43 protein-coding genes (2 of these 43 running past the window's edge) are annotated in these 57,671 nt (G+C 45.5%); 34 read left to right on the top strand and 9 right to left on the bottom strand.

Features of this window, described 5'->3' with window-relative positions; genetic code table 11:
• The 9 genes from AAFJ72_RS21295 to AAFJ72_RS21255 all read left to right on the top strand — a co-directional run.
• Positions 1 to 181 carry the 3' end of a hypothetical protein gene (locus AAFJ72_RS21295; protein ID WP_432775640.1) on the top strand. Its footprint begins 1,142 nt before the window's first position, so the window shows 181 of its 1,323 coding nt (coding positions 1,143-1,323); its start codon lies beyond the left edge, outside the window; its stop codon occupies positions 179 to 181.
• Complete coding sequence (locus tag AAFJ72_RS21290; RefSeq protein ID WP_432775639.1) at positions 178 to 1,029, top strand: hypothetical protein; 852 nt, start codon at positions 178 to 180, stop codon at positions 1,027 to 1,029. The genes AAFJ72_RS21295 and AAFJ72_RS21290 overlap by 4 nt, the downstream gene beginning before the upstream one ends.
• Positions 1,030 to 1,673: 644 nt before the next feature.
• On the top strand, positions 1,674 to 4,916 hold the full coding sequence (locus tag AAFJ72_RS21285) for a helicase-related protein (protein ID WP_432775638.1): 3,243 nt from the start codon (positions 1,674 to 1,676) through the stop codon (positions 4,914 to 4,916).
• 11 nt (positions 4,917 to 4,927) lie between these two features.
• Complete coding sequence (locus AAFJ72_RS21280) at positions 4,928 to 5,584, top strand: DUF4391 domain-containing protein (RefSeq protein WP_432775637.1); 657 nt, start codon at positions 4,928 to 4,930, stop codon at positions 5,582 to 5,584.
• A 16-nt stretch (positions 5,585 to 5,600) separates the two neighbouring features.
• Positions 5,601 to 7,472, top strand: coding sequence for a site-specific DNA-methyltransferase (locus tag AAFJ72_RS21275; protein WP_432775636.1), 1,872 nt, complete (start codon positions 5,601 to 5,603; stop codon positions 7,470 to 7,472).
• A 14-nt stretch (positions 7,473 to 7,486) separates the two neighbouring features.
• Positions 7,487 to 10,537, top strand: a complete 3,051-nt coding sequence (locus tag AAFJ72_RS21270) for a type III restriction-modification system endonuclease (protein ID WP_432775635.1) — start codon at positions 7,487 to 7,489, stop codon at positions 10,535 to 10,537.
• Positions 10,538 to 10,607: 70 nt separating this feature from the next.
• Positions 10,608 to 11,078 carry a hypothetical protein gene (locus tag AAFJ72_RS21265; protein ID WP_432775634.1) on the top strand — a complete coding sequence of 157 codons (471 nt, stop codon included), beginning with the start codon at positions 10,608 to 10,610 and terminating at the stop codon, positions 11,076 to 11,078.
• On the top strand, positions 11,075 to 12,307 hold the full coding sequence (locus tag AAFJ72_RS21260) for a hypothetical protein (protein ID WP_432775633.1): 1,233 nt from the start codon (positions 11,075 to 11,077) through the stop codon (positions 12,305 to 12,307). The genes AAFJ72_RS21265 and AAFJ72_RS21260 overlap by 4 nt, the downstream gene beginning before the upstream one ends.
• Positions 12,308 to 12,517: 210 nt before the next feature.
• Complete coding sequence (locus AAFJ72_RS21255; RefSeq protein WP_376879054.1) at positions 12,518 to 13,609, top strand: TIR domain-containing protein; 1,092 nt, start codon at positions 12,518 to 12,520, stop codon at positions 13,607 to 13,609.
• Between the two features lie 236 nt (positions 13,610 to 13,845).
• Here the strand turns inward: AAFJ72_RS21255 and AAFJ72_RS21250 are convergent, their stop codons facing one another.
• A complete protein-coding gene (locus AAFJ72_RS21250; RefSeq protein WP_376879057.1) occupies positions 13,846 to 14,880 on the bottom strand; it encodes a zinc-binding alcohol dehydrogenase family protein in 1,035 nt (344 codons plus the stop codon).
• Between the two features lie 136 nt (positions 14,881 to 15,016).
• Here AAFJ72_RS21250 and AAFJ72_RS21245 point away from each other — a divergent pair, with 136 nt between their 5' ends.
• Positions 15,017 to 15,403: a winged helix-turn-helix transcriptional regulator gene (locus tag AAFJ72_RS21245; protein WP_376879060.1), complete on the top strand. Its 387-nt coding sequence runs from the start codon at positions 15,017 to 15,019 to the stop codon at positions 15,401 to 15,403.
• Between the two features lie 581 nt (positions 15,404 to 15,984).
• Here AAFJ72_RS21245 and AAFJ72_RS21240 read toward each other — a convergent pair.
• The 5 genes from AAFJ72_RS21240 to AAFJ72_RS21220 form a co-directional block, all read right to left on the bottom strand.
• Positions 15,985 to 17,340 carry a hypothetical protein gene (locus tag AAFJ72_RS21240; protein ID WP_432775632.1) on the bottom strand — a complete coding sequence of 452 codons (1,356 nt, stop codon included), beginning with the start codon at positions 17,338 to 17,340 and terminating at the stop codon, positions 15,985 to 15,987.
• A 52-nt stretch (positions 17,341 to 17,392) separates the two neighbouring features.
• Positions 17,393 to 18,466 (bottom strand): Atu2307/SP_0267 family LLM class monooxygenase, encoded by a 1,074-nt coding sequence (locus AAFJ72_RS21235; protein ID WP_376879066.1) that lies wholly within the window; start codon positions 18,464 to 18,466, stop codon positions 17,393 to 17,395.
• Positions 18,467 to 18,491: 25 nt separating this feature from the next.
• A complete protein-coding gene (locus AAFJ72_RS21230) occupies positions 18,492 to 19,442 on the bottom strand; it encodes an aldo/keto reductase (protein ID WP_376879069.1) in 951 nt (316 codons plus the stop codon).
• 235 nt (positions 19,443 to 19,677) lie between these two features.
• Positions 19,678 to 20,250: a TetR/AcrR family transcriptional regulator gene (locus AAFJ72_RS21225; RefSeq protein WP_432775631.1), complete on the bottom strand. Its 573-nt coding sequence runs from the start codon at positions 20,248 to 20,250 to the stop codon at positions 19,678 to 19,680.
• 124 nt (positions 20,251 to 20,374) lie between these two features.
• The gene (locus AAFJ72_RS21220; protein WP_376879071.1) at positions 20,375 to 21,088 is read right to left on the bottom strand and encodes a ketopantoate reductase family protein; all 714 of its coding nucleotides are present in this window, start codon (positions 21,086 to 21,088) and stop codon (positions 20,375 to 20,377) included.
• Positions 21,089 to 21,230: 142 nt separating this feature from the next.
• Here AAFJ72_RS21220 and AAFJ72_RS21215 point away from each other — a divergent pair, with 142 nt between their 5' ends.
• From AAFJ72_RS21215 to AAFJ72_RS21195, 5 genes are all read left to right on the top strand, one after another.
• Positions 21,231 to 21,809 carry a TetR/AcrR family transcriptional regulator gene (locus tag AAFJ72_RS21215; RefSeq protein ID WP_376879073.1) on the top strand — a complete coding sequence of 193 codons (579 nt, stop codon included), beginning with the start codon at positions 21,231 to 21,233 and terminating at the stop codon, positions 21,807 to 21,809.
• Positions 21,810 to 22,501: 692 nt separating this feature from the next.
• A complete protein-coding gene (locus AAFJ72_RS21210; RefSeq protein ID WP_376879110.1) occupies positions 22,502 to 23,443 on the top strand; it encodes a tyrosine-type recombinase/integrase in 942 nt (313 codons plus the stop codon).
• Positions 23,440 to 24,039, top strand: coding sequence for a tyrosine-type recombinase/integrase (locus AAFJ72_RS21205; protein ID WP_432775630.1), 600 nt, complete (start codon positions 23,440 to 23,442; stop codon positions 24,037 to 24,039). Before AAFJ72_RS21210 ends, AAFJ72_RS21205 begins: the two co-directional genes overlap by 4 nt.
• A 62-nt stretch (positions 24,040 to 24,101) precedes the next feature.
• Positions 24,102 to 25,193, top strand: coding sequence for a TIR domain-containing protein (locus AAFJ72_RS21200; RefSeq protein ID WP_376879054.1), 1,092 nt, complete (start codon positions 24,102 to 24,104; stop codon positions 25,191 to 25,193).
• A gap of 284 nt (positions 25,194 to 25,477) precedes the next feature.
• Positions 25,478 to 26,980, top strand: coding sequence for a protein kinase domain-containing protein (locus tag AAFJ72_RS21195; protein WP_432775629.1), 1,503 nt, complete (start codon positions 25,478 to 25,480; stop codon positions 26,978 to 26,980).
• Between the two features lie 214 nt (positions 26,981 to 27,194).
• On the opposite strand, the gene AAFJ72_RS21190 is transcribed toward AAFJ72_RS21195, so the two are convergent.
• Both AAFJ72_RS21190 and AAFJ72_RS21185 read right to left on the bottom strand, forming a co-directional pair.
• Positions 27,195 to 28,124 carry an IS3 family transposase gene (locus AAFJ72_RS21190; RefSeq protein WP_432775628.1) on the bottom strand — a complete coding sequence of 310 codons (930 nt, stop codon included), beginning with the start codon at positions 28,122 to 28,124 and terminating at the stop codon, positions 27,195 to 27,197.
• Entirely contained in the window at positions 28,115 to 28,447 is a 333-nt protein-coding gene (locus tag AAFJ72_RS21185; RefSeq protein ID WP_432775627.1) for a transposase, read from the bottom strand. Before AAFJ72_RS21185 ends, AAFJ72_RS21190 begins: the two co-directional genes overlap by 10 nt.
• Before the next feature lie 218 nt (positions 28,448 to 28,665).
• On the opposite strand from AAFJ72_RS21185, the gene AAFJ72_RS21180 reads away from it, so the two are divergent.
• From AAFJ72_RS21180 to AAFJ72_RS21125, 12 genes are all read left to right on the top strand, one after another.
• A complete protein-coding gene (locus AAFJ72_RS21180) occupies positions 28,666 to 29,802 on the top strand; it encodes a DNA cytosine methyltransferase (protein ID WP_432775626.1) in 1,137 nt (378 codons plus the stop codon).
• A complete protein-coding gene (locus AAFJ72_RS21175; RefSeq protein WP_432775625.1) occupies positions 29,792 to 30,724 on the top strand; it encodes a DUF4928 family protein in 933 nt (310 codons plus the stop codon). Before AAFJ72_RS21180 ends, AAFJ72_RS21175 begins: the two co-directional genes overlap by 11 nt.
• A gap of 37 nt (positions 30,725 to 30,761) precedes the next feature.
• Positions 30,762 to 31,724 carry a sigma-70 family RNA polymerase sigma factor gene (locus tag AAFJ72_RS21170; RefSeq protein WP_432775624.1) on the top strand — a complete coding sequence of 321 codons (963 nt, stop codon included), beginning with the start codon at positions 30,762 to 30,764 and terminating at the stop codon, positions 31,722 to 31,724.
• A 73-nt stretch (positions 31,725 to 31,797) separates the two neighbouring features.
• Entirely contained in the window at positions 31,798 to 32,223 is a 426-nt protein-coding gene (locus AAFJ72_RS21165; protein WP_122906158.1) for an SRPBCC family protein, read from the top strand.
• 493 nt (positions 32,224 to 32,716) lie between these two features.
• Positions 32,717 to 34,228, top strand: a complete 1,512-nt coding sequence (locus tag AAFJ72_RS21160) for a TIGR02677 family protein (RefSeq protein ID WP_432775623.1) — start codon at positions 32,717 to 32,719, stop codon at positions 34,226 to 34,228.
• Positions 34,225 to 35,442 (top strand): TIGR02678 family protein, encoded by a 1,218-nt coding sequence (locus AAFJ72_RS21155; RefSeq protein WP_122906156.1) that lies wholly within the window; start codon positions 34,225 to 34,227, stop codon positions 35,440 to 35,442. The genes AAFJ72_RS21160 and AAFJ72_RS21155 overlap by 4 nt, the downstream gene beginning before the upstream one ends.
• Positions 35,429 to 39,691, top strand: a complete 4,263-nt coding sequence (locus AAFJ72_RS21150) for a TIGR02680 family protein (RefSeq protein ID WP_170163471.1) — start codon at positions 35,429 to 35,431, stop codon at positions 39,689 to 39,691. Before AAFJ72_RS21155 ends, AAFJ72_RS21150 begins: the two co-directional genes overlap by 14 nt.
• Entirely contained in the window at positions 39,669 to 41,093 is a 1,425-nt protein-coding gene (locus AAFJ72_RS21145) for a TIGR02679 domain-containing protein (protein WP_122906154.1), read from the top strand. Before AAFJ72_RS21150 ends, AAFJ72_RS21145 begins: the two co-directional genes overlap by 23 nt.
• Before the next feature lie 509 nt (positions 41,094 to 41,602).
• Positions 41,603 to 42,013, top strand: a complete 411-nt coding sequence (locus AAFJ72_RS21140; RefSeq protein ID WP_122906152.1) for a YjdF family protein — start codon at positions 41,603 to 41,605, stop codon at positions 42,011 to 42,013.
• 375 nt (positions 42,014 to 42,388) lie between these two features.
• Entirely contained in the window at positions 42,389 to 43,621 is a 1,233-nt protein-coding gene (locus AAFJ72_RS21135) for an IS110 family transposase (protein ID WP_005833250.1), read from the top strand.
• A gap of 377 nt (positions 43,622 to 43,998) precedes the next feature.
• A complete protein-coding gene (locus tag AAFJ72_RS21130) occupies positions 43,999 to 44,952 on the top strand; it encodes a quinone oxidoreductase family protein (RefSeq protein ID WP_432775622.1) in 954 nt (317 codons plus the stop codon).
• Positions 44,953 to 44,959: 7 nt separating this feature from the next.
• Positions 44,960 to 45,394, top strand: coding sequence for a MarR family winged helix-turn-helix transcriptional regulator (locus AAFJ72_RS21125; protein ID WP_432775621.1), 435 nt, complete (start codon positions 44,960 to 44,962; stop codon positions 45,392 to 45,394).
• Between the two features lie 187 nt (positions 45,395 to 45,581).
• On the opposite strand, the gene AAFJ72_RS21120 is transcribed toward AAFJ72_RS21125, so the two are convergent.
• On the bottom strand, positions 45,582 to 46,952 hold the full coding sequence (locus AAFJ72_RS21120; RefSeq protein ID WP_432775620.1) for an SEC-C metal-binding domain-containing protein: 1,371 nt from the start codon (positions 46,950 to 46,952) through the stop codon (positions 45,582 to 45,584).
• A gap of 540 nt (positions 46,953 to 47,492) precedes the next feature.
• On the opposite strand from AAFJ72_RS21120, the gene AAFJ72_RS21115 reads away from it, so the two are divergent.
• From AAFJ72_RS21115 to AAFJ72_RS21085, 7 genes are all read left to right on the top strand, one after another.
• A complete protein-coding gene (locus AAFJ72_RS21115; protein ID WP_432777232.1) occupies positions 47,493 to 49,037 on the top strand; it encodes a malate:quinone oxidoreductase in 1,545 nt (514 codons plus the stop codon).
• Between the two features lie 461 nt (positions 49,038 to 49,498).
• Positions 49,499 to 50,887, top strand: coding sequence for an amino acid permease (locus AAFJ72_RS21110; protein WP_122904542.1), 1,389 nt, complete (start codon positions 49,499 to 49,501; stop codon positions 50,885 to 50,887).
• Positions 50,888 to 51,045: 158 nt separating this feature from the next.
• Positions 51,046 to 52,095, top strand: a complete 1,050-nt coding sequence (locus tag AAFJ72_RS21105; RefSeq protein WP_432775619.1) for an LLM class flavin-dependent oxidoreductase — start codon at positions 51,046 to 51,048, stop codon at positions 52,093 to 52,095.
• A gap of 271 nt (positions 52,096 to 52,366) precedes the next feature.
• Positions 52,367 to 54,064, top strand: coding sequence for a DUF262 domain-containing protein (locus tag AAFJ72_RS21100; RefSeq protein WP_432775618.1), 1,698 nt, complete (start codon positions 52,367 to 52,369; stop codon positions 54,062 to 54,064).
• Between the two features lie 242 nt (positions 54,065 to 54,306).
• Positions 54,307 to 56,217: a sigma-54-dependent Fis family transcriptional regulator gene (locus AAFJ72_RS21095; protein ID WP_122904544.1), complete on the top strand. Its 1,911-nt coding sequence runs from the start codon at positions 54,307 to 54,309 to the stop codon at positions 56,215 to 56,217.
• A 37-nt stretch (positions 56,218 to 56,254) separates the two neighbouring features.
• Positions 56,255 to 57,091, top strand: a complete 837-nt coding sequence (locus tag AAFJ72_RS21090) for a lipoate--protein ligase family protein (protein WP_432775617.1) — start codon at positions 56,255 to 56,257, stop codon at positions 57,089 to 57,091.
• Between the two features lie 287 nt (positions 57,092 to 57,378).
• On the top strand, positions 57,379 to 57,671 hold the beginning of the coding sequence (locus tag AAFJ72_RS21085) for a thiamine pyrophosphate-dependent dehydrogenase E1 component subunit alpha (protein ID WP_432775616.1). 700 nt of this gene lie beyond the right edge of the window; the window shows 293 of its 993 coding nt (coding positions 1-293); the start codon lies at positions 57,379 to 57,381; its stop codon lies beyond the right edge, outside the window.

The following is a 57,671-nucleotide window of genomic DNA, read 5'->3' as shown; positions in this document are numbered from 1 at the left end:
GCGGGCCGTCTCCATCATCAACGATATGGAAGAAGATCGTTGGAAAGCGGATGAGAAATACTCAAAACTGGAGCGACAACATGGTACCATGATGCGAATCGATTACAATCAAGCCGCTGATGACATTCTGGATCGGTGCGACGAGATGCGGCTTCATTTGCTAGGAGGTAAACGTAAATGAATACTATACACCCCCACTCCGCTTCCATCCGTCAACCGCAAGTATCCGCAACCGCCGAAACGGAAGCTCCTGAGCACTCAACAGAAACGAATCCGATTCGTGTAGAATACATCAAACGTAGAGATGCATTTTATCAAGCCAAGAGCGAGTTTGACTTTGCGGTGAAATCCGGTAATAGTGCGGCTGTACGTGCGGCCAGTACCAAGTTTCAGAAAGCTGAACGAGACTTGTATGCAATGCAAGGTGATATGAGTATTCGCCATCACATCGCTGATTTCTTCCATCAAACACCCGACGTAGTATCTACACCCGGACATAATACAGTGAAGGACGTAAAACCTACTCTCCCAACACAACAGCAGGTGAATGCGGCGGTCAACCAGAACCCACGTATGATTGATCCAACGCAAGTGAGGACTATTGTACGTAATTCCCTTAATCAACTACTCTCCATTGAACATAGGATTGACAAGATGGAGAATCAAGGGTTCCTTGGACGTTTATGGGGCGGATTGACCGGCTCCAATCAGCGAGAGATGCTGGCTTTAATGCGTGACCTGACATACGCCCAACAGACAACCATAAGACTCGTACTGACGCTGGCAATGTATCACGCTCAGAACGTAGCTGTGATGGATGAAATACTCGAGGAATTGGACAAGGCTAAGAGTGTGCATACTCGTACAGCGTCACATATTGAGTTTCTATACGATCAAGTGGTACTCATCAAGGAAATGCGGAATAGGCCACCAGCGTCGAACAAGTTGATGAAGGGTATTTTAATAGGAGGCGTCTTTACCGTAACGGTTATCGGTGTGCTAGTCTACTTCGTTCTGGAATTTTTTTAGTTTTCGAGACATTTTCATGTGCCAAAATCGAAAATTTACGAATATATTGTTCACTTTACATATGAAGGGATGAAAATTTTTACTTGGAATCCTTGCGGTTAGGTGTTTTTTCAGAATATATGCGGTTTGATTCGAGGTGCAGATGGAGTAAACGATAAAAAATCGAACCTTTCGCCCAATTGCCGACATGGATAAATATTATGAGTGGAAGAATTTTATGTAATTTCTCTAATGATAAACTAACTTGGCTTGATTTTGTCACTCCTTTCCCTTAAGAGTATTGTATGGTGAGGTAAATATCCTGTATTTGGGATTTAATATAGTATCTGAGAAGATAATTGGGGGACTTCCTGGTTCGGCTCTTTTATTGTTACATTACAATTTTGGGGAAATGACGATATATGAATAATGTCACTAGTAAAACACTTCATATATCCTTTTATACAAATGGCTTATTCTATGATTTCTTGGATTTAACTTGAAATGTTGTTAGGAAGCAAGCTGAAATGATTTAGTTCTCTTAAAACAATTCCCAATTAAATAAAACAAATGGGAGGAAGGTTATACAAGTAAAAGGTATGTCCGGAATATGTGTCGAAAGTAGTAGGATCATAGGAACTGTGTTGTAAACCAGAGGTGAATCCATGGAAGTCATCAATAACATTAATGAACTGCTTGGCGATGATTTGAAGCGTTCACTCCGCAAGGGAACGAAAATATCAATTGCTGCTTCCTGTTTCTCCATTTATGCATATGAGGCATTAATGAAGGAATTAAGCCAGGTAGAGGAAGTGCAATTCATTTTCACTTCTCCTACCTTTATAGCCGATAGCTTTAAGAAAGAAAAGCGTGAATTTTTTATCCCTAAGCGGAATCGTGAAAAGAGTTTGTACGGAACTGAGTTTGAAATTCGGCTGAAAAATGAGCTGACGCTTAAGGCGATTGCAAAAGAATGCGGGGACTGGATTAGGAAGAAAGTTACCTTCAAGTCGAATCGTACAACTGGTGCTATGCAGGGAATGATTAATCTACAGACATCAGATGAATCCACGACATATATGCCCATTGATGGTTTCACGACTGTCGATCTTGGATATGAGAAAGGAAACGCTCTCTCCAAGATGGTAAACAAGTTTACCGAAGCCCCTATAACGAAGATGTATGTCGATTTATTTGATCAGCTCTGGAAAGATAAAAGCAAGCTTGAAGACGTCACCGATCAAGTTGCGGAATATATTTCATCGGTGTACAAAGAAAACGCTCCGGAGTTCATCTATTATATCATTCTTTATAACATTTTTAATGAGTTTCTGTCCGATATGACGGAAGACATAATACCGAATGAAGCAACAGGCTTCAAAGAAACCGAGATTTGGAAACGGCTATTTCATTTCCAGAAAGATGCCGTACTTGGGGCTATTAACAAACTGGAGAAATACAACGGTTGTATATTGGCAGATAGTGTTGGTTTAGGTAAAACGTTCTCCGCTCTTGCCGTCATCAAATACTATGAGTTACGGAATAAATCGGTGTTGGTGCTCTGCCCCAAGAAGCTGGGAGACAATTGGCTTACATACAAGCAAAATGTGACCAACAATATCCTGTATAAAGATCGGTTTCGATACGATGTCTTATACCATACAGACATTTCGCGGGAAGGGGGCAAATCGAATGACATTCCGCTTGACCGTCTGAATTGGGGAAACTATGATCTTCTCGTAATCGATGAGTCACACAACTTCCGCAATAACGAGGCGAAAAAGGACAAAGAAACCAGATACCAGAAGCTAATGCGGAAAGTAATTAAAAGCGGTGTGAAAACCAAAGTACTCATGCTGTCGGCAACCCCCGTCAACAACCGGTTTATGGATCTTCGCAATCAGTTGGCATTGGCGTATGAAGGCAATGCGGAGGAAATCAACAAGAAGCTGGGGACGGAGCGGGGAATTAATGACATTTTCAAAAGGGCACAGTCTGCTTTTAATCAATGGTCAAAGTTGCCCGCAACTGAACGGACGACAGAGACTCTTCTTAGCATGTTGGATTTTGATTTCTTTGAGTTGCTTGATAGTCTTACCATCGCCAGGTCGAGAAAACATATTCAAAAATACTACAGTGCTGAAGAGATTGGCGATTTCCCCAAGCGTTTGCCGCCGATATCCAAATTTTGCGATCTGACCGATAGAGCGGATGTAATTGGATACAACGAAATTTTTATGGAATTGTCCCGGATCAATCTCGGCGTCTACGCCCCATTCAAGTACATCCTTCCGAGCCGGTTACGTTTCTATGAGGAGTTGTACGATACAAGCGTAAGAGGTGGAAGCGGGAACTTTAAGCAGATGGATCGTGAAGGCAGTCTGCAACTCTTGATGCGAATCAATCTGTTGAAACGATTGGAAAGTTCGGTGGAATCATTCCGGATTACTCTCTCCAAAATCATTGATAAACTGGAACACACACTTCAGCAAATTGAACATTTTGAACAAAACGGCGGGTCGAATACAGTCGGATTTACTGAGATCGAGGATGCCAATCTGGACGATGATGACTGGCTGGATGATGAATTCAGCATTGGGGACACAATTAAAATTAACTTGTCGGACATGGACATTCTTAGGTGGAAAGAAGATTTGACGCATGACCGAGACATTCTGCTCGGATTGCTCGGCGAAATGCGAAAAGTGACCCCTGAACATGACGTGAAATTGAACACGTTGAAGCAGTTGATTGACGATAAGATCAGGAATCCAATTAATCCGGGTAATCGCAAGGTGATCATCTTCAGTGCTTTCACGGATACCGCGGCGTATTTGTATTCGCACTTATCTGAGTACATGAAGGCAAAGCATAACATCGATACAGCGAAAATTGTGGGCAGCGATGAGAATAAGAACACGGCCGGATTAAGAAACGATATCAGCACATTGTTGACATGTTTTTCACCGCGGTCCAAGGAAAAGCACTTAACAATGCCGGATGTGAAAGGTGAAATCGATCTTCTCATTGCATCGGATTGCATTTCCGAAGGACAAAACCTGCAAGATTGCGATTATCTCATTAATTACGACATTCACTGGAACCCGGTGCGTATCATTCAGCGATTCGGACGCATTGACCGGATCGGATCGAAAAATAAAGAAATTCAATTGGTTAATTTCTGGCCTAACATGACATTGGATGAATACATTCAGTTGAAAGAGCGAGTCGAAAATCGCATGGTGATCATGGATATGACAGCAACCGGCGACGATAACGTGTTGTACAATCAATCCAGTGATTTGGAATATCGCAAGCAGCAACTGCATCGATTGCAAAAAGAAGTCGTTGATCTGGACGACATGAATACTGGAGTATCCATCACCGATTTAGGGCTCAATGATTTTCGCATGGATCTTGTAAATTATGTGAAAGAGCATGGCGAACTCGATACTGTTCCAAGCGGTCTGCACACCGTTGTACCGGCTGATGTTGAAAAAGGAATTTATCCGGGAGTCATCTTTGTGCTTCGAAACATCAACGAGGAACTGAATCCGGACAAACAAAATCGGCTTCATCCCTTTTATCTGGTGTATATGGGTGAGGACGGAGAAGTGATTACGAATCACTTGAATGTCAAAAAGACGCTGGATTTTCTCAGGGCTCTATGCAAAGGAAAATCCGAACCGATTATGGAAGCTTGCCGTAGCTTCAATCAAGAGACGAAAGATGGCAGGAAGATGGGCAAGTATTCGTTGTTATTGGAAGAGACGATTCGTTCCATTGTCGAAGTGAAGGAAGAAAGCGATCTGGACAGCTTGTTCAGCAGTGGAGGGACAACGGCTTTAATCGATTCGATCAAAGGGTTGGAAGACTTCGAGCTCATCACATTTGTCGTGATTCGGTAGGTGAAGTGACAATGTTTGGACTACCAGCAAGCACGCTAGTAAACCGAAAAATTCCGAAGAACAAATTTTATGAGAAATTGCATGTCGATCATCAGTTGAAAGAATGGTTTACCGGGCAAGTGGAATCGATCGTATGGAAACACAAGCTATCAAAAGAAACCATACGCTTGGAACCCAAAGATGAGGTTGAGGAAATCCAGATATTTGAGGTTCATTTGAAGCAGAAGTCCTATAAACCTGAATTATTGCGGAGCATAGACAAGGCGATTCCTTACCCGATTCTGTTCGTGTTGATCTATAATGATCAAGGAAAGCTCGCCGTAGCTTACAAAGAGCGGAATCAAACCGATGATAATAAAGCGGTAGTACATTCTTATCATGAATCTGAATGGCAACCAATTTCGGAATTGAAGTTTGAACTGCTTCAAGGATTGGATTTGAAGTCTGTCTATGAGAATATCATACGCAAGCTGATGACAGTCAAGACGAAGCCGGAAGAGGATTTGACCGCAGCACTTGAACGGCAGCAACAAATCGATAGATTAACCCAAGAATGCGGTCGGTTGGAGTCAAAAATCCGAAGCGAGAGACAGTTTAACCGCAAAGTCGAACTGAATATGGAGCTGCAACGAAAACGAAAAGAGCTGAATAAACTTCTTGAAAGTTAACCGTGGAGGTTTAAGAATGAAACAACTAACGATGAAATCGGTTGATTTGACACAAAAGAATATCGATAAAATCGCAGAATTATTCCCGAACGTGATAACAGAGGCAAGAGATGAAAATGGCAAACTGATTCGTGCCATTGATTTTGACCTGTTAAAGCAGGAATTGTCCGATGTACTGGTGGAAGGGGAGAAAGAACGGTATCAGCTCACATGGCCTGGTAAGAAACAGGCGATCCTTAACGCGAACACGCCTATTGATAAGACATTGCGTCCGGTAAAGGAAGACAGCGTTGACTGGGATAGCACACAAAACCTATATATTGAAGGAGATAACCTTGAAGTGTTGAAACTTCTTCAAGAATCGTACTTGAATAAAATTAAGTGCATATATATTGATCCTCCTTATAATACAGGAAATGACTTTATTTATAAGGATGATTTTAGGTCGCCACAAATAGAGTACCTTGAGGACTCAGGGCAAGTAGATGAGGATAAGAATCGTCTTATCACAAACCCAGTTACAAATGGTCGATTCCACAGCGACTGGTTAACAATGATTTATTCGAGATTAAAGATTGCGAGAAATTTACTGAGCGATGATGGGATCATTTTTATTAGCATTGATGATAGTGAAATAGATAATTTAAGAAAAGTGTGTGATGAAATATTCGGACAGGATAATTTTGTTACCCAATTAATTTGGAAGAAAAAGTATGGCGGGGGAGCAAAGACCAAGTATTATGTAGAGCTACATGAATACATAATTTGTTATGCTAAGAATAAAGAAACAATATCAAACATTGAAATTCCTTATAATGAGGATTTAATAAAGAAATATTACAAGTATAAGGATGAAAAGTTTGAAACCCGAGGACCGTATAGATTACAGCCATTAGCCACAAATAGCAATGATGAACGTCCGAACTTACGGTACCCTATTATTTATAATGGGATAGAAATTTGGCCTGAGAAACAATGGCAATGGTCAAGGGAACGGACTGAAACAGCTTTATTGAATAATGAACTTGTCTTCAATGAACATAATGGCAGAATTAGTGTTAATTTTAAACAGTATTTGAAAGATGAATCTGGGGAGATGAGAACTACCAAACCTTTTACAATCATAGAAGGTGTCTATACCCAGCATGGGACGAATGAAATTTCAGAAATCTTTGGTGATGGAAAGATCTTTCCATTTCCAAAGCCATCTAGTTTAATAAAAGAACTTATCTTACCATTCGTAAAAGAAAATGACATAGTATTAGATTTTTTCTCTGGGTCTGGATCAACTGCCCATGCTGTTATGCAACATAATGTAGATAGGGAAGATAATATAAGATTCATTCTTATTCAACTACAGGAAGAAACGCCTGAAGGCTCTGAAGCATACAAAGCTGGATACAAAAACATTTGCGAAATCGGGAAAGAACGTATCCGCCGGGCTGCGAAGAAGATCAAAGAAGAAACGGGTGCTGACATCGATTACGGCTTCCGGGTATTTCGTGTGGATTCTTCTAACATGAAGGATGTCTACTACACACCGGATAACCTTAAACAGGGCGATTTGTTTGATCTCACATCTAATATCAAAGAAGACCGCACTGGCGAAGATTTGCTCATACAAGTCATGCTGGAACTCGGCCTTGAGCTCTCATTACCTATGGAAACCAAGCAAATGGAAGGGAAGACGGTTCATTACGTTGCCGGCAATTCCTTAATTGCATGTTTTGATGACAACGTGCCGGAATCCGTCATTAAACAAATTGCAGCGGAACAACCGCTTCGGGTTGTATTCCGTGACAGCTCCTTTGAAGACGATTCTGCACGAATTAATGTGGAAGAATTGTTCAAAATGCTCTCTCCGGGCACAGAAATTCAAGTGCTGTAAGGTGGTGAGCTTAATTGAAGATCAAATTCAAACATCAACAGTTTCAGTTGGACGCCGTAAAAAGTATTGTAGATTGCTTTGATGGACAACCGAATGAGTTGTCCAGATTTACGCTTGACAGGGGAAGAAGGCAAAAGCCGGAACAAATGGCCATTGATGATCTAGCTAATGCCGAACAGGCAAACATTGGATTCAAGAACAACGCCATTAAATTGATTGATCATGAAATCTTGAAAAACATTCAAACGGTACAACGGAAGAATGGTCTGAAAATATCCGAAAAGCTTGAAGGCAAATACAACCTGACCGTGGAAATGGAAACAGGTACAGGGAAAACATACACCTACATTCGCACCATGTTCGAGCTTTACCAAAAGTACGGATGGAGTAAGTATATTATTGTGGTTCCTTCCATTGCCATTCGGGAGGGGGTGCTCAAAACATTTCAGATCACGGAAGATCATTTCATGTCTGAGTATGGTACAAAGGCACGATACTTTGTTTACAACTCGAAACAACTGCATCATATCGAAAAGTTTGCCAGCGACGCAGGTATAAATGTGATGATTATTAACTCACAAGCGTTTAACGCTAGAGGGAAAGATGCAAGACGAATCTATATGGAATTGGACGACTTCAACAGTCGCAAACCGATTGACGTTCTGGCGAGCACCAACCCGATCCTGATCATTGACGAACCGCAATCCGTTGAAGGCAAGCAGACGAAAGAATCCCTTAAGGCCTTCAATCCGTTGTTTACATTGCGTTATTCGGCGACGCATCGTGAGGATTACAATAAGGTGTACCGGCTCGATGCACTGGATGCTTACAATAAAAAACTGGTGAAAAAGATCAGTGTGAAGGGTATTTCAGCCAAAGGAACAAGCGGTACGGAAAGCTATTTGTATTTGGAAGGCATTGATGTAAGCACGAAGCATGCTCCTGTGGCTCGGCTGGAATTCGAAGTGAAGACAAAAACGGGTCTTACCAGGAAAACGCAAAAAATCAGACAAAACGATGATCTGTACCAATTGTCCGGTGAGCTTGAGCAGTACAAAGGCTACAAAGTGTCCGAAATTAACGGACAAAACAACAGTATCAGCTTTATGAACGGCGTAACCTTATACGCTGGTGACGTTCAGGGGGATGTAGGAGAGCTGCATTTCCGCCGTATTCAGATTCGGGAAACGATTAAGTCGCATTTCGAGAAAGAACGTGAGTTGTTCCATCAAGGGATTAAAGTGCTTTCGCTCTTTTTTATCGATGAAGTAGCGAAATATAGGCAGTATGACAAGGATGGTTCGGAACGAAACGGTGTTTATGTGGATATGTTCGAGGAAGAATACACAGCATTGCTCAATGAGCAAATATCGCTGTTTGCCGATGATCCGTATATTCAATATTTGAACCGGATTCAGGTGAAAGAAACGCATAAAGGATACTTCTCGATTGACAAGAAAAGCAACCGGTATGTAGACCCGAAAGTGTCAGCCAGAGAAACCGATTCGGATGATGTCGATGCATATGACCTGATTATGCGGGATAAAGAGCGATTGCTTAGTTTCGCGGAACCGACTCGGTTTATCTTCTCCCACTCTGCTCTTAAGGAAGGTTGGGATAATCCGAATGTGTTCCAAATTTGCACCCTGAAACACAGCGACTCCACCATAAAGAAACGTCAAGAAGTTGGGCGAGGACTGCGGCTTTGTGTCAATCAGAACGGTGAACGTATGGATTCAAGCGTACCAGGTATCGACGTGCATAAGATTAATGTGCTGACCGTTATCGCCAGCGAGTCCTACGAACAATTTGCAAAGCAACTTCAAAATGAAATCGCCGAAACGCTGTCTGATCGTCCACGCAAGGCGGATCGCGACTTCTTCTTGGACAAAGTGTTGACGAATGCCCGCGGCGAGCAGTTGAAATTAGAAGATACACTGGCGAGCAGGTTGTTGTACTCGTTTATTAAAAATGACTATGTGGATGATCAGTACAATTTAACGGATGTATATTTTAACGCTGTGGAAAACCAAGGTCTCAAACTTCCTGAAGAATTGGCTGACTTTCAGGAACCGTTGATCGAATTGGTCAAATCAATTTATGTAGAAGAAAAATCCAATTTGGCAGATAATGAACGAAATCGCAACATAGCCTCCATTACAGTCAATAACAATTTTTATAAAAAAGAATTTCAGGAGCTTTGGAACCGAATTAATCGCAAGTCTGTGTACACCGTCAAATTCGACTCCGAGGAACTTGTGAAGAAATGTATATGGGCCTTGGACAATCACTTACAAGTGCCTGCTATTCGATATGCAATAAAGCATGGCGAAATGAATCGAATTGAGTCCCAAGAACAGTTAAAATCAGGGGAAGCTTTTCAGACGCGTGAAACAAAAACAGAGCTCGTGGAAGTTAAACCGGATTTCCGGATTAAGTACGATTTGGTTGGCAAGTTGATGGATGAGACACGGCTGACAAGAAAGACGATTGTGGGCATTTTAACGGGCATCAAAGAAGCCACATTCCTTCAATTCCGCAAAAACCCGGAAGAATTCATGATTCGTGCCGCCAAGCTGATCAATGAGCAGAAAGCGACGACGATAATTGAATCCATAACGTATGATGTCCTGAATGACACATTCGAAGCCGATGTATTTACGAAAAATACTTTGTCCGGACAATTGGGACAAAATGCGATTCCGGTTGAGAAGCACATTTACGACTATGTTGTGACGGATTCAAAGATCGAGCGTGCTTTTGCCAAGGAACTTGATGTCAGTAATGAAGTTCGTGTATACGCCAAATTGCCGCGTGGATTTTTTATTCCGACGCCGATGGGCAACTACAATCCAGACTGGGCGATTGTATTCAAAGAAGGCGAAGTCAAACACATTTACTTCATCGCGGAAACAAAAGGCTCCATGGAATCCATGGAACTTCGGGAAGTTGAAAAAGCTAAGATCGAATGTGCTCGGAAACATTTTGCTAAGCTGAATACAGGCCAGTTAAAGTACGATGTGGTTAACAGTTATGAGAAACTGCTAGAAATAGTGAAATCATGATATTTCATAGAATTAGACTCCACTGACATTGTCTTTGGGGTCTAATTTTTATATATAATGGTGGATTATCTTGGAAGGGATTAGTACAATAGAACTAATAAGTGGTACCGGGGGAGTTTTTGTGTCCAACAAGATCGATAAAATTCTCAAATATTTTGAATTCAAACACCCTAATGTTCATATTAATGTTTATAGAAGCTCCAAGGATCCCGAGGTAGGTAGAATGTTAAGATTTTTTAATGCTGAAGGATCAGCAGCACTTAATTTGGATACCGGAGAAGTTGATATTCAAATAAACGACGAAACCTTTAGAAAGTCTGTTATATATGAGGAACTTGCTCATGCATTACAGTATCATAGAGATGGGAATGTGGAAGTAAACTCATTAGATTATTATAAGAGAGAAATAGAAGTGGCACAATGCATGTTAGATAAGGTTGCTAGAGGTCGCTTACGATTAAAAGAAGATGAAATTGTCCAAACTGAGAATAATTTAAGAGTTTATCAAGAAGCTGTAGTAAATCTGGGGGGAGTCGTATGAGTGATAACCGAATAGCTGGTTATATAGAAACTCCAATGAGAATATCCCCGGGAGAGTACGTGGTTACAGGAAGCTGGATTGCATCCACATTGAGTTGTGGTAAAGACTACATTATTAGACATTACCGAAATGAGATGCTTATCGGAACCTGGAAGATAAACTCGGTTATTAATTTTTTTACTAAAAAAGGTCCGAAAATAGGACTAAGAGTGGAATCGGATAATCAATTTGCATATTTTGAGGTAGGTGATCTTTTAGTTGATCAAGGGTTTGATATTGATTTTTACACCATTTCAGTTGAACATCATTTGAACGAAGGTAGTATTGTCGGTGATATTCTTGGATATGAAAGTACAAAAGCGATCATATATTCAGGAATTAGTGGAATTACATTAGCTGTGATTTCACAAGAGAAAGTTCAATTAAAAAATATAGTTGAGATCAAAAGTATAAGAGGAGTTACTAGGGTTCAGGTATTGGGAAAACAAGGGGTTGTTGATGAAGAAAACCCACTTGAGGTGCGAATTGATTCTAAACCCAAAATACTATTAACTGATTTTTTGAACACGGTAAATCCAATTAGGGCGTTTATTGTGGGCATTTCAAAAGATTTCAATAATAATTATAGTCTCAAAGGGAAGTTTAAGTCTCCGCTTTATGAACCGGCAGTTGAGTTAAAGGCAGGAAGTATTCGTTTATTATTAGCTCCAAATAATGAAGGTCAGTTAGAAATGTTTGACTCACCGTCTGGGCTTCCATATGTATTACTGTACAAAATTCTTGCATCTGCAAATAGGGATGATGTTCAATCAGTAATTCAAATAATTAGTGGAAATTTTATAAACGTCCAAAAGCACATGCATAACTTACTCTCAATTATAAGGCCCTACTATAAAAAGGGCTTATTAGAGGTATCTCTTAGAGGCTATGAAACAATAAGGATAAATGAAAACACATATCGCACTGTAAAAAAAGCGATGAGTTTATTATCATCGAGGGAGATTGAGATTACAGGACAGATTTACGCTATCGATACTAAACGAAAATGGTTTAGAATCACAGATAATGATACCGATGTTGATTGGAAGATTATTTATAATCATCGCTCAGAAACAGAATTTGATCTAAACATTTTGACTAAAGGGTCTATTAGAGTATATGCATCAACCTTCTCGCCCATCGAAGCAAAGAGAGGGATTGCTGAATATATTAACCACGAATTCATCTAACTAATAAGGAGAGGCTAAACGCCCCTCCTTTTAGTTTACCATATCAATAGATACGGTGAACCGTATCATAAGTGACGGCAACGGTTTTTGCAAGATTATTTTTGATTATGAGGCCAAATTATGTACAAAAGGTAGAATGTTAATGTGATACAATAATTGAAAAACCTGTATTAGAAATTCATTTGACAGCTTACGCTTGGAGGATTGAGTATGACTGAAAAGAATCCAAAAGTATTCATAAGTTACTGCCAAGAAAGCTTAGAATTTTCGGATAGAGTTCTTAATTTTTCCAATAAACTAAGAAGTGAAGGCATTGATACAATTTTGGATCAATATGAAGAATCCCCTAAAGAGGGATGGCCAAGATGGATGGTGAACTCAATTAACGAATCAGATTATATTATTGTAATCTGTACTCAAGAATACCTAAAAAGGCTTATGGGAAAGACTGATAAGGGTATTGGTAAAGGTGTTAAATGGGAAAGTAATATCATTTACCAACACTTATATAATGATGATTCATTAAATGAGAGATTTATTCCTGTAATTTTTCATGAAACAGATACTAAGTTTATTCCAATGCCACTTCAAGGAGCTACATATTACGATATATCAAAGCCCGAAAGATATGAAAGGTTGTACTGGCGTTTAAGAGGAGTAAACAAAAAAGAAAAACCTCAATTAGGAAAGTTACGCCCACTGCCAGAAAAAGAAAGAAAATCTTTATTTATTACTACGCCTATTGATTTAGAAACATGGGACAAGGCTATCTGGAGAGGTGCTGCGTTTCTCATGGACACTGATAATAGTGAGCCACCATGTCTAATACTGCCTTACAAAAATGAATATTATGCAACAAAAATATTTAAAAATTGGATTTCCATGTATGGTAAGGAAGATAAGCATGATGAAATCAGAGTAGCAATAATCGAAGGTGATATTCCCGGGGAAGAGAAGGGATATACAATTCATATCAGTTCAAATATTGACCGAGTGGCTAAGAGAATGGAAGAACAAGGTTTAGAATTAGATGAGAGCTTAATAATGTCTATTTCTAGAATGCAACGAGCTAATCCTACTGATAATTTTAAAATGTTTAATATGTTCAAAGCTCGGTATCAAAAGCATAAAAAGTATATTCTTATGCCCGCAGTAATTGACGAGACAAGTTGGAAAATAAAGCCCTTATTTGAATATGGTTTATTAAAGCATGAACTAATATTTAAGCATGTTAGTGAGATTGATGAGCATGATTTAGATGCTCCAGTTATTCTAAAGAATAAGCCCTGGAAAAAATATTGATCATGCTCATTGGGTTACATGAATTGGGTACTTAGTTGTAGAAACCCTTCTGCCTGAGCAAAAGGGTTTCAAATTATGTGGGTATTTATCCCACGTATGGAAACTATCCCACTCCTTAGCATGTGTCTCCCTCCGAAGTGAACTTTGCGGTTAAATCCGAAGGGGAAATATCGCAAAGGGTGGGTCATTTTCATTCCGGCGATCCCGAGTCAATTATATCCCGGCGGTGACACACATTAACGAAAATGCTCCAGCACGACTTTGCCAATCATATTACCCGATTCGAGCATCGCATGGGCTTTGCGCAAATTAGCGGCGTTTATCGGCTCCAGCTTCTCGTTCACCGTCGTGCGGACGATCCCCTGGTCCACCAGTTTTGCCACTTCGTTGAGCAGCTTGTGCTGTTCGATCATGTCGGCTGTCCCGTACATCGAGCGAGTGAACATCAGTTCCCAGACGAAGGTAACGCTCTTGTTCATCAGCAGCGTCAAATCTAGCAATTCGCCTGTCTCGACAATCGAGCAGATTTTCCCTTGCGGGGCAATGGCCTCCGCCATTTTCCTCCAATGCTTCTCGGTGCTGTTCAGGCAGAAAATGTAGTCGACACTCTCGAAGCCAATCGCCTTGAGTTGTGGAACGAAGTCCTCGAAGTGATTGATGACATGGTCAGCCCCCAGTCCTCGCACCCAGTCCGCCGATTCCGGCCGTGAAGCCGTGCCGATAACCGTCAGTCCTGCGTACTTGGCCAGCTGGGTCGCGATCGAACCGACGCCGCCGGCCGCCCCGATGATCAGAAGGGTACGGCCTGGATTGCTGCCTGGCTCGGATGATATCCCGAGGCGGTCGAACAGGCCCTCCCACGCGGTAATCGACGTCAGCGGCAGTGCGGCTGCCTGCGCAAAGTCCAGCGTCGCCGGTTTGAACCCAACGATCCGCTCATCGACCAGATGAAACTCACTGTTGCCTCCCGCCCGAACAATGCTGCCGGCATAATACACCTCATCGCCGGGTTTGAATAACGTGCAGTCCGGCCCCGTCTGCTCCACGACACCCGCTACGTCCCAGCCGATCACTCTCGGTTTCGTTTCAGTCCGGTCCTTCGGCGCTCTCACCTTCACGTCAACCGGATTGACCGAGATAGCTTTGACCCGAACCAGCAAATCGCGGCCGGTCGGTGTCGGCTTCTCGATCTCAACGTCGATCAGGCTGTCCGGATGATCGATAGGCAAATATTTGTATAGGCCGACAGCTTTCATGGTTGTATTTGGCATTTTGAATCCCCTCCAGTAAGGATTGAATTAAACTACAGTTGTAAGTATAGTGGATATCAGCTAAAATTATTAGTACGCACATTCATGTTGTATAGGAACATTTTTTATACTTTTTAATATAGAAGGAGTGGAACGCATGCGCAACCGCAAGAGCGGCTACGGGCATTGCCCGAACGATGAAGGCTGTCCGGTGGAGTATACGCTGGACGTGATCGGCGGCAAGTGGAAAGGCGTGCTGTTGTACCATCTAGTCGAAGGGCCGAAGCGATTCAACGAATTCCGCCGAATCTGCCCGACGATTACGCAGCGGATGCTGACCCTGCAGCTGCGCGAGCTGGAGAAGGACGGCATTGTCAACCGCGAAGTGTACAACCAGATTCCGCCGAAAGTCGAATATTCCCTTACGGAACTCGGACAAACGCTTGTGCCGATCATTCTGGAGATGAAAAAATGGGGCGAAAATTTCGGCACAAAATCGAAATCAGGATCAAGTCCAAATTTGTATGTAGAATCTCTCAGCTAAATTAAGCTACTTGATACAAATCACTTTTGAGGAGATCTTTCCCAGTTTTCTGTTTTCACGCCATTCAAGATAATCTGCCATTTCCAAATATTTCTTTCCAGCAGCCCATTTCTCATCTTGTAAACGATTGTGAAAATTTGGCCGGGATTTTTAATTCCTCAAAGGTGCTTTAGAGACTTTTCGGCGTTGACATCAAACCGATCCCCATGTTGATGCTCATCAAAGAAAATTTCCCTAAGAATGTTTGTCTCCATGACTACATTATAAAAACTTAAAGAGGAGGGCGATTTCCCCTCCTCAAAATTTATACTCTCTTATCCGTTGAAATATGAGGGACACCCCCTTCAAATGGATACATTACAGTCTTTTGATGAATATCTGCCGGCAGTTTTCATGAAATCATAACCTACAATACCGTCCATCTCCAAACCGTACTGCATGCTCCGGATTTCCACCTAGAAGCGATAACTTATTTTCGGTTATTGGACTTTGATAAATGAATATCGCTATCTTTTGTTGTAGATTGAAACAAAGCGACGAGTGAATATACCCTACTGTCAATCTCTCATTGACATAGGCAATTAACTGTTCAAAGTATCATTTATTGTATAAACCCCGCCTTGTCCCTCTTCCACTATATAAACATCAAAATTATTTGATCCCCACATGACAAATCTAAATTCCTTTCCCCGAGGGGCTCTCAAATGTGATGTTTTAAAATGACTGGCTGTATTATTTGTTTTGCCAAGTAGAGAGACTGACCGGTCTTCTGCTGCTACTAGTAAACCTTTATCCAAACTTTCAGTATCGTCATAGAAATGAAGCATATGATGTATGTCAGAAGTATCGGCTGGAACCGCTCTGACAGCTACACCACCATCTGCCGTATTAGCGATGGTAAATCTGTTACCATCTTTCAGTTCCAATTCATGTTCATGCTCGGAAACATATCGTTCTACACGTCCGGTTTGGAGGTTGTAAAATAACTCGGCTGACAATGTATTCGGCCACATCCCATTCACCTCGGAACCATCCGCTAAAGTCGCCTTGATAAAATATAAAATCGTGGTTTCGCTGGGCATTCGACTTGCAGGGATCAACTTGGCAGTAGCCTCGCTAATCCAGCTTTTGATCACAGAATCACTCGCTTGGATGTCCTTTAATCCCCATCCTAAGCGGAACAAAGCGATCTGAGCTTGGGATAAAGCATAGTATACTCCCAGCCGAGGAATGATACGTTCAAATGTGGTTATCGTTTTGCCCATGGCTGTAATCGTCTCTGATGTACCTGACGCTGAAATTCCGTACGGAGAAACAACTTCTGCTTTAAAATGAGAGTCAAGAAAGATAAGTTCACCCTCACTCTTATTCAACATAATCTTAAGTGTAGGGTTTGCAGTTCCTTCACTATGAATCTCTATAGCTCTGTTCAAGCCAGTAGGTTCTCTATACTTGCCTGTGTCGGAAATCTTACCGAATCGTCTCACCAATAAATGATCCAGATTCTCTAGCAAAAGATTTCGATTCGCCTCATTGCTTATTGATTCAGCATCAAGTCCCAATAATCTAGCAATCCCTTCGGGCTGAAAAGGGTCTACTGGATGGTTCATCGTTAGCGCAAAGTGTTCCTTAAGCCGCCCAGATAATAAGTTTAATTCTGATTCCAGCAACAAATCGCAAAGATGTGACACATCCTCGTTCAAATACATATATACGAAACTCTCATTTGCAATAATCGTCCTCAATACGTTCGCAAGATACATGTCACCTATCAAATAATCAGAACCGACTTGTAGAGCAAGACGTCCATCATCTGTAAATCCACCTCTAACCGATGGCAGAGCAAGTTCAACATGATGATCTAACTTCAAAGCAACCCCAGGTTCCGTGGATGTACTCTCATTGTCGTCAATTGCTGACTTTTGTTTCATACGCATCGAACCCCCCTAATATATGACTGCCCAAAGACTCCCCCGAAGGGACGGATGCTTAAGCGTTTGTCTGCTTGTTTTCTTTTGCGATTTCTTTGCGAACAATCGGCGCCACGCGGGTGCCAAACAACTCAATGGCGCGCAGGACTTCACGATGAGGCATTGTGCCAATATTCAGATGCAGGAAGAAGCGGTTGGTTCCTAGCATTTTGCGGACGTGAAGAATCTTCTCTGCAACATATTCAGGATCACCTACATAGAGGGAACCATCCATCTTGCGATTCAACTCATAGGATGCTTCGGTGTATGGCGCCCATCCCAACACTCTGCCGAGTTCGTTCATTTGAACGACCTGGTAAGGTCGGTGTAACCGAACCGCCTCCTCGGTTGTTTCACTAACGAAACCGTGCGAGTGTGTCGCAATTTTAAGCTTACTTACATCATGGCCTGCACTCGCAGCTGCTTGTTTATACAATTCAGCTAATGGAGCAAATCTTTCCGGGTTTCCGCCAATGATCGCAAAGACAATAGGCAATCCCAACGCTCCTGCTCGAATAGCCGAATCCGGTCGTCCTCCAGATCCAATCCACACCGGAAGCGGGTCTTGGACGGATCGCGGATAGACGCCGAGATTATGAATCGCCGGGCGATGACCGCCTCGCCAGGTGACTTTTTCCGAAGCTCTAACCTTGAGAAGCAACTCAAGGTGTTCTTCAAACAATTCGTCGTAGTCCTTTAAGTCGTAGCCAAACAACGGGAACGAATCAACAAAGGCGCCTCTGCCGACCATAATTTCAGCCCGCCCATTACTGATGCTGTCCAGCGTTGAAAATGATTGATAGACGCGAACCGGATCATCCGAGGAAAGGACGGTAACAGCACTCGTGAGCCGAATTCGCTTGGTTAAAGCAGCTGCCGCAGCAAGGATGACGGCTGGAGCCTCGGAGGCAAAATCAAACCGTTGATGTTCTCCGATCCCAAACACATCAAGACCAGCCTGATCAGCAACAACGATCTCTTCGATCCCGTTTCGAATCCGCTCGGGATGGCTGATCCGCTTGCCCGTTACAGGATCTGGCGAAGTTTCCAGAAAGGTGTTAATACCTAGTTCAAAATCTATGGATTCAGTCATGATGATCCTCCTTCATTTTCTGTAATTAACGATGTCCGGCAGCCACGTTTTTGTGTGCGATTTGATTGAGACGTTGAAGGTCCGAATCTGTAAGTTCAACCTGCAAAGCCGCAATATTTTCTTCTAAATACTTTCTTCTTTTCGTTCCTGGAATAGGCACAATATCGTCGCCTTGCATCAAAATCCATTTCAACGCCAATTGGGGCGCAGTGCATCCCTTTTCCGCCGCCATCTCTTTAATCCGAGCAACAAATTGAAGGTTTTTCTGTAAGTTCTGTCCTTGAAATCTTGGGAAGTTTCGTCTTACATCGCTGTAATCCAAATCCTCGTATCGCTGAATTGTCCCGGTTAGGAACCCACGTCCAAGCGGGCTGTAGGCGACAAATCCGATGCCAAGCTCTCTGAGAGTAGGAAGAACTTCGTCTTCAATGTCTCGGGACCATAAGGAATATTCCGTTTGCACTGCCGAAATTGGATGAACTGCATGTGCTCTGCGGATTAGTTGAGCCGGGGCTTCCGAAAGACCGATATAACGGACCTTCCCTTCTCTCACCAATTCAGCCATAGCCCCTACCGTCTCCTCAATGGGGGTATATGGATCGATCCGGTGCAGATAATACAGGTCGATATGGTCAACACCTAATCTGCGCAAGCTTGCTTCGGCAGCTGCTTTAACATAGCTCGGGCTGCCGTTATAGCCCCAATAGCCTCCATCACGTACGACCCCGAACTTGGTAGCCAGTACGACCTCGTCACGCCGATCCTTAATCGCTTTTCCTACCAGCTTCTCATTTTCTCCGTCACCGTACAGATCTGAGGTGTCCAAGAAGTTTACACCAAGGTCCAATGCTCGATGAATCGTCCGTATCGATTCCTGTTCATCCCGGTCACTACCGTAAAAATCAGACATCGTCATGCAGCCTAATCCCATAGCTGAAACTTCCAGACCGCTTGACCCAAGGGCTCTTTTTTCCATAAATATCTCTCCTTTGTCATTTTGTTTAGTATGTCCAGAAAATCGCATTTCGGAATGCTTTACATTGCTTAGATCTTTAGTGGTTATAAGCCTCACCCCTTTTTAATCGAACGTTCGTTCAAGGCATTATAAAATTCAACTGCATTATCGAACGTTCGATTAAATTGATGCAGGTTAAAGCCAACTCATTAATTTGATCGAACGTTCGATCGATAAAGATTGAAAAAGCGGCTGTTCATGCTTTAATCGCATCCCAGCTCATTTGAATCATTTTGTCGATGTTGTCAGGGGTGAATTCATACTCACCGTTGATATACTCTTTTCCCATTTGGACAAATGGCAAGCAGGAGTAAGTAACGAGAAGATTCGTTTCCGAATCCTTGAACAGTCCTTCCTTAATCCCCCTTTCGAATAAAGGATACATCGGCTTGAATACACCACCGTTTTGATCTTTACAGGTTTTTTGGATAAACGGCGAATCAAGAAACTGTTCCATCAGCAGAAAATTTGCTTGATTATTCACGATATAACTGGAATAATTACGCAAGATCTTCTCAAAGGCAGCCTTGACTGACATGTCCGCCGTTACGCCAAGAAACATCTTCTCATGCATTTGTTCCTTGAGCTTAAAGTATAACTTAATCAGCAAGTCTTCTTTACTTTCAAAATAAAAGTAAATAGTCGACGAAGAGATGTTCGCCCTTTTCGCGATTTTGGACATGGATATATCGGATAGCCCAATTTCATTGAGAAGTTCAATTGTTGTCTGATAGATCAGTTCGGATTTGTTATCGGATCTATTTTTCATGATTACAGTATAATCGAACGTTCGATCAAAGTCAAACTTTTTTCAAACAACATACACATGTTATTCATATTAAGGGGACGTGGATGTCAATGAAATAGTGGTCCGCCCCAGAGCCCAAGGTTAGTCACCGCCGGATAGATACCTTTTTATGAAACATCTCATCTAATAACATAATTTCTGCCCTTTGGCTGACGGCATGGTTCCCGAGCTTTACATCAATGATAAAGTCATTGCTTAGCATCTGGCGGTAACGGGTAATAATCTCGTTGTCAGGCAATTCTCCCATTGCCTTCGTTTCGGATGGGATTACCGGAATTCCAGCTTGCTCCACCAGGTGAATATTTTGTTTAATCTCTGCGGCGATTTTGCTTAGAGTGCTCACACTTCTTGCCGTCTCTATATCCACCATTCCGTCATTCGTATAGAAATGCTTGTTCGTAATAGCCAACGCAGTATGCGAAATATGGAAAGCCAGAATGTCTTTTTGGATTTCAAAATGCAAATCCACCGATTCAAATTTTTGGGCGAGTTCTTTCACTCTTTCGGTAATCAGTCCATTTATTTCACCAAAAATGGTTCCTTGATGTTTTTCGGAACCGAATTGGGCGTATAGAACATCCTCTTTGATGTCTCCACCCGCACCGGGAAATCCCGGGAGTAAACGGTCCCCCACGATTTCAAGCCAGCTGTCATATCCAACGGTGTTAGTCAAGGTGACAATGGTTTTGCTTCGATTATTCTTGATCGCAGTTAGGGCGGATTCGGCCTGATCATATCGTACGGGAACAAAAATAAAATCATAAATGTCGTCGTGATCAAGCTTTTCTATCGTCTTCATGAATTTATCACAAATTGTTTAAGCAACATCTGTTTGATAAAATAATATTACTGTATTCTCATGAATACAACAGACAGATTCAGTGGAAAGTTGCATAGACAACAAATTGTGATAATTTGCTGTTTTAGAAGGGGGAATCCATTTGGTAAATCAGCAAGATCCAAGGGTTATGCGCACACGACAGTTAATAAGAGAAGCCTTTAGAGATTTGTTGCGGAGTAAAGAATTTGATGCCATATCCGTAAAGGATATCGCTCAGAAAGCTACCATTAACCGCGCCACCTTTTATGCCCATTATGAAGATAAATATGCTTTGCTTGAAGAAATCACAGAACAGGTGTTTCGTGAGATGGTTCCTGAGCAAGTGATGAATGCACGGGAGTTTACAGTTGAAATATGTGACCAGTTGATCTTGCTGACACATCGCTACATCTTGGATTTTTATCAGATTTGCAGAATGGATTCCAAATCGATTGCGGAGCTTGTGGATGAAAAAGTAAAGAAGATGCTGCAGCAAATCATTGAAAGCATTTTTTCAAAAGGGCACTATACGGACCGCCGCCAAATAAAAGTGATTTCGGCGATGACAGGCTCAGCGATCTATGGCGCTGCGCATTATTGGTTAACGGTTGGGGAAAATAATCGAACCGATTTACTAGTAGACATGGTTCGTCCCTATGTAATGAACGGTCTGGGGTTGTATAGCAATTCCGTTGAATAAACGAATCGCCCCGGCGCCTTCAGGTTGATTCTTACCCAGGTTCGCCAGTCTACACCTTTCTCCGAACCCCTTTGCCTTTCAGCCCAAAAAGTATCCCCTGTCATTTGCCATACGGGGGATACGCTTCTTGATTTTCTTAAACTAATAGCTGTGTTTTGGTTCATTATTGGAATGTTGCAATTCACGAACGAATGTTCTATACGAGGGATAAGAACATTAGTTCGTATAGATGTGCTATGGAACTCAAAGAGTTTACTCGTCATCTGCAAAACCTTTCGTCCGCTGAACGCAAGAGTATGGAGACCATCTTGTTTCCTTTCAGCATCTTCGGTATCTTCCGGTGGTTGGGCACATCAACAAAAAGGCTCACAAATCACGCAAATGTGATTTATGAGCCTTACGTTTTGAATATGGTGCGGTCGAGAGGACTTGAACCTCCACGGTGTTGCCACCACTAGAACCTGAAATTGGTGTACCGGTTTGGAGGTGAAAGAGAAAAGCGCACCTCCCTTAATCCCTTATGGGACAAGGGGTTTCAGGTTTTTTCCAAAACTGTTCCAGAAGCAAAAAACGGCTGCTTTTTCGGCGGTTTTTGGCGTGCTCATACGTCTCGTTCATTGGCGCGACAATCGGCTCCAGCAGCGCACAACATTTCCCTCACCAATAACTGACGAGGAAGGGATGTTGTGTCGATGTCCAATTTGTCTGTCTTATCCTTTTCAGAAGCCGTTCATTTGTTTCTTCAGGAATGCAAACTCCGCAATTTGACGAAGACGACCTATGCGTTCTACAAATTCGGTCTGCGGACTCTGGAACAATTTCTGGACGAAACCAAGCTCGATTTCGCCAATCTGACCCCTTTCGATTTGAGCAATCGATACATGAAATATCTGCTCGATCAAAAGCTCGCTCCCGCCACGATTCGAGGACGAATCGCTTCCTGCCAAGTCTTCTTCAAATTCCTCTGGCAGTACGGGTACACCTCGACCAATCTGGCTGCCGATCTGAAATTGATCAAAGCAACGAACCGAGCCATTTTCACATTTTCCGAAGAACAAGTCGCCGCGATTCTAAGCCAGCCCGATGTGAACACCTTTACGGGCTTGCGCGATCATACTATGATGCTGGTCCTCCTGGACACCGGCATGCGGTTAATGGAATTAAGCCGCATGCAAGTACCCGATATCGATCTCGCTGTTGGAACGATTCGAATTCCTTCCGGAAAAGGACGAAAGCCCCGCATCGTTCCGATCCAAAAAAAGTGCCAGTATCAACTGAACCGTTATTTGCGGGAGCGGGGAGAACTGCCGTTTGATGACTGTTGGATCACCCTCAATAACACGCCGCTCCGTTATGAAGCCATTAAGCGCCTAATCATCCTTCATTGCAAAGCGGCTCATATTCAGGGAACCCGCGGCTCCGCCCATACGTTCCGCCACACAATGGCCAAATCGTATTTGCTGAATGGCGGTGACGCCTTCTCTCTGATGTGCATTCTCGGTCATACCAACATCGAAATGACCCAACGCTATGTCGACCTGTTCAGCCAGGATTTGCATAACCAACATCAGAAGGCAAGTCCGATTGAAGCCCTTCTGTCCAAACATGCTGCCGAAAGCGGGGTGGAAGCATGAAACGGCGCAATAATCTCCTTCAAACCGCCGCAGTTCCGGAAACTGAAGCGCAACCGGCAAAAGTCATCACGTACGAACAAGCGACAAAGGCGTATTTAATGCATAAACGTGCTTTGAACTTGTCGCCGCGGAGCTTGGAATTTTATGAGGAATTCTTTCGCCATTTCCAAAGGACGTTTCAAAAGCAGAACATTCCATTGGATTTGCAGCGAGTGACCGCTCGTCAAATCAAGACGCACTACATCGGCTATATGCTGGACCATGGACTGGCAAGCCATACAATTAACAACCGCATTCGAGCCTGCAAAACCTTTTTCCGGTTCTTGTATGAAGAACGTCTGGTCACCCAGCCTGTATTCGATCAATTGCGTTTGATTGTGGCCGAGAAAAAGATGATCCAAACGCTGACGAAGGAGCAAGTTCTCGTCCTGCTTCATCAGCCGAATCGCAAAACCTTTTCAGGCTTGCGGGACTACACGATCATGATGCTGCTGCTTGAAACGGTGAACCGTATCATAAGTGACGGCAACGGTTTTTGCAAGATTATTTTTGATTATGAGGCCAAATTATGTACAAAAGGTAGAATGTTAATGTGATACAATAATTGAAAAACCTGTATTAGAAATTCATTTGACAGCTTACGCTTGGAGGATTGAGTATGACTGAAAAGAATCCAAAAGTATTCATAAGTTACTGCCAAGAAAGCTTAGAATTTTCGGATAGAGTTCTTAATTTTTCCAATAAACTAAGAAGTGAAGGCATTGATACAATTTTGGATCAATATGAAGAATCCCCTAAAGAGGGATGGCCAAGATGGATGGTGAACTCAATTAACGAATCAGATTATATTATTGTAATCTGTACTCAAGAATACCTAAAAAGGCTTATGGGAAAGACTGATAAGGGTATTGGTAAAGGTGTTAAATGGGAAAGTAATATCATTTACCAACACTTATATAATGATGATTCATTAAATGAGAGATTTATTCCTGTAATTTTTCATGAAACAGATACTAAGTTTATTCCAATGCCACTTCAAGGAGCTACATATTACGATATATCAAAGCCCGAAAGATATGAAAGGTTGTACTGGCGTTTAAGAGGAGTAAACAAAAAAGAAAAACCTCAATTAGGAAAGTTACGCCCACTGCCAGAAAAAGAAAGAAAATCTTTATTTATTACTACGCCTATTGATTTAGAAACATGGGACAAGGCTATCTGGAGAGGTGCTGCGTTTCTCATGGACACTGATAATAGTGAGCCACCATGTCTAATACTGCCTTACAAAAATGAATATTATGCAACAAAAATATTTAAAAATTGGATTTCCATGTATGGTAAGGAAGATAAGCATGATGAAATCAGAGTAGCAATAATCGAAGGTGATATTCCCGGGGAAGAGAAGGGATATACAATTCATATCAGTTCAAATATTGACCGAGTGGCTAAGAGAATGGAAGAACAAGGTTTAGAATTAGATGAGAGCTTAATAATGTCTATTTCTAGAATGCAACGAGCTAATCCTACTGATAATTTTAAAATGTTTAATATGTTCAAAGCTCGGTATCAAAAGCATAAAAAGTATATTCTTATGCCCGCAGTAATTGACGAGACAAGTTGGAAAATAAAGCCCTTATTTGAATATGGTTTATTAAAGCATGAACTAATATTTAAGCATGTTAGTGAGATTGATGAGCATGATTTAGATGCTCCAGTTATTCTAAAGAATAAGCCCTGGAAAAAATATTGATCATGCTCATTGGGTTACATGAATTGGGTACTTAGTTGTAGAAACCCTTCTGCCTGAGCAAAAGGGTTTCAAATTATGTGGGTATTTATCCCACGTATGGAAACTATCCCACTCCTTAGCATGTGTCTCCCTCCGAAGTGAACTTTGCGGTTAAATCCGAAGGGGAAATATCGCAAAGGGTGGGTCATTTTCATTCCGGCGCGCCTGGGTCAATTATATCCCGGCGGTGACAGTAATGGTGTACATGGATGATTATAGAGAACTGGTAACAGTAGGTGGCGTATATGCTTAGTGAAGCTGGATTAAAGATAATAGGTAATATTCTAATCGGTGATACTCCAGGGTACTATTCATATAAATCAGGCTCTCAGATAGTTGAGTTCTTTAACTCGAATTTCGGATTTAGTGATAGATACTATTCAGGATTTCCTTCGAGATGGTTTTACACTTTAGAGAATATAAAATTGCTATGGAATAACGGTCGTTTTCATGAGTTTCTAAACTTTATTCTATCAAAGCGATTTGTAATGCGTGATAACAACCTTAGCGAGGTTGATGCACTTGATCGAATAAACCAGATCGTACAGTATTTAAACAATGAATTAAGTATTGAGGGACATAAAATCCTCAAGAGAGGTCAAGAATATGTTCTCATTGCTGAGAATAGTGATTTAGAATTCATTGGAGAAGGTGGCTTTGCCAATGTGTATAAATCTCGTTCATCAGGACTAATTGTAAAAAAGCTAAAGGACGATTTCAAAACGCATAAGGGTATCAGCCACAGGTTTAAGCGTGAGTTTCAGATAACAAAGTCGTTATCTGACATAGAGGGTGTAATCAAGGTATTTGATTTCAATGAGTCAGATTACTCTTACACAATGGAAGAGGCTGAATTAACACTTGAAAAGTTTATTAACGATTATGACCACCATGAATCATCAAAGTTGACCATGATTCGTCAAGTGTTACACATCATAAAACTAGTCCATGATAGGAACATCATTCATCGTGATATAAGCCCTAACAACATATTATTGTTCAGGGGTAGATTGAAAATCTCTGACTTTGGTTTAGGAAAAGACCTAGACATGTTTCACTCTCATAGGACGATGAGGACGCATTCATTAGGTCAGTACTATTACTGTGCTCCCGAGCAATTTATGCAGTTGAAAGAAGGCGACAAACGAAGTGATGTATACTCACTTGGCAGTTTGATAAACTTCATAATGACTGGTGACCCTCGTGATAGCAATCACTTCCTGCGTAACCCCGTAGAGAAAGCCAAAAATGAGAATCCGAACATGAGATATTCGGATGCAGGACACTTACTTCAAGGGGTAGAGAGCGCAATTGCTTATCATCAGAATCATGAACGTATTGAGTTGGTAAAAGCAAAGATTCAGAACAGGGTTTACGATGACGATGTCGAGAACTATATTTATGATCTTGATGCAAATGCACTTTGCAAGGCGATAGTGTCACTTCCAGGTATGGTTTCTGCTGTCCTAAGTTTCATTGAGAGCGATGATAAACGTGCAGTTGAAACACTTCAAATGATTGATAATGAGTATTCTAATGTTTGTGGTCGATGGGAAGATTACGATGATATAGGAATAATTGCGTATAATGTTATTTATTCTAACCGCACATACGTAGCTCAAGAGATTGCCGCTAGAATGCTTCATGATGTAGCTTTTGTTAAAAATCGATTTAAAATGCAAAGACTTGTTGATGACTTGATACAGCGAGGAACTGACCCAACAATTGAAGAAATATTGAAAAGATGAGCTATATACTTGAAAGACCTTTTCGGAATCGGTTTAACCCCTTAAATTTAGAGTCTTTCTCCCTTATTCTCGCAATTTCATAGGATTCTCTTCTTTTTCAACCACCTGGGAGTGTAGGAAGGAAAAAATCTAGCGTCAAGGGGGACGCTAGATTTTTTCCTTCCTGCTTGGCCGTTAGGTTGAAGAAAGACGAGTTGTGCGACCGATTGCCTCGCTATACTTTTACGACAAATGGCTTTACACGCTGCAGGGCAAGCGACTTGCCAAATTCTTCAGGTGATAAGTCGTACAAACTACCATGAATCCGGCGTTGGTTGTAAAACAGGAGGTAGTTTGTCACCGTTTCATAGGCTTCTTGGTAGTTCTGAAATTCATTTCGTTGCAAACATTCTTTCTCCAAAACACTGTGAAAGGTTTCAATGTGAGCGTTTTTATTGGGTGTCTTTGGAGGAATTCGCTCATGCACCGTTTGGAAATGCTGACAGGCTTCTTCAAAGGCATGGCTCATAAACTGTGGACCGTTATCCGTACGGATAACAGGGCGATCATCACGATGGAATTGCTGCCGTTTCCACAAAGCACGTTGGAGAATCTGAGCCGCATGTTTTCCTTCGCAGGTCAGTCCGAAATGGTAGTCCACGATCGCTCGATCATAGACGTCAATGAGACTCATCAGGAAAAAGAAACGCTGTTCTCCTTCGATAAATCCGTATTTTACGTCCATCTCCCACAATTGATTCGGAGCGGTAATCTCTCGGTTGTTTGCCAACTTTCGAGGATGGTTCCTTTTCTTTTGGCGTTGGGGTTGCAGGAGTTCTTCTTCTTTCAGCAAGCGGTAAACCTTTTTCTTGTTGATGACCAGTTGGTGGTCTCGCCGTAGGCAGACGGTAAGCTTTCGATAGCCATAAGCAGATTCTTCATCGGCAATCAGCTCGGATAGCCATTCTTTGATTTGTTCGTCACTGACAGGTTGTCCGTCCTTTGCCAACGAATAACCGGGTATAGGTCTTCCTCCGTGATAAACGCGAGGTTTTTGGGAGGCTTTGTTTTTTCGGTAATAGTAGGTTGCTTCCAGGATGCCGACAATACGTAGCACCAGTTTGGCTGTGTACCCCAGCTGTATCCACTTGTCGGCTATTTCCATTTTGTCCGATAAGCTGGGTTCACCTTTTTTACAAGATCACGAAGGATCGCGATTTCCAAGTCCTTTTCTCCCAGTAGTTTCTTTAGTTTATCGTTCTCCGTTTCCAGTTCCCGAAACTCTCCTGGACTTGGTGTATAGCTTGTTACGGCTTTTGCTTCGGAAGATGTATGCTGCCAATCGGCGTGTTTGGAGTCACGTATCCATCGATACAGCATCTTCGGGTCGATCCCATGCCGTCTGGCTACTTGGCTAGCGTTTCCTACTTCGTGGGCTTCCTGGATCAGTTGTTGTTTGAACTCGATGGAATAGCGTCTCCGTTGCATAAAAATATCCCCCTCTGTTCTTCTGATATCAGCTTAACAAGATAAGGGGGGATGACTCAAATCCAATTTTGGGGCTTAAAAGCAAACTTAAAAAAGACAACCATCTTAACTAATTGTACTACCCTGATACTCTCTACAGCCTCCCTGATCTTGTGATAGAATAATTACAGAGGAACATTCGTTTCCATTATAGTTCTATCTAAGGGAGGGTTTTGTTTATGCCACGGAAGAATAAAAAGCGTAACCAAATGCAAAACTTCTCTTTCCTTGAGTTCTTTGCAGGTAGCGGTCTTGTAGCGCATGCGTTGCAGGATTACTTCTATACTAAATGGGCTAATGATATATGTCCGAAAAAGGCTTCGGTATATGTTTCGAATCACGGTTTTGGTCAACTACACCTAGCAGATATATGTTCTGTTCGGGGAGATTTGCTTCCGGTTGCTCACCTATCGTGGGCGAGTTTCCCCTGCCAAGATCTTTCTCTAGCTGGTTTAACAGGAGGCATTCATGCTCAGCGTAGTGGCCTCGTGTGGGAATGGTTACGAATTTTTGATGAAATGATCGAGAAACCCCCAATACTTGTAGCTGAAAATGTTTCAGGATTGGTATCTTCAAAGAATGGTGCGTACTATCGAGTATTGCATCAAGCACTACGTGAAAGAGGATTTAAAGTGGGAGCGGTCATCTTAGATGCTGCTCTTTGGGTGCCTCAATCTCGTCCACGAGTTTTTGTGATTGCAGTTCGGGAGGATCTCGTTATTCCCTCATCTCTTATTTCAGACGGGCCAACTTGGCTTCAACCATCAGCGGTAGTACGAGCGGCACAAGACCTTGAAAACTGGGTGTGGTGGAATTTACCAGAACCAGATCCTAGAAAGCAGGATCTTATCAATATATTGGAGTGGGACGCTCCCTGTCATGATGAAAAGACTACCCATCGGCTGCTCGAGCTTATCCCAGATAGACATATGGAAAGGCTGATGCAAGACGACGTAATTGTAGCAGCTGGGTACAAAAGAACTCGAAATGGAAGACAAGTACTGGAACTCCGATTTGATGGCATTGCTGGTTGCCTTCGTACGCCTGAAGGAGGGAGCAGCCGCCAATTTCTTGTACTAAAAAAGGACGGGGTATTGAAAACAAGGCTGCTGACAATCCGTGAAACGGCGCGACTTATGGGAGCACCTGATACGTATGAACTTCCGGGCACTTACAATGACGGGTATAGGGCGATGGGAGATGCAGTAGCGGTCCCTGTAGCACGGTTTTTAGCTAAACAACTACTTGCACCTCTAGCGACAGCTTGGACAGAGGATATGAAGACGGCAAATACGGAGGATCGTTATGTTGGTTGAATTACGAAATAGGCTTGCAGAATTTCAGTCGGAAAACAAAATCACTTCTAAAGGGAAACTGGCTGCTATCTTGTATATGACGCGTCAGGCGAGAATTATGGGGTTGCCGTTAAACCCTTCTGATCTTGTTACCGATAGCAAAGGGCAGGTGCAAGGTCTTGGGAAAGCAGCTGTCCAAGCGATTTTGGCCGAATACGGTATTCTTAGAACTCTTGCTGAAGAGGGTGGTCGGACGAGTCGTGGTAGTTTAGGGAATATGCAGAAATATATTCATTTCCTCAACAGTCTCCATGATGATAACTTGGATGATATGGTAATGATCGAGAAATGGTGGATAGAAAGAGTTCATGATTTTTTTACTGCCCAGCCATTCATCTTGAGATACGATACAGCTAAGTCTCTTCGGGCAATTGTACGTGATCTGTTAGCGCAGGCTTACAAAAGACAAAAGGAGAACCCAGGTACTAAGTATGCGGGTGCTGTATTGCAGCATCTCGTTGGAGCAAAACTATCGTTAGTTCTGCCGGAAGGAACGATTGAACATCATGGGTTCTCCGTATCAGATGCGATGAGTGGCAGGAGTGGAGATTTTATGATTGGCGAGGTAGTTTTTCATGTGACGACTGCACCTAGTGAATCGCTAATGGAGAAATGCAAGCGTAATTTGGAATCGGGAGTGCGACCTATTATCGTTACGACCCATAACAGTATGCCAGGTGCGGAGTCTCTGGCTGGCATACATGAACTTGAGGGGCGGATTGACATTTTGGAAGCGGAGCAATTTATCGCTACCAACTTATATGAAATAAGCCGTTTTGAAACTTCCAAACGACGGGTGACTGTTGAAAAACTCATTGAGTCCTATAATGAGATTGTCTCTAAGGTTGAAACAGACCCTAGTTTTAAAGTTCAAATCGGATAAATTGTACGGAGTAAGTTGTATCGAGAACAGTTACAGAATGGGCCAAAAATTGGATGGAAAAAGGTATTATCGGCAATACCCCAGGGTTACAAAGACTTCATCGTTCTGCTATAGGATGCTGGGATCGATCGTAGACGCGGATGATGCAGTTCAGGAAACCTACATTCGCGTTTGGCGGAGTTGGGATTCATTCAGGCAACAATCTTCGCGCAAAACGTGGATCTACCGCATCGCGTCAAACGTATGTATAGACAAGCTGAGGCAAGCCAAACGCCGTGCCCTTCCTGTTGACATATTTGATCCGGCTGTTTCGATCATCGAGCCTCGCGAGACGTTGCCTGAATCGTCATGGATTTGGCCTGCTCCAGATTTTGCAGGTGATCCGGAACATGTAGTGGTGCGGAAAGATACGCTGCAGCTTTGCTTTCTTGCCCTTCTGCAAACACTACCTCCCCGCCAACGTGCCGTGCTTATTTTGAAGGATGTGTTCGAGTGGTCCGCAAAGCAGATCGCGGAGGCGCTAGGGATAACGCCTGCAGCCGTTAACAGTGCCTTGCAAAGAGCGCGAGAGACGATGGGCCGGGCCGAGCTTCGCTCCGAAGAGCTCTGCATCATGGATGCTGAACCGGACCATGAGCTGCTCTCGCGGTATGTGGATGCTTTTGAACAATTTGATATTGATGCGCTGGTGGCGTTGTTTCATGAAGAGGGGTGCCTGTCCATGCCGCCTTTCGAGATGTGGGTCCGCGGCAAGGACAATCTGTTCAAGTTTTTTACAGCAACTCGTTGGCATTGCGAAGGCTCCCGATTATTGCCGATTACGGTGAATGGCGGTTATCCCGCATTTGCGCAATATATGCCAAGTGACAATAAATCCATCCTGGTGCCTTGGGGCATTCACGTCCTGGTAATAAAAGACGGTAAAATTTTGCACACCCAAAATTTCATTCACGCAAAATTATTTACTCGATTTGGGCTTCCCGAACAAATACACCGATGAATTTCACAATAGTATTTCGTCTAATGATATGAGAGACAAAAATCCGATTCTGATGAAAGAGGTGTACTTTAAAATGGGAACTGGCAAACCAAAGAGAGCAACTGTACAGGCAGTCATTCAGGCGCCGGTGGAAAAGGTATGGGAGTACTGGACCGAGCCGGAACACATCACGAAGTGGAATCAGGCATCGGATGATTGGCATGCGCCAAGAGCGGAAAATGATTTGCGGGTCGGCGGCAAGTTTGTCACCAGGATGGAAGCGAAAGATGGCAGTATGGGCTTTGATTTTGGGGGAACATACGATGTCGTGAAATTACATGAGGAAATCGCATACACAATGGGGGACGGGAGAAAAGTTGAGATCACCTTCATTGCCCGAGGAAACGAAACCGAGGTCGTTGAAACGTTCGACGCGGAAGACATTCACCCCGTTGAGTATCAGCAAGCGGGCTGGCAAGCGATTCTGGACAATTTCAAAAAATATACGGAAACTCACTAATGCTGCTGGCGTCCAATCGGGCGCCATTTTCATTTGCTTTGGGTTGGCCCGGTGGACCGTATCATAAATGGCGACTTGAACGATCATTTCAGGACTAACGATGCAGATGAAGCCATTTTCCATCGGTAAAGCGTCTCAAGCGCAATTAAGTATGAATCGGAGATCTTTGCCCGGTTTTTTATCGATCGTCAATTGCTATGGATATCATCCCCCTCACTTTCAGAGCACATGTTCCAGTTTCGTTGCAATCTTTCCAGCTACAGGGTACAAGTGGTTCTTTACAAAACTATCCAGTAGGCTTGGAAGAGATGGTATGATAATAATCAAAGCAACACCTATAGGGAGAAGGATTGCCCTGATAATCTGTAATCATTGCCAATGGAAATTTCTTGAAATATTGGTTTTCTCGTATAGAATCATTCGGGGGAGGAATTCTCTCATGTCAAAAAAAAGACCGATCAACATCTACAAAGCGGTGACAGAGGCGAAATACTTGGCGGTGGAGAACGCCCCTCGGTACAGGTCAATCTTGCGTTATTTCTACGAACAACAGCAGCGACTTCGCTACTGGTTGAGACCGGAAGAAATTTTGCAGGATGTCAAAGAGCGAATGGACCCCAATGAGGCATCCATGTACACCGAAGACTTGCTTCAACTTGATTTACAGCAGTTGTATGAATGGGGGAACTTGCAGCGAAAACAGTCCGGCAAGGTGAACAAAATAGAAGATTTCAAGAAAAAAAGGTATCGCTATCAAGCAACACCTTATACGATCAAATTTGAGCGCCTGATCGAAGAACTGGAGGAGATGGGCGATACGTACGGTGGATCCCTGGAAGTTACCCAGTTTGAGAAGCTGGTGGAAACGTTGAAATTTTTGACCAGACTGGCGCCTGTTTCCTTTCATAAACTTGGTGAGCGTCCAAGGTATGAGATGGACGATTGGAGCGAAGAGAAACTGTATCACTGGTGGACGGAATTGTATGAACAGTTTCGCAAGGTGACGAATAATGCGCGAGACTATATGGCAAGTCTCGATAGTTTACAGGTCGAAGATGCAATGATGACAGAACAGTTTCTTCTATATAAAGACAAAGTGACCGATTATCTTCGACGCTTCATGATGGGACTGCAGCGCAGTTCTTATCAAATTGAAGGCATGCTCGCCCAGGTCGATCATGCCTTGTTGAACGACATTTTGCATCGGGTAGCGAGGTATGAAGTCTCAATCCCTCGTTTTGAGCAGACGGTCTTGTCCCAGGAAGATATCGTAAAGCGCTATTTCGATCAGTGGGAAGGAATTCGGCAATGGTTTCTGGGGGACGGAAGCGGCCGAGGGAGTGACCTTGAAGATTTGCAGCGGGAGACGAATGAAGCGATACGCCGTATTGCCCGTTATGCCCAACGGATGGGAGAACGTCAATCCAGCATGCGGAGCCGCAGAGCGGACTACCTCTATTTGGCAAACTGGTTTTCTAACCTGGAAGATGTGAATCAGGCGCATTGTTTGTCTGCGGCAGTATTCGGTATTTCCCAGATGAGGCACATCTGGGTGGATACGCCCAAGATGACTGAGGACATACATTCCACCATCTGGGACATGCAGCCTGCCGATTTTGCGGTGAAACCTCGTATCCAAGGTTACCGTGAGAGAACGAGGCCGAGCAAGATCGAACCGAAAAGCGTGGAGAAAAAAGCCATGCTTAAGGAATATTTGAAACAGAAGGCCGACCAACAAGCCAGATTGCGTCAGGTATTCGCAGGGGCTCGGGTGAGTGTCCGTGACCTTCCGATTGTGGAACCATTTGTCCGGCAAACCTTGCTTGGCTGGATCGGAAAAAGCATGGCGTCACCTACAAGAGAAGGAAAGACAGACGATGGCCGACGGTTTAAGTTGATTGAATCAGGTACAGGAGAACGGGTTCGTTTGCAGTGTACCGATGGTGTATTGGAAATGCCTGATTATGTGATCTATTTTATGGATGAAGGCAAGGTGAAGAAATGAACGAGCCGCAGCGTACCGATACGAGGTATGTGCCCCGTTTTGATGAGCTGGCCGAACAAGCTGCCAGGGAATTGCTGGAGCGGTTCTGGATTCCACGCAGCGACATGAACTGGTATCAGGCGGTTCGAGACCGCGAACACGTGCTTAGACCGTTTTTTAATGAGAAACTAGGGTTTCGTCTTCTGATTCATTATGAATTTGTAAAGTTGGAAAAGTTTGTAAGCAGACACATCCAACCGTGGATGGGATTGCCGGGGCTAAGAGATGTACGGGATTACGTGTTTTTCTGTCTGCTGATGGCCTATCTGGAGGCAAAAAGCGTCGACGAACAATTCCTGCTCTCTGACATATGCGAGGAAGTAAAGGTTTCCTATCCAGGTCCGGGTACGGTTGATTGGACGAACTATGATCACCGCAAGTCACTTGTCCGCGTTTTGCAGCTTGCCCGCGAGTGGGAACTGCTTCTTGTTGTGGACGGTGACGATCAGGGTTTTGCGGCATCGGAACACGCCGATGTCCTGTATGAGGCTACACCTTTGGTCAAATATTTCTTGCGGGCGTATCCACGTGATTTGATGCAATTCAGGTCAATTGAAGATCTTCTGAAAATCGTTGACACGGAGAATGAAACATTGGTTCGAAGACATCGCGTATACCGGCAATTGTTGCTCACTCCAGGGATTCGCGAGGAAGACATGGCCGAAGGAGACTGGACATACCTCCGCAATCAGAGGAACGTGATCGCTCGTGATTTTGAAGAGACAGTAGGACTTTCATTGGAGTTATACAGGCAAGATGCGATGCTAGTTCAGCATGGGAGAAGACAGGGAGCCACGCTATTTCCTGATATGAGAGCGATTAGCGATGTGGTGTTCTTTTTTGGCCGTACCATCCGGGAGCAAATTGATAGCGGAGCGTTTTCCCTCCAAAAGGACGGTCTGGTTCTGTTGACAATAGTAGATTATGAGCAACTGCTAAACCAATGCCGTGGACGTTATGGACACGGATGGGGAAAAGCGCTGCGTGAGATGTCGATTAAGCAGTTGGCTTATCAGGTGCTGGAGGAATTGGAGGCATGGGGATTGGTTCGTCAGTCTGAAAACGAGCAACTGATCACGGTCATGCCCCGATTGGGAAGAATCGTTTCCCGGTATCCGAATGACTACGAGAAAAAGTGGAAGGAAGGGGACGGATGGACAGATGGAAGCGAATAGATGGCAGTTATCCAGAGCAGGTTTGATAAATTTCTGGTACTACGATGATGAGTGTTTTGAATTTGCCGACGGAAAACTGCTGTTGCGTGGAACCAATGGTTCTGGAAAATCGGTAACGATGCAAAGTTTATTGCCGGTTGTGTTGGATGGCAAAAAGAGTCCGGATCGTCTGGACCCCTTTGGTTCCAAGGCCAGGCGAATGGAAGATTACTTGCTGGGTGAAAAGGAAGTGACTGGTCGGGAGGAGAGAACCGGTTATTTGTATCTGGAATTTTGCAAGCCGTACACCACTCAATTTTTAACGATCGGGATCGGCTTGAGGGCCAAACGCAACGCACAGATGGATTTTTGGGGCTTTTCCATCCAGGACAACAGGAGAATCGGGAAAGACCTGCTACTGTACCGGCTTGTGTACAATGCGGAAACGCAGGAACACGAGCGAGTTCCACTGGGAAAACGGGAGCTGGAGCGGGAGATTGGACTGGGAGGCCGGGTGGTTTTCTCACAAAGCGATTACGCGGAAATGGTGAACAAACTGCTGTTTGGGTTCCCGTCACTGGATGCTTACGAAGATTTGATAAAGTTGCTGATCCAGTTGCGCAGTCCGAAACTGTCCAAAGATTTTAAACCAACAGTTATCTATAGTATTCTGGAAAATTCCCTGCCCGGTCTGTCTGATGAAGAGCTGCGCCCCTTGTCAGACGCTATCGAGTCCATGGATCGCACAAAACTTCAACTGGAACAGCTGGAGCGGGATCAGAAGGCGTTGACGCGGATCGCAAGGGAGTTCACCGAATACAACAAGTATATCTGGTACGACAAGGCCAAGGGATTGGCTGATGCCGTCAATATGGCTCGCCTTTCGCAAAAAAAAGCAGATGAGTATCGACAACTGCTTGCCCATGAGGAAAAAGAACTAGCAATGCTACGCTCAAACCTGGAAGCTTTGACAATCGAGCAGCAAACTCTCGCAGAAGAACATGAGCGATTGCAGGAGCATGATATCGCCAAAGCGGAAGCAGAGCGGATCGAGGTTTTGGAGCAATTGAAGCGGGAACAGTCACGCTGGGATGAAAAACAGGAGGAAAGTAAAGCCAAGCGGGAGAGAGTAAACCAACTGCGCAGGACGATTGATGAAATCCATGCGAAGACCCGACAAGCGGAGAATCAGATAGCTGCTTTGCTGGAAAGTATGGAGCAGGAAGTGGAAGACAATGGGTTTCCCACGCATGAGATGGCTCGCGGGGAGTTTGAGCGGGAACAGGAAGGGTACTCCATGGATTTGTGGCAAAAGGAATCTCGGCAGTATCGCGATCAATTGCAATCTACCCTGGAACAATCTCTGAAAACGGAAGAAGCCAAACGGATTCGCATGGAAGCGGAGCGTGCTTTGGGGGATGCCCAAAAGCAGGTGGATGAACTGCAGCGGGAAAAGGAGAAGTGGGAGCGAGTTGTCGAGGAAGAAAAAGAGAACCTGATTGCCCTTCTGCACCAATGGCAGGGAGAAGTAAGGGAGTTGCAGTTGCCTCCTGAGACGGTACGGGAAACGATTAGACGGATTTCCCATTTTGAAGCGTCTGATATGTACGAAACCGTAAGAGAACCGGCCGTTCACGCCTATCAGCAATTGCGACAGGATTTACGGGATCGATACGCCGATGTGAAAAGACTGGAACAGGAAACGAACCGGGAACGTGAAAGAGCGGAAGAAGAGTACCAGATGTGGCAAGCCAAAAAAGATCCGGAACCGCCACGTCACGAACAAACCAAGAATGCGAGGAAGTGGCTAAGTGAACAAGGGATACCCCATGTGCCCCTGTTTGCCGCGGTAGAGTTTCGCGAAGAAGTACCGGAAGAAACACGAGCTGCCATTGAATCCGCATTGACGGAAGCCGGGTTGCTTGATGCGTTGATCATCCCCAAATCGTATCTCGATCGAATCGAGGTTTGGGCTGAATATGTAAAAGACAGGGTGATCTTGCCTGCTCCCCAACTGCTAGCCCATACGATTAGCGAATGGTTGATGCCTACTCCTGTCGTAGAGACGGGTGTCAGTAAAGAAGACATTGAAGCCGTCCTGCAGACAATTCAGGCGGAAAGTAAAGACGAGCGGTCGGTTTCCGCGTTTGTTACGTCAGGCGGAAGTTTTGGAATGGGTATTCTCAACGGACATGCTCCTATTATCGATAAATCGGTGTATGTGGGCAGGGAAGCTAGACGCAGGTACCGTGAGGAACAACTGGCTGTCTGGAGGCACCGTCTGGAAGACTTGAACCAAGAACGGGAGCGTCTTCAGCAGGAGTTAAACGATACAGAAAAACGACTTCAGCTTCTCGTCGATGAGTTTGAGAGCTTCCCATCCGGAAAAGATCTGCAGGATGCACTGCAAACGGTGGAACAGTCCAAGCAGCGTTTGGAGGTGTGGCAGGAGGAAGTAAAGAAACGGAATCAAAAAGTCCGGGAAGCGATAGAAGGGCTGTATAGAGAACGTGAACTCCTAAAGCAAGCAGCTGCGGGCTTGACGATCCCGCTGGATACGGAGACACTTCGCCATGCGCTTCGTTCGATGCAGGACTACATGGACAATTTGCGTATGCTAGAATCCGCGTATCGCGACAAACTGAATCTGCTTCAGCGACATCGTGTGGCAGAAGACTCGCTGGATGAAGCGATCTATGAGTGGGACCGGTTGCGCGGCGAAGAAAATATCGCTCAGGGGGAAGTAGAAAAACAAAGACAACGCTTGCAAGCAATTGAACGTTTGTTGGCAACCCAAGGCGCCGAGGTGATTCGGGAGAGAATCCGCTATTGCATGGAGAGGTTGCGCAAGATTCCCAAGGATCGTGAATTCACAGCGCGTGCGATTGGAGAAGCAGAAAGTAATTGTAAGCAGTATCAGGAAAAATTGACGGAATCCGAAAAGGTCGCAGAAGTCCATCAACAACTGCAGGCCGCCTGGTGGAAAGTATTCTCTGACGAATTTGCATTGGGGCTCTGGCGTTATATTGACGAATGTAAGGAAGAAACCGAAGCTATCGAAGGCCAACTGCATCGGCTGGATGACGTAGCGCTTCGTGTGCTGAAAAAGCTGCAAGCGGCTATGACAGGACGCAACCGAGATAACTATAACGAGCAACTGCAGAAAGTCTTTGAGACGGAACGACAAATCAACTTGCTGGAGTACCAGCCGTCACTTGATTACGTGCTTGATTACAATGTAGAAGAAGCGTGGGAGGAACAGGCAGAGATACTGTCATTGGGGTATCTTTGGAATGATCTGAAAGCAAGAGCAAGGCGGCGGACTGTATTGATGGAGTACGAAGGCAAGCGTTGTCATCCCTATGACTTGCTGGATAAATTGGGGCATGAGATCGAAATGCACCGCCTTTATCTGACCGCGGAGGATCGGAAACTATTCGAAGAAGTGATTTTACAGAGTGTTGGACGGGTAATCAAACAGCGGATTCATCGCGCGGAAAAATGGGTAGAGCGAATGAATGAACTGATGGCACAACGAAACAGCTCCAGTGGCCTTACCTTTTCCCTGAAGTGGATTCCCCGAATAGCGGAAGATGAGTCCCAGATGGACACGGCTGAACTGGTGGAGTATTTACGAAAAGATCCTGCCCTGATGAGGGAACAAGACATCGAACGGATCACCAACCATTTCCGTTCCCGAATCGAGCGGGCCAAGCGGGATGTTTTCGGTTCCCCGGCAAGTGGAGGGGAAACCCTGCATCAAATCATGAAAAGGATCCTGGACTACCGTCACTGGTTCACGTTTAAACTCTTTCACAGGCGAGAAGGGGAAGCCAACAAAGAGTTGACGGATCGCATCTTCTTTACATTTAGTGGTGGGGAAAAAGCAATGGCCATGTACATCCCTCTCTTCTCCGCTGCCTATTCCCGCTACATGGAAGCAGACCCGTTGGCACCCAGGATCATCTCTCTCGACGAAGCGTTTGCGGGTGTGGACGAAAACAACATTCGTGACATGTTCATGCTGGTAGAGCAACTGGGCTTTAACTACATCATGAACTCACAAGCGCTGTGGGGTGACTATGACACGGTTTCCCGTCTAGCCATCTGCGAACTGATACGCCCCAAAAATGCCGACTTCGTATCCGTAGCCCGATACCTATGGGACGGCGGCACGTTTCATGTGTTGAATGAAGAGTGGGGAGAATCGGAAGTAGCTGTCAGCTTGGAAGAGGAGAAGATGGAAGATGACACCGGAAGATTACCGTAAACTTCAAGAGCAAGCTGTCACCTATTTTCGCACACATTTCCAGGGATATGACCGATTGTTTCGGGAAATAAAGCGGAAATACAGGAGTTTGGGGTATCTGGGAGGAAAAGTGACGCTGCGGGGAATAACATTGGCAGAGGCAGATGCCCTGACAGGCTTGCTAAATCGGCGATTTGATCCCAATACCGATGAGTCCATCCGTGTAACAGAGATTGAACAGGGATTAGGGAAAACAAAATTTTCAGGAGTTGACCTGCTATCCATTCTGGAGGGATATTTCGGGGAATCTGTAGTCAGCAAAAAGGAGGAACAACTTCAACAAGAGCAGACATGGAATGAGTTCTGGAATTGCGCATTGATTGAAATGGGCGAGTATTCCCATCCTCAAGCGCACAAGTGGTTCCAGGCACTGTCACGGCACCGGGGAACTGGGGCGATGGCAGTTCGGCAATGGTGGAACTCTTCTCCTCAAGATCTCAAGCAATGGCTGCTTACAGTGGCAAAGGCGTTGCATCATCTTGGCTGCATGGAGCAGAATGAATATATTCGTCTGGCCATGCTGGCTACTCATACGACAGGGAACCCGCATGTTTTTGACATGAATACGCCTTCAGGCAGATTATTGCTTTATGCGCTTTGTTACGTGAGTGGGAAAAACGTACCGACGAATACAGAAGAGATGGCGCAAATCCTGTACGAACATCGTATTTTGCGGGATGACTTGTCTTCGCAAGTTGTGGTGAGCGGGATTTTCGGCAAACTAGCAAATAGATATGGTAAAAAAACGGCAGAGCGGTGCTGGGATGTCGGAAGCGAAAAAGAAGTGATTGGCCTTCCGCTTCGCACTGTCGTCAAATATGCAGAATTTAAGCCATTTTTGGAGGTTGGGTGTCAGAAACGTGTGTGGATTTTAGAAAACCCTGCTGTATTTTCTTCTCTCTTGGATCGATGGGAACAAGAGTACGGCGGGGACCCACTTCCTCCCCTGGTTTGTTCTTATGGCCAGTTCTCATTGGCTGTTCTCGCTCTTTGTGATCGGTTGGTATCGGCAGGATGCCAATTGCTCTACTCGGGCGATTTTGATCCAGAAGGTTTTCACATGGCCGCTCGGTTGTGGAGGCGTTACGGGGCGGAACATGTGACGTTATGGCGCTATTCTCCGGAGGATTACACATCCGTGCCTCAGAATATTTATATCGATGAGAGGAGATGGAAGACTCTTGAGAAATTGATGCATGAAGAGGAGAGTCAACTTCTTCCGCCAGATTTCATCCAAACGCTGCAGATCGCACTGCGCTATCAAAAACCGGTGTATCAGGAATCCCTTTTGGAAAAACTGTACAACGATATAGTGGATTTTCTTGTCGGCAATTCGAGTGTCAGCCGGGAAGTTCAACTATAGCTGTAAAATGATCGTGCTCAAACTGATACGGTGAACTTCCTGTTATGGACTTTGAAAAAGCAACCGCGAGGGTTTTTCATCCCTATGCTGTTGAGAAAGACGGCACCATTGTTAATACTGGGTCATCGAAACGACCAAAATGGGTTTTAACTTAAGTGGGTTTTTAAGTAGTAAATAAGTTGTAAATTAAGTTGAAAAAGATAAGAAAACAAAGGAGAGGCGGGAATCTTTGCCGCTCCTTTGTTCTTTAGTTTAACATATCAAGTGATACGGTGAAACGTTTCGTAAGTAATGGCACGTTCTTAGAAAACCGTGTAGGAGTAAGTTTACCAACACATTCGACCAATTGATGGAAATTCGGCAACTCGATATAATGATTTTGAAACGAAAAAACACGGTCTGGTTGGTAGTCCAGACGCATGCAGGTTCCATCCTCCTTGGAACCGCATGTCAGTAACCTTCCCCCCTCGGGATGTCCATCGTTTCGATTTATTTAGAGGGGGATTTTTATGAAGCTTACAGTTTTTCATGACGGGCAGTATTGGGTTGGGGTTTTGGAGGAGCAATTTCAAGGTAAGCTGCGGGCAGCAAAATATATCTTTGGCACTGAACCGAAAGATGAAGAGATTCTGCAGTTCGTCTGCCGAGATATGATGCAAATAGTTAGTGGACTTTCCCAGGAAGTAGCTGTCAAGCCTTCTGAAGCAAAAAGGATCAATCCCAAGCGTCTTGCAAGGCGTGCAGCAGAAGAAATGCGGAATAAGGGAGTTTCCTCTTATGCGCAAGAAGCTATTCGGTTGGAGCTTGAGAAGCGGAAGCGGGAGAGGCGGGCCCTTACAAAACAGCAGCTTTTGGCTAAGCTGGAACGAAAACGGGAATTGAAAATCAAAAAGGCAAAAGAAAAGCACCGCGGTCGCTAACCCAACCTATATAGGCTCAGAAAGGGCACCCAAAGAGGGGTGCTCTTTAAACTGGCGTTATAGGCAGTGCGGTGAATCGTATCACATGAAGCTAACGAAAAACAATAGTTGAACGAAGCGAAAGGGGCTGTCTCAAACTACCATGGCCTGACAGCCACCACATTGAATGAAAATGTACTTGGCCTGTGAACCTGCTGATTTCATAATAAAATTAGCAGGTCACAGGCCGATACTTTTTTGGTGGCAATAACCCCGAGTCTCAAACCGGCCGACTGCACCTACGAGCACCGCCGATTGTTACCATGAGTACGTGTATAAAAATACTTTGCTTCGGGTGCATGGCCTGCATCATTTTCTACAAAGGAAGTGATGGGAATGGATGCAATATTAGAACGATGTGCTGGACTCGATGTACACCAAGAGACGGTGGTAGCATGTGTTATGTATGGTCCTTTGGACAGAAAACCGAAACAAGAAACCAAGACTTTTTCTACCACTACCAAAGGACTCCTTGAACTTCACGATTGGCTCCATCAATACGAATGTACGCACATTGCAATGGAAAGCACAGGAGTATACTGGAAACCGGTATGGAACGTTCTTGAAGGGAGCTTTACATTGGTACTCGCCAACGCTAAGAGAATCAAGAATGTTCCAGGTCGAAAAACGGATGTAAAAGATGCAGCTTGGATTGCTCAATTACTCCGCTGTGGGCTGATCACTCCCAGCTTTGTTCCGCCCGAAAATATTCGAGATTTACGCGATTACACTCGTTATCGGAGAAAGCTGCTCGGTGATGCTACGGCGGAAAAAAACAGAATCCACAAGATTTTGCAGGATGCCAACATCAAGCTGACAACATATGTGAGTGATGTATTCGGTGTATCCGGAAGAGCCTTACTCGAATCGATTGTGAACGGTGAGGTGCTAAGTCCAGACCAAGTAAAAGATCTAGTCAAAACATCACTGAAAAGAAAAGTTCCGCAACTTATAGAGGCTTTGAATGGTCGAGTTCGAGCTCATCATCGAAAAATAATCGGGATGCACCTCGATCACTTGAGGTATCTCGAAGAACAAATTAGGGAAATCGAAAAAGAAATCGACAGGCTCCTCAGTCCTCATTTGGACATTGTTGAACAACTCATCACCGTTCCGGGGATTCAAAAGGATGCGGCGGCGGTCATCCTAGCAGAAATCGGATACGATATGTCTTGTTTTCCATCGGATGCCCATCTCTCATCATGGGGAGGTTTAAGTCCAGGGAACAACGAAAGTGCGGGCAAGAAAAAAAGCTCCCGAACCACGAAGGGAAACAGGAGCTTGAAAGCCGTACTTTGCCAGGCAGCTTGGGCCGCGAGTAAATCGAAAGGCACTCGGCTCGCTTCGTTTTTTTATCGCATCCAGAAACGAAGAGGCCAGAAAAAAGCTACGATGGCCACGGCTCACCTCATATTACGTATTATATATCACATGTTGAAAAATAACATAACGTATCAAGAGTTTGGATGGGATTACTTACAAGATCAGGATCGAGTTGTTGATTATTGGATCAAGAGAATTGAATCACAAGGGTTCAAGGTAATGATTGAACCAACTGAGGTCGTGTAAGTAAATACCATATTTTGGATATATCTAGCAACCAACTGTAGTCCGTCCCTTTTTTTGCTTTTTAGGGGGGGCATTTTCGTATAAAAAGTCGACTTTGCGACTTAGAGATGCCCCCTTTGCATTTCAAAAACCTTGATAATCAATATTCCCATTTTGTGGATTTTAACTGATTGGAGATTTCTGGACAGTCCCTAAAACTTGCCGTTACAAACAGCGCGGAGAGAGCCGTATCACAAGCAGGGCGAAGTTTTTCCAATATACCAAGAGCTGTCTTCAAACCAAACAGGAAAAAATATGTGCATTTCGCACATATATCATGTTATACTCAATTATGTGCAAAACGCACATATTATGAGCGAAAGAAGGGTAAAATTACGATGATGGCAGCTATTGTGAAGGAAAAGGGAACCCCCCCTGTACTGGGCCAATTTGATCCCCCTGTTGTGACAGAGGGGCACGTTATCGTTAACGTTTCGGCGACAGCCTTGAGTCGAGTGAGTAAGTTCCGTTCACTTGGTATGCATTACTCATCTGAAGGCAACTTTCCAATGGTGGCCGGCATGGATGGTGTTGGAACTTTGGAAGATGGGACTCGTGTTTACTTTGCGCTGCCTGCTTGGCCTTATGGCAGCTTGGCTGAACAAACCATGGTGAGTGAAAAGCTGCTTGTCCATTTGCCAGACGGCATTGATGACGTAACCGCGGCCGCGATAGCGAACCCGGCGATGTCTTCATGGGCGGCGTTGGTATTTAAAGCGGGCTTCAAGCCCGGCCAAACTGTTTTGATTAATGGGGCCACTGGAGCATCGGGGAGTTTGGCGGTTCAGATTGCTAAGGGTCTGGGAGCCAAGAAAATTATTGTCACCGGGCGCAACGAATCGAAATTACAAGCGCTTGAAGCCGATAAAGCAATTTCATTTGATATGACGGCAGAGAACGGACAGACCAGCTTTGAACATGCCCTAATGCCAGTGTTTGCTGAAGGCGTTGATGTTGTATTGGATTATCTTTGGGGCGATAGCGCAATCGCCATTATGTCCGCTCTTGCCAAAATAAATACGGATCGTGCAACCCGCTTTGTGAGCATTGGGACTGCATCTGGCCAAGAAAGCATTCCATTGCCTTCATCGATTCTGCGTGCATCAACCATTGAACTGGTAGGCAGCGGGGGGAAGAGTGTTTCAAAAGCAGATATGTTATCTGCGGTGAAAGGGGTTTTTGAGATGGCCGCCAATGGTCAACTAGCCATTTCCACAACGGAGTTTGCTTTGGAGGCTATCGAAGCTGCGTGGAACGCTCCATTGACGCCTCGCCCGGTGGTTACGATATAATATATGCATGGAACATAAAATTTTCAGAGCGCTAATCGACTTGGTTTCCCTTCTCAATCGGCCAGACCGTGATTTGAAAATGATTGCCAAGGCAGGTGTGAATTTGGAAGCGGCTGCCTTCCGCGTCTTGGTTGGGATCGCGCATCTCCCATCAACGAGTGTTGGTGAGTTGGCTGCCATGATGGGGAAAAGTTATTCGAGTGTCAGTCGGCAAATTGATAAGTTAGAGAATGCCGGGTTGGTTCGAACATATCCATCAAGTTCAGATTCGCGCATACGCGTGTCTGAATTGACGAAACACGGGGAGGAAATCATTGCAAAGATCAATCACACCCGTGAGCGCATGATGCAAGAAGCTTTGGCAGATTGGACTCGGGAGGATAAAGAAAGCTTATTGTTTCAGTTACGACATTTATACCAAACGATGAAGAGGCTAGACTAGTCCTCTTGCGTAAAGAGTGGTGCAAGACAGCCCTTGTAACGGATGAAGGTCCGTTACAAGGGCTGTTTTTTGCTGCTTGCTCGATCTCCCCCAAGCAAGGAGATTGGTGAAAAACAAGGACAGCTATCGAAGCTGCCCTATTCAATTTCCAAAGTCAAATGATGGGAACTGAGTATTAAGCAGGGCATCATCCCTTGCCCACAGCCGTATGCTTCTTTAACCACTGAAGCAATTTCCCCTCGCGCCGCCAAAGATGGTAGTTGGCATCAACATACATAATGGCTTCGTTTGTATCGCCATGACCATAATAATCTGGCGCCTGGCCAGGCAATTTTTTTCGACCCAAGAGAAAATCAATGACGTGGGGATTCTGCTGAACGGCCTTATCCAGTAAATGATCCAGTTTTGCAGAAAGCCCATTTTTCTTGTACGCAAGCAGCAGACGACTGTAATTCATGTAAGCACTGTTTTCTTCATAGGTTTCTAATAGTCGCGATGCTTTTTCAAACTTGTTCAATTCAATGTAGATGGACAGCAAAGAGTAGCGGACTCCTTGGTTATCGTTAGGGTTAAGATCGAGCATTTCTGCAAATTCTTTTTCAGCTAGCTCTAATTGTCCTGCCACCAAAAGGCAATTGGCGTAGCCTTCCTTTGAACGCATATACGGGCGGGTGTGAATCAGTCCCCAAAAATGGCCGCGATCTTCATGAAAACTTCTCAAGCCAAGCTCTCGCTCCCCGGCTTCTTTTCCTTGTTTGTAAAATTGAATAGCCTCCTCCAGATCACCACTTGATTCAGCGAGGATGTTATAGGCATCCGGACTGTCTGGATAGAGTTGAATCGCTTGTATGGCCAGTTCCACTCGTTTTGAAGCAGAAGGTTCTTCCCACGCATCATAGAGGAGATTTTGTGCCATCTCTTTTGGATCGAGGGATGCGTTTTTAGTCTGACGAGCCTGGCCAGAGAGATGAGCGTTGATAAACTCATGCAGTTGTTCCGTTGATTCAAACTCTTTTCCCTTAACCATGTTTGTAATCTCGTACATAGCCCTTTCTGCAGAAAGAAGAGGTGTATGGGTATGTGCTTGCTGGCTGTTGTTTTCTTGAAAAATGGTATCGAACAACCATTCCTCATTGAAAATTTCCTGCGCACGTTTGGAGATCGTTGCTACCGAGACACCGTATTTTTCCGATAACGCAGATTGTGTCACAGGAAGGTCCAGTATTTGGGCAACACAGTATTCAACGGCAGCTTCCATGGCACCAGTTTTCTTTACAATGGGACGAATATTGTTTGCGAACAGATTCCAAAGTTGAATGGCGAAAGCAATAACACTGGGTTCATATTGGGGATACATGGAATGGACGATGTTTCGGGCTATCAGCTCATATTGCTCATGATCCCAATCAAATTCCTCTTCCATGAATAAAAAAAGAAGGGCTTTGGAATCTTGAGGCGCTGATAGTGAATAACTTCTGAGTTCGTCTTGAGGTAGACAACATTTTTTGTACTTTTTCCCGCTTCCGCATGGGCAGGGATCGTTTCTGCCGACTTTCAAATGGGTCACTTCCCTCGTGCTACATATTCGTTGCTACCAGTATATCATAGGTCTATGATGTTCTTTTGAGTTGTTTCGCAATAAAGGCTTGCAATAGCGAATGAAGAAAGAATAAATAGCGAATAAATAAGGAACCAAATCGTGCAGCCGAAACAGGCAACCCAATTCCATTTCCCAAGGCAAACCCATCCATAACGCCCAAAAAGCGAATTTTTCTATATTGTAATTTATGTTAAAAAATGGAATAAACCTCGCAAAAAACCCGCCAAAAACCAAAGCAACGTCGGTACGCCAAACCGGGTAAAGGCATTGGTTTTTGCGTAATTACAAGGTTTTTTGCGATGTTTTTTAGCTTCCCCTACAAAAAGTATGTCATTACTAAAATTTACTGTATCTTTAATAGCATATAACTATCAATATATAGCAAATATTTTATTCTAAAGACAAAAGTGATACACTATATAACAGGTTGTAATTATTCCAGAAAAGGTGTGTACTAGGTAGCACCCTGACTTGCAACGGGGCCAGATCAGGAGCCGCCTGCATCTTTTCTCCAAATACGAGCGAGTTAGGACGGTAAAAATGAGTGACAGACAAATGCAAACAGACGTTATCTTAATTGGTGCCGGCATCATGAGTGCGACTCTAGGTTCACTGCTGAAAGAATTAGTACCAGACTGGAAAATTACAGTGTTTGAAAAGCTCTCCAAAGCAGGAGAGGAAAGCTCCAACGAATGGAACAATGCCGGAACCGGGCATGCCGCACTTTGTGAGCTGAACTACACAAGTGAAAAGAAAGACGGATCGATCGACATTAGCAAGGCGATCAAGATCAACGAGCAGTTCCAGGTTTCCATGCAGTTTTGGGCTCATCTCGTCAACAGCAAGCTGATTCGCAATCCGCAAGACTTCATTATGCCATTGCCGCACATGAGCATGGTGCAAGGTGAGAAAAACGTAGCGTTTTTGAAGAAGCGTTTCGAAGCGATGTCGAAAAATCCGCTGTTCCAAGGCATGGAGTTTTCCGATGACCCGGAAAAACTGAAGGAATGGATTCCGCTCGTGATGGAAGGCCGTACTTCGAATGAGCCAATCGCAGCCACGAAGATCGACACAGGAACAGACGTCAACTTCGGGGCTTTGACGCGGATGTTGTTTGAGCACCTGAAGGCGCAAAACGTTGAAGTAAATTATGAGCATAGCGTTGAAGATATTAAACGTGCCAGCGACGGCTCTTGGGAATTGAAAGTGAAAAACCTCAAGAACGGCATCGTGCAACGCCACAAGGCGAAGTTTGTCTTTATCGGCGGCGGTGGCGGAAGCCTGCATTTGCTGCAAAAATCCGGTATTCCGGAAGGGAAGCGCATTGGCGGTTTCCCGGTAAGCGGTATCTTCATGGTTTGTAAAAACCCGGAAATTGTGGCGAAGCATCATGCAAAAGTATACGGAAAAGCCAAGGTTGGCGCTCCGCCGATGTCTGTTCCGCACTTGGACACACGTTATATCGATGGCAAGAAATCGTTGCTGTTTGGACCTTTTGCCGGGTTCTCGCCGAAGTTTTTGAAAACCGGCTCCATGTTCGATTTGATTACTTCGGTCAAACCGAACAACGTGCTGACGATGTTGGCAGCAGGCGCAAAAGAGATGGCGCTTACAAAGTACCTGATTCAGCAAGTCATGCTGTCCAAAGAGCAGCGGATGGCAGAGCTGCGCGAGTTTATCCCGAACGCGAAGAGCGAGGACTGGGATTTGGTCGTGGCCGGCCAGCGTGTGCAGGTTATCAAAGACACCGAGACAGGCGGAAAAGGAACACTGCAGTTTGGTACAGAAGTCATTACGTCGGCGGACGGCTCGATTGCGGCGCTCTTGGGTGCTTCTCCGGGAGCTTCCACTGCCGTGTCCGTCATGCTTGAGGTCATTAAAAAATGCTTCCCGCAGCATATGAACGAGTGGGAAGCGAAAATCAAAGAAATGATTCCTTCTTATGGCGTGTCATTGATGGACAACCCAGAGCTGTTGCATGAAATTCACTCCTACACAGCAAAGGCGCTGGAACTCGACAAAAAAGTGGCTGTCGCCCGGTAGCCAGCCAGTAATCCATATAAGAACGAAGCGGTCTTTTCCCTGCGATTTGTAGGGGGAAGGCCGTTTGTTTTTCCCATCCTGGCCGGATTTCGGTCGTGCTCTTTTGCGGGCATGGCGAGTGTGGAATGGCTGGATACGAGAAATATATTTTATCTGTCATATATTTTTTTATTTAATATAATCTGAATATATTGATTTACCAACGGTTTTTCTTGTGAATACAATTGTTATTATCAGAAAAACATATTACAATAAACAAGTGTTTCTGGAGTAAAGCGCTAAAAGGGGGAGAGGATAATCTTACCAACTATTGGGAATGCTTTATTAGAAGCACTACAGGATGTAGCAGAACGTTTTTTTATCAAGAAAAACTGATCGACTGCTCATGATGTGTAGATGAGGTAGTGTTCATAGCTTTCCTAAATTACAGCTAGTGATAGCAGAGAGGAAGAAGAACCGAAGTGGAAAAGAAAGAATTAAACAGGGGTCTGGAAACGCGTCACATTCAAATGATCGCTTTGGGCGGCACAATTGGCGTAGGACTCTTTATGGGCTCGGCAAGCACCATTCAATGGACAGGTCCATCCGTCATGCTTGCTTATGCAATAGTAGGAATCTTTATATTTTTTATCATGCGCGCCATGGGGGAAATGCTGTATGTTGAGCCGAGCACCGGGTCGTTCGCGACGTTTGGCTACAAGTACATTCATCCATTGGCTGGTTACTTGACGGCCTGGAGCAACTGGTTCCAGTGGGTCGTCGTGGGGATGTCGGAGATTATCGCTGTCGGGGCGTACATGAAATACTGGTTCCCGGATTTGCCAGCATGGATTCCAGGGATTATTGCCATGCTGATTCTCGGGGCAGCGAACTTGTTCTCTGTGAAGTCGTTTGGTGAATTTGAGTTTTGGTTTGCCATGATTAAAATTGTGACGATCGTCTTGATGATTGTTGCCGGAATTGGCCTGATTTTCTTCGGTTTTGGCAACGGCGGCAATGCCATCGGGTTGTCGAATCTGTGGGAACATGGCGGCTTTTTTGCTGGAGGCTGGACAGGCTTTTTCTTCGCTTTGTCATTGGTAATCGGGGCTTATCAAGGTGTTGAATTGATCGGGATTACGGCTGGTGAGGCAAAAGATCCGAAGAAAACATTGACGAGTGCCATTCAAAGCATCATTTGGCGTATTCTCATTTTCTACATCGGTGCCATTTTTGTAATTGTAACCGTTTACCCTTGGGATCAATTGCAGACAATTGGCAGCCCGTTCGTGGCAACGTTCGCGAAAATCGGGATTACAGCGGCAGCAGGATTCATCAACTTTGTCGTTATCACGGCAGCGATGTCCGGCTGCAACAGCGGTATTTACAGTGCGGGACGCATGCTGTATACGCTGGGTGTTAACGGACAAGCTCCGAAAATTTTCACCAAACTGTCCCATAACGGCGTGCCGCTTTTGGGAACGATCGGCGTGCTGATCGGTTTGGGTGTCGGCGTTATTTTGAGCTATATCGCGCCGGAAAATCTGTTTGTATATGTGTACAGCGCAAGCGTGCTGCCAGGAATGGTTCCGTGGTTTGTCATTCTTATCAGCCAAATCCGCTTCCGCAAACAAAGAGCGGCAGAGCTTAGCAATCATCCGTTCAAGATGCCGCTGGCTCCACTGACCAACTACATCACGATTGCCTTTTTGCTGATGGTACTGGTCGGTATGTGGATCAACGATGAAACACGCGTCTCGCTGATTGCGGGTATTGTGTTCCTGGGCATCATGACGATCACCTTTTACGCTTTTGGCATTGGCAAGGCGGCTCCGCTTGATGAACAGGCTGGGGAAGGCAAGCGAAAATAATCATTTACATGCATCAACGATAGGGACATTGGCGACGGTGTCCCTATCGTTTTATTTTTGTGCGGAAAAAATGGGGCAGAACACTTGCAGGCTTGAAATTTAATTTCGAGAATCTTAAAATAAAAATAATGATGCGAAACAGTGAGGAGGCTTTTTGCGTGGAAATCGGGGTAAGCACCTTTGTAGAAACGACGCCGGACCCACAAACCGGCGAGGTCATCAGCCATGCGCAGCGTTTGCGCGAAGTGGTCGAGGAAATTGTGTTGGCGGACCAGGTAGGACTTGATGTGTTTGGCGTTGGCGAGCATCACCGGAAAGACTTCGCGGCATCTTCTCCTGCGATGGTGCTGGCAGCGGCTGCGCCGCAGACCAGGCGGATCCGATTGACGAGTGCCGTTACCGTGCTGTCCTCGGACGATCCGGTGCGTGTCTTTCAGGATTTTGCAACGCTCGATGCGCTCTCGAACGGACGGGCGGAAATCATGGCCGGGAGAGGGTCTTTTATCGAGTCGTTTCCGCTGTTCGGCTATGATTTGAACGATTACGATGAACTGTTCGAAGAAAAGCTGGAATTGCTGCTGAAAATCTGCGCGTCGGAAAAAGTGACCTGGAGCGGCAAGCATCGGCCTGCCATCCATAATCTCGGGATTTATCCTCGGCCTGTCCAGGACCCGCTGCCTGTCTGGATTGGCAGCGGCGGCAACACACAATCGGTTATTCGCGCCGGACTGCTGGGGCTTCCGCTCGTTCTCGCCATTATTGGCGGCCGTCCGGTGCAGTTTGCGCCGCTGGTCGAATTGTACAAGCGCGCGGCGATCCAAGGCGGTCACGACCCGCGCAAGCTGAAGGTGGCTTCCCACTCGCACGGTTTTATTGATTGGGATACGGAAGCCGCAGCCGACAAGTTTTTCCCGTCTACCCAGTATGTCATGAACGTCCTGGGACGTGAGCGCGGCTGGGGGCATTACGACCGCGCAAGCTTTGATGCGGCCAGAAGCTTTGAAGGCGCTCTGTATGTCGGCGACCCGGAAACGGTAGCGGCGAAGATCGTTCACCTGCGCAAACAGGTCGGGATTACCCGCTTCATGCTGCACGTCCCTGTAGGAACGATGCCGCACGATCAGGTCATGCAGGCCATTCGCCTCTTGGGCACCGAGGTGGCGCCGCGCGTGCGCGAAGAGGTAGCGAAGTGGGAAGCGGCGGAGTGAGCCAGTCGTCAGAAGCGTAGTCTGCTCTGTCCGGGGAAGTTCCGCGTGACAGCAGAAAGGCAAGTTGGATGAGGCGGAAGCAGGCAGATGCTCCGCCTTTTTCACTTTGGATGGGACGAGACAGAATGCTCAGGCGAATGAACGCTTTTTCAGGAATGGGATGAATTAACGGTTTCAAAGAACTGGAAGGTAGGGTATATTCCTAGATGAGCATAAATACCTATTTCTGTAGTTGGATGACCTATTATCAAGCGTTCGGGGAGGCAGCATTTTGAAGACGACGTTATTTGCGCAGGAGACTCCTTTGCATAAAGTCTTTTCCGATGATTACTTGTTTACGATTCCTTCCGTTCAGCGTCCGTACTCATGGACAACCAACGAGGCCGGGGAGCTGCTGGATGATTTGCTCGACTTTATCGAGCATCACAGGATTACGGAAAAAAATATTGGCGATGTAGAGGAGCCTTATTTTCTCGGCAGCATTGTACTGGTTAAAAAAGACGGCCCTCAGGCCGAAGTGCTGGACGGCCAGCAGCGGCTTACGACATTGACGATTTTGCTTGCGGTATTGCGCGATTACTTGGGAGATGACTACGCGAGCGAGATTGATAGCATGATCGTGCAAAGAGGCAGCAAAATCCGGAACATCGCCGATACATACCGTCTCTGTCTGCGCAATCGGGACAGCGACTTTTTCAGAGTGAACATTCAGGAGCGGGGCGCTACGCAAAAGCTGAATGCGGACACGACGGTGAAAACCGATAGTCAAAAAGCGATTCGGGATAACGCCTTGTACTTTTTGGAGCGGCTCAACGATTTGGAGCCGCAGACGGTCAAGACGTTGCCTGGCGTGATCGCAACGCTTTGCTACATTGTCGTGGTGTCGACTCCCAATTTTGATTCGGCGTTCCGCATTTTTACCGTGCTGAATGATCGCGGGCTGGATCTGATGACGAGTGATATTTTCAAGGCACAGGTCATTGGCGATATACCCAAAGACCAGCAGGATCAGTACACCAGCAAGTGGGAGGATGTCGAGGTTTCTCTCGGCAGGGATCGCTTTAACAAGCTGTTCGATCACATGCGGATGATTATCCAGAAGCGAAAAGGCAGCGCGAATTACAAGGACGAGTACAACGAGATTTTCTCCACGATCAGCGGGAGCAAGTTTATTGATGAATACTTGATCCCGTATGGAGAGATTTATTTACAGCTGGTAAACTACAATTCATTTTTCAGCCAGCAGCCACAGCTCATGAAGATTTTGAGCTTGTTAAACCGCATCGACAACAGCGACTGGATTCCGCCTGCCATGTATTACATGCGTCATCACAATCAAAAGGTAGAGGCTTTTCTCAATCGTCTGGAGGTGCTCGCTGGCACGAGCATGATTCTCAGAAAAAATTTCAACTGGCGCATGTCCCGTTACTCGCAAATTTTAAGAGAGATGGATAAAGGCGTCGACATGTTTTCGGACGAGTCGGCCCTTGAGGTGACGGAAGAGGACAAGCAGGAAGTCATTCGTATGCTGAATGGAGATGTGTATACGGATCTCAAGGATACAGCGAAGCGGTATTTGCTCTTGCGCCTCGACTCGCTTTTGACGACGGGACAGCCTTACTACGACTATTCGGTTATTACCGTCGAGCACGTCTTGCCGCAAACGCCCAAACCGAACAGCGACTGGTTGCAGCATTTTCCCAACCCTGCCGAGTATGTTCATAAACTGGGGAATCTCGTGTTGCTGACACGGGCCAAAAATGCCCAGGCCAAAAACTACGATTTTCAAAAGAAGAAAGCTTCTTATTTTCAAACGAGCAACGGAATCAGCTCGTTTGCGCTTACGACACAAGTGATTCAGGAGAAAGAGTGGACGCCTGAAATTTTACAGAAAAGACAAGAGAAGCTGATCGAGTTGCTCAAGAACGCCTGGAATTTGCACACAAACAGCACGACGACAAGTCCGTGACACATGGACGCTTTTGGTAGTTGGCGCATGAGGATGCGGAAAAAGGAAAAGAGAGACGATGGCTGCTGATAGGGCAGGGCCATCGTCTCTTTTTGATGTTCGTGTCAAGTGCAGACAATGATTTTGGCGAGCAGCCGTCCGTCTTGCACACAAAGTCAAAAACAGACAAAGCTTGAAACTTCTGAACATTCGGGATAATCTTGAGGAAAGGATTGATTCGTAAAGCGGAGGGTGGTTGATGCATGTTCGAGGAAAGCGTTTCGTTGCGGGTGTGGAAACGTTTTGTTCAAGAAGGTGTAATTGACTCAGCACGAATCAACAAACGAATTACAGAGTCGTGGCATCGGTGCAAAAGAAATCAGGTGAATCCGTATGCAGGAACGGGACAGGTTGTGTTGTCAGGAGACGCATTGAAAAGACAGAAGGAGAGCAGCCGACATTTGCTGGAGCTTGCCTTGCCGCAGATTGATCGGCTGTCGCCCTTTATCCACGACGTGGGAATGATCGCGCTCGTCATTGATCCCGAAGGCTACGTGCTAAGCATGCGCGGCGAAAAACGGGCGCTTTTGGCTGCAAACGAGATCAACTTCGTCGAGGGCGTGCGCTGGACGGAAGAAGAGGTAGGGACGAACGCAATCGGGACCGCGCTCATGGCAAAAGAGGCGATCATGGTCAACGGGACGGAGCATTATTCTGTTGCCTCGCATCATTGGAGCTGCTTTGCTGCGCCGATTCGCGACGAAGCAGGCGGCCTGCTCGGGGTCATAGACGTATCCAGCCCGCTTGAGCGGAGCCATCCCCAGGCGATGGCGATTGTCATGACATTGGCGTACTCCATCGAGCAGGCGTGGATGAAGCAGCGGCAGCAGGACGAGCTGGAATTGCTGCAGCGCTCCGTGCTTTTGGCCGATGAACCGGAACGGCAGCTCGTCGTCTACAACAAGGAAGAGCGGGTAGTGTACGCGAGTGCGGACATACGCAGGCTAATCGCTGGCTGGTCGGGCCGGACGCGGCGCGAGCTGGCCGAATACGGACTGATGGAGGTCAGACAAGCTCCGGTGTTCTCCGTTCGCCATAACGGCTTGATTGGCTGGCTGGTCGAAGTGGCTCCCGGCAGCACGCGGGCTCCGCGCATTTTTTTAAGCGGCAGTCCCGCCTTTCAGTTCAAAGGTGAGAAGGGAACCAGTGCCGCTTTTGCCAGTGTGCTGCGGGAGCTGGAGAGAATCGCGCCAACGGACAGCAATGTCGTGATTTACGGCGAGAGCGGCACGGGAAAAGAGCTGGTGGCGCAAGCGATTCACGACAACAGCCCGCGTCGGGAAGGGCCGTTTGTCGCGGTCAACTGCGGGGCGATTCCGCGCGAGCTGATGGAAAGCGAGCTGTTTGGCTACGTCGAGGGTGCCTTCACTGGAGCGCGCCGCCGCGGGTACAAGGGCAAGCTGGCGCAGGCCAACGGAGGAACGCTGTTTCTCGACGAGATCGGAGAAATTCCGGCGGCGATGCAGGTAGCCTTGCTGCGCGTTCTCCAGGAGCGAAAAGTCACGCCGATTGGCAGTACGGAAGAACAGTCGCTGGATATTCGCGTCATCGCGGCTACGCACCGCAATTTGCGCCAGCAGGTGAGCGAAGGCACTTTTCGCGAGGATTTGTACTATCGGCTGCACGTGCTGCCCGTCTCGCTGCCGCCGCTGCGTGCGCGCAAGGAGGACATTCCGCTGCTCATTTTGCATTATTGCCGCAAAAACGGCTACGCCGAGCTGGAGCTGCCAGACGTTTTGCAAAAGGAGCTTTTGGCCTACGACTGGCCGGGAAACATTCGCGAGCTGTACAACGTGGTAGAGCGGCTCAGGGTGATTCCGAGAGAAGATTGGAAGCGTTTTCTTTTTGGGCTGACCCAGCCTGATTGGATCGAGGATTTTTCCGTCTCCACGCACTCCGGCCAGTCAGGAACAGATTTGCGGCTTGGCGCAGGTCACGCGGCGAACAAGCCTGCTTTTTACGAGCCGGACTCCTTGCGCTACCGCGAGCAGCTGGAACGGCAAACGATCATCCAGGCGCTGGAAAAGAGCGGCGGCAGCGCATCTGTAGCGGCAGAGCTGTTGGGCATTCCGCGCAGCACTTTTTACCGCAAGCTGAAAAAGTATCGGCTCTGAGCCGCTGACGACGAAAACAACAGGGAGGGACGCACGCATGCAACCAACATGGCGACATACGACGCTGCAACTGCTCGACACGACCTCCCGGATGCATACGGGGGACGTGCTTGTCCCGTTTGGCATCGACGAAGCATACGCACGTCGGTGTGCGAAAGATGCGACGATCGCGCCGCTGGTTCATCTCTGGCGGCACGAAAAGGCAGTGGTGCTCGGCTCGCGCGACGCCAGGCTGCCACAGGCGGCAAAAGCAGTGCGCGAGCTGGAGGCAAAAGGGTATCGCACGGCTGTCCGGCAATCGGGAGGTGCGGCCGTTCCGCTTGCTCCGGGCGTGGTCAATTTGTCGCTGGTGATGCCCGTGGGAGCGGGCGACCTGAATCCCGAGCCATTTTTTGCGCAGATGGTCGAGCTGATTCGCGCAGTATTGGGCGAAGCGGGGGGACGCATGAGCAGCGGGGAAGTTGCAGGCTCCTATTGTCCGGGAACGTACGACCTGGCGATTGACGGCTATAAATTTTGCGGGATTGCCCAGCGGCGTTTGACGCGCGCCGTCGCTGTGCAGGCGTTTATCAATGCAGAAGGCTGTGGGCGTGCGTACGGTGAGATCATCCAATCTTTTTACGAGACGGCTGCCCAAGGAGCATTGGCGGAGCAGTTTCCCGAGGTGCAGCCGGAGCGAATGGCAAGCCTGTCTGAGCTCGGCGTGCCCGGAGGAGTAGCAGGGGTGGCCGCGCGCCTGCGCGAGCTTCTGCAAACAGAGGGGGAAGCCTCCTTTTCGCTGCTGGAAGCCTGTCCGCCGTGGCTTGTTCAGGAGGCAGAGAGCGCGTTGCAGATGTTAAAAGGAAGGCAGCGTCATCTGGTCGGTTCATCATGAGCCGGCCTTTTTTTGTTTCGGGGAAGAACCAGTCCAAAGCAGAGGAGGAAGGCAAGAGAGGAAGGCGAGGCCCAGTGAGAAAGTGAGAAAAAATGAGACAAAATGGTACACCGTCTCAGATTGTCTCACCTGCGAGCAGCTTGTTCAGATGGAAATCGTCAGAAAAATGGCGCAAATAGCCGCTCTTTTCGGACAGACCCATGCTGGCACAAGGATTGCACTTAGGAAAAGGGCAAGGGCAATCAACCGATTGTTCCAGACAAGTCACGATGAAGGAGGCGTATCAGATGAAAGTAATCCAGGCGGAAGAACAGGTGCTGTCCCGTGAACAGGCGAAATGGATGTACCGCAAGATGCTGGAGATCCGCAAATTCGAGGACGCAGTTCACGTATTGTTCGGACAGGGCAAGCTGCCGGGCTTTGTTCACTTGTATGCGGGAGAAGAGGCGATTGCGGTTGGGCTGGGCGTACATCTGAACCAGCAGGACAGTATTACCAGCACGCACCGGGGGCACGGCCACTGCATTGCCAAAGAGTGCGACTTGAATGGAATGATGGCGGAGATTTACGGCAAGGCGAC

The sequence above is a fragment of the Brevibacillus gelatini genome (assembly GCF_050920745.1).
GTDB classification, from domain to species: Bacteria; Bacillota; Bacilli; order Brevibacillales; family Brevibacillaceae; genus Brevibacillus; species Brevibacillus gelatini.
Note: the sequence above shows the minus strand (reverse complement) of the source record. Positions and strands in the feature narration are given on the sequence as shown.

Coding starts and splice junctions, on each gene's coding strand:
- AAFJ72_RS21290 (WP_432775639.1), top strand. CDS start 178: ATGAATACTATACACCCCCACTCCGCTTCCATCCGTCAACCGCAAGTA.
- AAFJ72_RS21285 (WP_432775638.1), top strand. CDS start 1,674: ATGGAAGTCATCAATAACATTAATGAACTGCTTGGCGATGATTTGAAG.
- AAFJ72_RS21280 (WP_432775637.1), top strand. CDS start 4,928: ATGTTTGGACTACCAGCAAGCACGCTAGTAAACCGAAAAATTCCGAAG.
- AAFJ72_RS21275 (WP_432775636.1), top strand. CDS start 5,601: ATGAAACAACTAACGATGAAATCGGTTGATTTGACACAAAAGAATATC.
- AAFJ72_RS21260 (WP_432775633.1), top strand. CDS start 11,075: ATGAGTGATAACCGAATAGCTGGTTATATAGAAACTCCAATGAGAATA.
- AAFJ72_RS21255 (WP_376879054.1), top strand. CDS start 12,518: ATGACTGAAAAGAATCCAAAAGTATTCATAAGTTACTGCCAAGAAAGC.
- AAFJ72_RS21250 (WP_376879057.1), bottom strand. CDS start 14,880: ATGCCAAATACAACCATGAAAGCTGTCGGCCTATACAAATATTTGCCT.
- AAFJ72_RS21245 (WP_376879060.1), top strand. CDS start 15,017: ATGCGCAACCGCAAGAGCGGCTACGGGCATTGCCCGAACGATGAAGGC.
- AAFJ72_RS21240 (WP_432775632.1), bottom strand. CDS start 17,340: ATGCGTATGAAACAAAAGTCAGCAATTGACGACAATGAGAGTACATCC.
- AAFJ72_RS21235 (WP_376879066.1), bottom strand. CDS start 18,466: ATGACTGAATCCATAGATTTTGAACTAGGTATTAACACCTTTCTGGAA.
- AAFJ72_RS21230 (WP_376879069.1), bottom strand. CDS start 19,442: ATGGAAAAAAGAGCCCTTGGGTCAAGCGGTCTGGAAGTTTCAGCTATG.
- AAFJ72_RS21225 (WP_432775631.1), bottom strand. CDS start 20,250: ATGAAAAATAGATCCGATAACAAATCCGAACTGATCTATCAGACAACA.
- AAFJ72_RS21220 (WP_376879071.1), bottom strand. CDS start 21,088: ATGAAGACGATAGAAAAGCTTGATCACGACGACATTTATGATTTTATT.
- AAFJ72_RS21210 (WP_376879110.1), top strand. CDS start 22,502: ATGTCCAATTTGTCTGTCTTATCCTTTTCAGAAGCCGTTCATTTGTTT.
- AAFJ72_RS21205 (WP_432775630.1), top strand. CDS start 23,440: ATGAAACGGCGCAATAATCTCCTTCAAACCGCCGCAGTTCCGGAAACT.
- AAFJ72_RS21200 (WP_376879054.1), top strand. CDS start 24,102: ATGACTGAAAAGAATCCAAAAGTATTCATAAGTTACTGCCAAGAAAGC.
- AAFJ72_RS21195 (WP_432775629.1), top strand. CDS start 25,478: ATGCTTAGTGAAGCTGGATTAAAGATAATAGGTAATATTCTAATCGGT.
- AAFJ72_RS21190 (WP_432775628.1), bottom strand. CDS start 28,124: ATGGAAATAGCCGACAAGTGGATACAGCTGGGGTACACAGCCAAACTG.
- AAFJ72_RS21185 (WP_432775627.1), bottom strand. CDS start 28,447: ATGCAACGGAGACGCTATTCCATCGAGTTCAAACAACAACTGATCCAG.
- AAFJ72_RS21180 (WP_432775626.1), top strand. CDS start 28,666: ATGCCACGGAAGAATAAAAAGCGTAACCAAATGCAAAACTTCTCTTTC.
- AAFJ72_RS21175 (WP_432775625.1), top strand. CDS start 29,792: ATGTTGGTTGAATTACGAAATAGGCTTGCAGAATTTCAGTCGGAAAAC.
- AAFJ72_RS21170 (WP_432775624.1), top strand. CDS start 30,762: ATGGGCCAAAAATTGGATGGAAAAAGGTATTATCGGCAATACCCCAGG.
- AAFJ72_RS21165 (WP_122906158.1), top strand. CDS start 31,798: ATGGGAACTGGCAAACCAAAGAGAGCAACTGTACAGGCAGTCATTCAG.
- AAFJ72_RS21155 (WP_122906156.1), top strand. CDS start 34,225: ATGAACGAGCCGCAGCGTACCGATACGAGGTATGTGCCCCGTTTTGAT.
- AAFJ72_RS21150 (WP_170163471.1), top strand. CDS start 35,429: ATGGAAGCGAATAGATGGCAGTTATCCAGAGCAGGTTTGATAAATTTC.
- AAFJ72_RS21145 (WP_122906154.1), top strand. CDS start 39,669: ATGACACCGGAAGATTACCGTAAACTTCAAGAGCAAGCTGTCACCTAT.
- AAFJ72_RS21140 (WP_122906152.1), top strand. CDS start 41,603: ATGAAGCTTACAGTTTTTCATGACGGGCAGTATTGGGTTGGGGTTTTG.
- AAFJ72_RS21135 (WP_005833250.1), top strand. CDS start 42,389: ATGGATGCAATATTAGAACGATGTGCTGGACTCGATGTACACCAAGAG.
- AAFJ72_RS21130 (WP_432775622.1), top strand. CDS start 43,999: ATGATGGCAGCTATTGTGAAGGAAAAGGGAACCCCCCCTGTACTGGGC.
- AAFJ72_RS21125 (WP_432775621.1), top strand. CDS start 44,960: ATGGAACATAAAATTTTCAGAGCGCTAATCGACTTGGTTTCCCTTCTC.
- AAFJ72_RS21095 (WP_122904544.1), top strand. CDS start 54,307: ATGTTCGAGGAAAGCGTTTCGTTGCGGGTGTGGAAACGTTTTGTTCAA.
- AAFJ72_RS21090 (WP_432775617.1), top strand. CDS start 56,255: ATGCAACCAACATGGCGACATACGACGCTGCAACTGCTCGACACGACC.